Source organism: Novosphingobium sp. KN65.2 (assembly GCF_001368935.1).
Taxonomy (GTDB): Bacteria; Pseudomonadota; Alphaproteobacteria; order Sphingomonadales; family Sphingomonadaceae; genus Novosphingobium; species Novosphingobium mathurense.
This window is the reverse complement of sequence record NZ_CCBH010000160.1, coordinates 112,383-167,639: the sequence shown is the minus strand read 5'-3', so window position 1 is coordinate 167,639 and position 55,257 is coordinate 112,383. Positions and strand designations below refer to the sequence as shown.

The 55,257-nt window shown below is 65.2% G+C and carries 54 protein-coding genes (2 of these 54 running past the window's edge); 28 read left to right on the top strand and 26 right to left on the bottom strand.

Annotated features, from left to right (window positions below; translation table 11 throughout):
- A protein-coding gene (metH, locus tag SPHV1_RS14140; RefSeq protein ID WP_054946663.1) for a methionine synthase crosses the window boundary here: on the top strand, positions 1–2,426 show its 3' portion. Its footprint begins 178 nt before the window's first position; the window shows 2,426 of its 2,604 coding nt (coding positions 179–2,604); the start codon falls outside the window, past its left edge; the stop codon is at positions 2,424–2,426.
- 474 nt (positions 2,427–2,900) lie between these two features.
- On the top strand, positions 2,901–4,718 hold the full coding sequence (recQ, locus tag SPHV1_RS14135) for a DNA helicase RecQ (RefSeq protein ID WP_054946662.1): 1,818 nt from the start codon (positions 2,901–2,903) through the stop codon (positions 4,716–4,718).
- A 104-nt stretch (positions 4,719–4,822) separates the two neighbouring features.
- On the opposite strand, the gene SPHV1_RS14130 is transcribed toward recQ, so the two are convergent.
- On the bottom strand, positions 4,823–6,289 hold the full coding sequence (locus SPHV1_RS14130) for a L,D-transpeptidase family protein (protein WP_054946661.1): 1,467 nt from the start codon (positions 6,287–6,289) through the stop codon (positions 4,823–4,825).
- 172 nt (positions 6,290–6,461) lie between these two features.
- Between SPHV1_RS14130 and SPHV1_RS14125 the strand changes: the two genes are divergently transcribed.
- The 3 genes from SPHV1_RS14125 to SPHV1_RS25475 all read left to right on the top strand — a co-directional run bounded on the left by SPHV1_RS14125 (position 6,462) and on the right by SPHV1_RS25475 (position 11,095).
- A complete protein-coding gene (locus tag SPHV1_RS14125; protein WP_054946693.1) occupies positions 6,462–7,352 on the top strand; it encodes a DMT family transporter in 891 nt (296 codons plus the stop codon).
- Between the two features lie 149 nt (positions 7,353–7,501).
- Positions 7,502–10,174, top strand: a complete 2,673-nt coding sequence (acnA, locus tag SPHV1_RS14120; RefSeq protein WP_054946660.1) for an aconitate hydratase AcnA — start codon at positions 7,502–7,504, stop codon at positions 10,172–10,174.
- Between the two features lie 207 nt (positions 10,175–10,381).
- On the top strand, positions 10,382–11,095 hold the full coding sequence (locus tag SPHV1_RS25475; RefSeq protein ID WP_054946659.1) for a hypothetical protein: 714 nt from the start codon (positions 10,382–10,384) through the stop codon (positions 11,093–11,095).
- Between the two features lie 494 nt (positions 11,096–11,589).
- Here SPHV1_RS25475 and ruvB read toward each other — a convergent pair whose 3' ends face one another.
- Positions 11,590–12,627 (bottom strand): Holliday junction branch migration DNA helicase RuvB, encoded by a 1,038-nt coding sequence (gene ruvB / locus SPHV1_RS14110; RefSeq protein WP_054946658.1) that lies wholly within the window; start codon positions 12,625–12,627, stop codon positions 11,590–11,592.
- Between the two features lie 70 nt (positions 12,628–12,697).
- A complete protein-coding gene (gene ruvA, locus SPHV1_RS14105) occupies positions 12,698–13,306 on the bottom strand; it encodes a Holliday junction branch migration protein RuvA (protein ID WP_054946657.1) in 609 nt (202 codons plus the stop codon).
- Between the two features lie 109 nt (positions 13,307–13,415).
- Here ruvA and SPHV1_RS14100 point away from each other — a divergent pair, with 109 nt between their 5' ends.
- On the top strand, positions 13,416–14,927 hold the full coding sequence (locus SPHV1_RS14100; RefSeq protein ID WP_054946656.1) for a hypothetical protein: 1,512 nt from the start codon (positions 13,416–13,418) through the stop codon (positions 14,925–14,927).
- A gap of 21 nt (positions 14,928–14,948) precedes the next feature.
- Here SPHV1_RS14100 and ruvC read toward each other — a convergent pair whose 3' ends face one another.
- The 5 genes from ruvC to SPHV1_RS14075 all read right to left on the bottom strand — a co-directional run bounded on the left by ruvC (position 14,949) and on the right by SPHV1_RS14075 (position 17,463).
- Positions 14,949–15,425 carry a crossover junction endodeoxyribonuclease RuvC gene (gene ruvC, locus SPHV1_RS14095; protein WP_054946655.1) on the bottom strand — a complete coding sequence of 159 codons (477 nt, stop codon included), beginning with the start codon at positions 15,423–15,425 and terminating at the stop codon, positions 14,949–14,951.
- Between the two features lie 61 nt (positions 15,426–15,486).
- Positions 15,487–16,230: a YebC/PmpR family DNA-binding transcriptional regulator gene (locus SPHV1_RS14090; RefSeq protein WP_054946654.1), complete on the bottom strand. Its 744-nt coding sequence runs from the start codon at positions 16,228–16,230 to the stop codon at positions 15,487–15,489.
- 108 nt (positions 16,231–16,338) lie between these two features.
- Positions 16,339–16,656 carry a heavy metal-binding domain-containing protein gene (locus SPHV1_RS14085; RefSeq protein WP_054946653.1) on the bottom strand — a complete coding sequence of 106 codons (318 nt, stop codon included), beginning with the start codon at positions 16,654–16,656 and terminating at the stop codon, positions 16,339–16,341.
- 110 nt (positions 16,657–16,766) lie between these two features.
- Positions 16,767–17,003, bottom strand: a complete 237-nt coding sequence (locus SPHV1_RS14080; RefSeq protein ID WP_007012906.1) for a DUF2312 domain-containing protein — start codon at positions 17,001–17,003, stop codon at positions 16,767–16,769.
- Between the two features lie 148 nt (positions 17,004–17,151).
- On the bottom strand, positions 17,152–17,463 hold the full coding sequence (locus SPHV1_RS14075) for a DUF1244 domain-containing protein (RefSeq protein ID WP_054946652.1): 312 nt from the start codon (positions 17,461–17,463) through the stop codon (positions 17,152–17,154).
- A gap of 77 nt (positions 17,464–17,540) precedes the next feature.
- Here SPHV1_RS14075 and pyk point away from each other — a divergent pair, with 77 nt between their 5' ends.
- Both pyk and SPHV1_RS14065 read left to right on the top strand, forming a co-directional pair.
- Positions 17,541–19,022 carry a pyruvate kinase gene (gene pyk / locus SPHV1_RS14070; protein WP_054946651.1) on the top strand — a complete coding sequence of 494 codons (1,482 nt, stop codon included), beginning with the start codon at positions 17,541–17,543 and terminating at the stop codon, positions 19,020–19,022.
- Between the two features lie 13 nt (positions 19,023–19,035).
- Positions 19,036–19,665, top strand: coding sequence for a LysE family translocator (locus tag SPHV1_RS14065; RefSeq protein WP_054946650.1), 630 nt, complete (start codon positions 19,036–19,038; stop codon positions 19,663–19,665).
- A gap of 38 nt (positions 19,666–19,703) precedes the next feature.
- Here the strand turns inward: SPHV1_RS14065 and SPHV1_RS14060 are convergent, their stop codons facing one another.
- Entirely contained in the window at positions 19,704–20,369 is a 666-nt protein-coding gene (locus SPHV1_RS14060; protein WP_054946649.1) for a YggS family pyridoxal phosphate-dependent enzyme, read from the bottom strand.
- Between SPHV1_RS14060 and SPHV1_RS14055 the strand changes: the two genes are divergently transcribed.
- The 3 genes from SPHV1_RS14055 to SPHV1_RS14045 all read left to right on the top strand — a co-directional run bounded on the left by SPHV1_RS14055 (position 20,368) and on the right by SPHV1_RS14045 (position 25,323).
- On the top strand, positions 20,368–20,973 hold the full coding sequence (locus SPHV1_RS14055) for a thiamine phosphate synthase (RefSeq protein ID WP_054946648.1): 606 nt from the start codon (positions 20,368–20,370) through the stop codon (positions 20,971–20,973). The two genes, SPHV1_RS14060 and SPHV1_RS14055, sit on opposite strands and share 2 nt — an antisense overlap.
- Positions 20,974–21,026: 53 nt before the next feature.
- The gene (locus tag SPHV1_RS14050; RefSeq protein WP_054946647.1) at positions 21,027–23,414 is read left to right on the top strand and encodes a DNA translocase FtsK; all 2,388 of its coding nucleotides are present in this window, start codon (positions 21,027–21,029) and stop codon (positions 23,412–23,414) included.
- Positions 23,415–23,577: 163 nt separating this feature from the next.
- Positions 23,578–25,323, top strand: coding sequence for a cation:proton antiporter (locus SPHV1_RS14045; protein ID WP_054946646.1), 1,746 nt, complete (start codon positions 23,578–23,580; stop codon positions 25,321–25,323).
- A gap of 14 nt (positions 25,324–25,337) precedes the next feature.
- Here SPHV1_RS14045 and SPHV1_RS14040 read toward each other — a convergent pair whose 3' ends face one another.
- Positions 25,338–25,799: an Lrp/AsnC family transcriptional regulator gene (locus SPHV1_RS14040; RefSeq protein WP_054946645.1), complete on the bottom strand. Its 462-nt coding sequence runs from the start codon at positions 25,797–25,799 to the stop codon at positions 25,338–25,340.
- A gap of 142 nt (positions 25,800–25,941) precedes the next feature.
- Here SPHV1_RS14040 and ald point away from each other — a divergent pair, with 142 nt between their 5' ends.
- Together ald and SPHV1_RS14030 are read left to right on the top strand one after the other, a co-directional pair.
- Entirely contained in the window at positions 25,942–27,057 is a 1,116-nt protein-coding gene (ald, locus tag SPHV1_RS14035) for an alanine dehydrogenase (RefSeq protein WP_054946644.1), read from the top strand.
- 54 nt (positions 27,058–27,111) lie between these two features.
- Entirely contained in the window at positions 27,112–28,818 is a 1,707-nt protein-coding gene (locus SPHV1_RS14030; protein ID WP_054946643.1) for a diguanylate cyclase, read from the top strand.
- Here the strand turns inward: SPHV1_RS14030 and SPHV1_RS14025 are convergent.
- The gene (locus tag SPHV1_RS14025; RefSeq protein ID WP_054946642.1) at positions 28,805–29,203 is read right to left on the bottom strand and encodes a thioesterase family protein; all 399 of its coding nucleotides are present in this window, start codon (positions 29,201–29,203) and stop codon (positions 28,805–28,807) included. The two genes, SPHV1_RS14030 and SPHV1_RS14025, sit on opposite strands and share 14 nt — an antisense overlap.
- Positions 29,200–31,269 (bottom strand): S9 family peptidase, encoded by a 2,070-nt coding sequence (locus SPHV1_RS14020; RefSeq protein ID WP_369817917.1) that lies wholly within the window; start codon positions 31,267–31,269, stop codon positions 29,200–29,202. The genes SPHV1_RS14025 and SPHV1_RS14020 overlap by 4 nt, the downstream gene beginning before the upstream one ends.
- 51 nt (positions 31,270–31,320) lie before the next feature.
- Between SPHV1_RS14020 and SPHV1_RS14015 the strand changes: the two genes are divergently transcribed.
- The 5 genes from SPHV1_RS14015 (at position 31,321) to SPHV1_RS13995 (ending at position 36,652) form a co-directional block, all read left to right on the top strand.
- Positions 31,321–33,141 (top strand): aminopeptidase P family protein, encoded by a 1,821-nt coding sequence (locus tag SPHV1_RS14015; RefSeq protein WP_197277727.1) that lies wholly within the window; start codon positions 31,321–31,323, stop codon positions 33,139–33,141.
- A gap of 92 nt (positions 33,142–33,233) precedes the next feature.
- Positions 33,234–33,632 (top strand): cupin domain-containing protein, encoded by a 399-nt coding sequence (locus SPHV1_RS14010; RefSeq protein WP_054946639.1) that lies wholly within the window; start codon positions 33,234–33,236, stop codon positions 33,630–33,632.
- 190 nt (positions 33,633–33,822) lie between these two features.
- Entirely contained in the window at positions 33,823–34,470 is a 648-nt protein-coding gene (locus SPHV1_RS14005) for an EF-hand domain-containing protein (protein WP_054946638.1), read from the top strand.
- Positions 34,471–34,496: 26 nt separating this feature from the next.
- A complete protein-coding gene (locus SPHV1_RS14000) occupies positions 34,497–35,231 on the top strand; it encodes a response regulator (RefSeq protein WP_054946637.1) in 735 nt (244 codons plus the stop codon).
- The gene (locus tag SPHV1_RS13995; RefSeq protein WP_054946636.1) at positions 35,228–36,652 is read left to right on the top strand and encodes an ATP-binding protein; all 1,425 of its coding nucleotides are present in this window, start codon (positions 35,228–35,230) and stop codon (positions 36,650–36,652) included. Before SPHV1_RS14000 ends, SPHV1_RS13995 begins: the two co-directional genes overlap by 4 nt.
- Positions 36,653–36,722: 70 nt before the next feature.
- Here SPHV1_RS13995 and SPHV1_RS13990 read toward each other — a convergent pair whose 3' ends face one another.
- On the bottom strand, positions 36,723–38,321 hold the full coding sequence (locus SPHV1_RS13990) for a helicase HerA-like domain-containing protein (protein WP_054946635.1): 1,599 nt from the start codon (positions 38,319–38,321) through the stop codon (positions 36,723–36,725).
- A gap of 124 nt (positions 38,322–38,445) precedes the next feature.
- Here SPHV1_RS13990 and pabB point away from each other — a divergent pair, with 124 nt between their 5' ends.
- From pabB to arfB, 4 genes are read left to right on the top strand one after another with little or no spacing between them, the layout of a single operon-like run.
- Positions 38,446–40,266, top strand: coding sequence for an aminodeoxychorismate synthase component I (pabB, locus tag SPHV1_RS13985; protein WP_054946634.1), 1,821 nt, complete (start codon positions 38,446–38,448; stop codon positions 40,264–40,266).
- A complete protein-coding gene (locus tag SPHV1_RS13980) occupies positions 40,266–41,432 on the top strand; it encodes a pyridoxal phosphate-dependent aminotransferase (RefSeq protein WP_054946633.1) in 1,167 nt (388 codons plus the stop codon). The genes pabB and SPHV1_RS13980 overlap by 1 nt, the downstream gene beginning before the upstream one ends.
- Positions 41,433–41,445: 13 nt before the next feature.
- Positions 41,446–42,144, top strand: coding sequence for an RluA family pseudouridine synthase (locus tag SPHV1_RS13975; protein ID WP_176167979.1), 699 nt, complete (start codon positions 41,446–41,448; stop codon positions 42,142–42,144).
- Positions 42,137–42,547: an alternative ribosome rescue aminoacyl-tRNA hydrolase ArfB gene (gene arfB / locus SPHV1_RS13970; RefSeq protein ID WP_054946632.1), complete on the top strand. Its 411-nt coding sequence runs from the start codon at positions 42,137–42,139 to the stop codon at positions 42,545–42,547. Before SPHV1_RS13975 ends, arfB begins: the two co-directional genes overlap by 8 nt.
- Before the next feature lie 89 nt (positions 42,548–42,636).
- Here arfB and SPHV1_RS13965 read toward each other — a convergent pair whose 3' ends face one another.
- The 5 genes from SPHV1_RS13965 to dksA form a co-directional block, all read right to left on the bottom strand.
- Positions 42,637–42,846 (bottom strand): hypothetical protein, encoded by a 210-nt coding sequence (locus SPHV1_RS13965; protein ID WP_054946631.1) that lies wholly within the window; start codon positions 42,844–42,846, stop codon positions 42,637–42,639.
- A gap of 8 nt (positions 42,847–42,854) precedes the next feature.
- Positions 42,855–43,238 (bottom strand): DUF4112 domain-containing protein, encoded by a 384-nt coding sequence (locus tag SPHV1_RS13960; RefSeq protein ID WP_079730341.1) that lies wholly within the window; start codon positions 43,236–43,238, stop codon positions 42,855–42,857.
- Between the two features lie 74 nt (positions 43,239–43,312).
- Positions 43,313–44,812: an ABC transporter substrate-binding protein gene (locus SPHV1_RS13955; RefSeq protein WP_231634682.1), complete on the bottom strand. Its 1,500-nt coding sequence runs from the start codon at positions 44,810–44,812 to the stop codon at positions 43,313–43,315.
- Positions 44,813–44,965: 153 nt separating this feature from the next.
- Positions 44,966–45,331 carry a PilZ domain-containing protein gene (locus tag SPHV1_RS13950; protein WP_054946691.1) on the bottom strand — a complete coding sequence of 122 codons (366 nt, stop codon included), beginning with the start codon at positions 45,329–45,331 and terminating at the stop codon, positions 44,966–44,968.
- A gap of 148 nt (positions 45,332–45,479) precedes the next feature.
- Positions 45,480–45,938: an RNA polymerase-binding protein DksA gene (gene dksA / locus SPHV1_RS13945; protein WP_054946690.1), complete on the bottom strand. Its 459-nt coding sequence runs from the start codon at positions 45,936–45,938 to the stop codon at positions 45,480–45,482.
- Positions 45,939–46,234: 296 nt separating this feature from the next.
- On the opposite strand from dksA, the gene SPHV1_RS13940 reads away from it, so the two are divergent.
- Positions 46,235–46,573: a sel1 repeat family protein gene (locus SPHV1_RS13940; RefSeq protein WP_054946628.1), complete on the top strand. Its 339-nt coding sequence runs from the start codon at positions 46,235–46,237 to the stop codon at positions 46,571–46,573.
- A 34-nt stretch (positions 46,574–46,607) separates the two neighbouring features.
- On the opposite strand, the gene SPHV1_RS13935 is transcribed toward SPHV1_RS13940, so the two are convergent.
- From SPHV1_RS13935 to SPHV1_RS13915, 5 genes are read right to left on the bottom strand one after another with little or no spacing between them, the layout of a single operon-like run.
- Positions 46,608–47,744, bottom strand: a complete 1,137-nt coding sequence (locus tag SPHV1_RS13935) for a GNAT family N-acetyltransferase (RefSeq protein ID WP_054946627.1) — start codon at positions 47,742–47,744, stop codon at positions 46,608–46,610.
- Positions 47,741–48,538 carry a glycerophosphodiester phosphodiesterase family protein gene (locus tag SPHV1_RS13930; RefSeq protein WP_054946626.1) on the bottom strand — a complete coding sequence of 266 codons (798 nt, stop codon included), beginning with the start codon at positions 48,536–48,538 and terminating at the stop codon, positions 47,741–47,743. The genes SPHV1_RS13935 and SPHV1_RS13930 overlap by 4 nt, the downstream gene beginning before the upstream one ends.
- Entirely contained in the window at positions 48,510–48,974 is a 465-nt protein-coding gene (locus SPHV1_RS13925; RefSeq protein ID WP_054946625.1) for a RidA family protein, read from the bottom strand. Before SPHV1_RS13925 ends, SPHV1_RS13930 begins: the two co-directional genes overlap by 29 nt.
- A complete protein-coding gene (locus tag SPHV1_RS13920) occupies positions 48,971–49,645 on the bottom strand; it encodes a hypothetical protein (RefSeq protein WP_054946624.1) in 675 nt (224 codons plus the stop codon). Before SPHV1_RS13920 ends, SPHV1_RS13925 begins: the two co-directional genes overlap by 4 nt.
- Complete coding sequence (locus tag SPHV1_RS13915) at positions 49,642–49,989, bottom strand: DUF3572 domain-containing protein (protein WP_231634681.1); 348 nt, start codon at positions 49,987–49,989, stop codon at positions 49,642–49,644. Before SPHV1_RS13915 ends, SPHV1_RS13920 begins: the two co-directional genes overlap by 4 nt.
- Between SPHV1_RS13915 and SPHV1_RS13910 the strand changes: the two genes are divergently transcribed.
- From SPHV1_RS13910 to SPHV1_RS13900, 3 genes are all read left to right on the top strand, one after another.
- A complete protein-coding gene (locus SPHV1_RS13910) occupies positions 49,983–50,345 on the top strand; it encodes a response regulator (RefSeq protein WP_054946622.1) in 363 nt (120 codons plus the stop codon). The two genes, SPHV1_RS13915 and SPHV1_RS13910, sit on opposite strands and share 7 nt — an antisense overlap.
- A 113-nt stretch (positions 50,346–50,458) precedes the next feature.
- The gene (locus SPHV1_RS13905; RefSeq protein WP_054946621.1) at positions 50,459–50,698 is read left to right on the top strand and encodes an acyl carrier protein; all 240 of its coding nucleotides are present in this window, start codon (positions 50,459–50,461) and stop codon (positions 50,696–50,698) included.
- A 23-nt stretch (positions 50,699–50,721) separates the two neighbouring features.
- Positions 50,722–51,957, top strand: coding sequence for an aminotransferase class I/II-fold pyridoxal phosphate-dependent enzyme (locus SPHV1_RS13900; RefSeq protein ID WP_054946620.1), 1,236 nt, complete (start codon positions 50,722–50,724; stop codon positions 51,955–51,957).
- Positions 51,958–52,024: 67 nt separating this feature from the next.
- Here SPHV1_RS13900 and SPHV1_RS13895 read toward each other — a convergent pair whose 3' ends face one another.
- From SPHV1_RS13895 to SPHV1_RS13885, 3 genes are all read right to left on the bottom strand, one after another.
- Entirely contained in the window at positions 52,025–52,582 is a 558-nt protein-coding gene (locus SPHV1_RS13895; protein WP_054946619.1) for an NADPH-dependent FMN reductase, read from the bottom strand.
- Positions 52,583–52,660: 78 nt separating this feature from the next.
- Positions 52,661–52,936, bottom strand: a complete 276-nt coding sequence (locus SPHV1_RS13890; protein WP_054946618.1) for an usg protein — start codon at positions 52,934–52,936, stop codon at positions 52,661–52,663.
- 148 nt (positions 52,937–53,084) lie between these two features.
- Positions 53,085–53,723: a YqaA family protein gene (locus SPHV1_RS13885; RefSeq protein ID WP_054946617.1), complete on the bottom strand. Its 639-nt coding sequence runs from the start codon at positions 53,721–53,723 to the stop codon at positions 53,085–53,087.
- Between the two features lie 190 nt (positions 53,724–53,913).
- Here SPHV1_RS13885 and SPHV1_RS13880 point away from each other — a divergent pair, with 190 nt between their 5' ends.
- Both SPHV1_RS13880 and SPHV1_RS13875 read left to right on the top strand, forming a co-directional pair.
- The gene (locus SPHV1_RS13880) at positions 53,914–54,411 is read left to right on the top strand and encodes a hypothetical protein (RefSeq protein WP_054946616.1); all 498 of its coding nucleotides are present in this window, start codon (positions 53,914–53,916) and stop codon (positions 54,409–54,411) included.
- A protein-coding gene (locus tag SPHV1_RS13875; RefSeq protein ID WP_054946615.1) for a DNA-packaging protein crosses the window boundary here: on the top strand, positions 54,398–55,257 show its 5' portion. The gene runs 466 nt beyond the window's last position; only the first 860 of its 1,326 coding nucleotides appear in the window; its start codon is at positions 54,398–54,400; its stop codon lies beyond the right edge, outside the window. The genes SPHV1_RS13880 and SPHV1_RS13875 overlap by 14 nt, the downstream gene beginning before the upstream one ends.

Genomic DNA, 55,257 nt, shown 5'->3' with positions numbered 1-55,257 from the left:
TGCTCGACGCCGTCGAGGCGATGACCACCTACCTCAAGCTGATCGCCGCCGAGCCCGACATCGCGCGCGTGCCGGTGATGATCGACAGCTCGAAGTGGGAGGTGATCGAGGCTGGCCTCAAGTGCGTCTCGGGCAAGCCGATCGTCAACTCGATCAGCATGAAGGAAGGCGAGGCCCAGTTTCTCGAACAGGCACGCAAGTGCATGACCTATGGCGCCGCCGTGGTGGTCATGGCCTTCGACGAGACCGGCCAGGCCGACACCAAGGAGCGCAAGGTCGAGATCTGCAAGCGCGCCTACAAGCTGCTGACCGGCATCGGCTTCCCGCCCGAGGACATCATCTTCGATCCCAACGTCTTCGCCGTCGCCACCGGCATCGAGGAGCATGACCGCTACGCGCTCGACTTCATCGAAGCGGTGAAGGAAATCCGCGAAGCCTGCCCGCACGTCCATTTTTCGGGCGGCCTGTCGAACCTCTCGTTCAGCTTCCGCGGCAACGAGACGGTGCGCCGGGCGATGCACTCGGTCTTCCTTTACTATGCGATCCCGGCCGGGCTCGACATGGCGATCGTCAATGCCGGCCAGCTCGACGTCTACGACCAGATCGACCCGGTGCTGCGCGAAGCCTGCGAAGACGTGATCCTGATGCGCCGCGAGGATGCGACCGAGCGCCTCATCGAACTGGCCGAGAGCTTCAAGGGCCAGGACAAGGCCGCCGAAAAGGCCGCCGAGGAATGGCGCGGCTGGGAAGTGACCAAGCGGCTGGAGCATGCGCTGGTAAAGGGCATCGACGCCTATGTCGTCGAGGATACCGAGGAAGCGCGCCAGGCCGCGGCCGACCGGGGCGGACGGCCGATCGAGGTGATCGAGGGCCCGCTGATGGACGGCATGAACGTCGTGGGCGACCTGTTCGGCTCGGGCAAGATGTTCCTGCCGCAGGTGGTCAAGTCCGCACGCGTCATGAAGAAGGCCGTCGCCCACCTCATCCCCTTCATCGAGGCGGAAAAGGAAGCAGGCGCCAAGGCCAAGGGCCGCATCATCATGGCCACCGTCAAGGGCGACGTCCATGACATCGGCAAGAACATCGTCGGCGTCGTCCTGCAGTGCAACGGCTACGAAGTGATCGACCTTGGCGTCATGGTTCCCTGGTCGAAGATCCTCGAAAGCGCGAACGAGAACGATGCGGACATCATCGGCCTTTCCGGCCTCATCACCCCCTCACTCGACGAGATGGTGACCGTGGCCGAGGAAATGCAGCGCGCGAAGATGAACATTCCGCTGCTGATAGGCGGCGCGACCACCAGCAAGGTCCACACCGCACTGCGCATCGACCCGGCTTACGAAGGCCCGGTGATCCACGTGCTCGACGCCAGCCGCGCAGTCGGCGTCGCCTCGCAGCTGCTGTCGGACACGCAGGCCGAAGGCTTCAAGTCCTCGGTCGCGATCGACTACCAGAAGGTGCGCGAGGCGCGCGAGGGCAAGGGCCAGTCGGACCTCCTGCCGCTGGCCGATGCCCGCGAGAATGCCTTCAAGCCCGCCTTCGCCGACAAGGCCCCCGCGCCGGTGCAGCCCGGGCTGCACGTGTTCGGGGAATGGGACCTTGCCGACCTTGTCGAGACGTTCGACTGGACGCCCTTCTTCCGCGCTTGGGAACTGGCCGGCACCTACCCGGCGATCCTCGAGGACGAAGTGGTGGGCGAAAGCGCCCGCAACCTTTTTGCCGATGCCAAGGCGATGCTGGAAAAGATCGTCAGCGAGAAGTGGCTGACGGCAAAGGGCGTCTGCGCCTTCTGGCCCGCTCACCGCGAAGGCGATGACGTTCTGCTGGAAGACGGCACACGCCTGCCTTTCCTGCGCCAGCAGTTCAAGAAGTCGCGCAGCCGGGCAAACTTCTGCCTTGCCGACTTCGTCGACACGCAGGACGACTGGCTCGGCGGCTTCGCGGTCGGCATCCACGGCATCGAACCGCACCTTGCGCGCTTCCAGGCGGCGCACGACGACTATTCGGACATCCTGCTCAAGGCGCTGGCCGACCGCTTCGCCGAAGCCTTTGCCGAACGCCTGCACAGCCACGTGCGCACCACCTTGTGGGGCTATGCGCCTGATGAGCAGTTCACCAATGAAGCGCTGATCCGCGAGGAATATCGAGGCATCCGCCCGGCTCCCGGCTACCCGGCCTGCCCGGACCACTCGCTCAAGCCGATCCTTTTCGACCTGCTCAAGGCGCAGGACAACGCCGGGATCACGCTGACCGAAAGCCAGGCAATGCTGCCCACCGCCGCAGTTTCGGGATTCTACTTCGCGCACCCGGAAAGCCAGTACTTCGGAGTCGCGCGCATCGGCCGCGACCAGCTGGAGGACTACGCCGGGCGGCGCGGGGTGGAACTGGCGACCGCCGAACGCTGGCTGCGTCCCAACCTCGACTGACGTCCCTGCGTTCAGGAACCCAAAGGGCCCGCAATTTAACGGGTTCCGGGCTGCCCCGCGCCCGGAACCCGCCCCCCACGACAGACTGGCTTAGCGGCCGGCCTGACCCGGTCGGTGGCCGGGAACGGGAAAACGACCGGTCGCGGCAGTCCAGCGCGGCATGCCTGCCGGGACCGGGGCCAGGGCGCCCTGAGTAGCCATGCGGACGGCCCCGCCGATCATTCCGAAAATCTTTCCTGCAGTCGGTTCCATGTGCTTGATCCCTCGCATGTGCAGCCCGCTTGCCGGGGCTTGTCTCTCGATGAACCCACTATGGCGCGAGGGGCCCGGCGGGTCTGTGCGCGTCTGCACAGCCCTGCTGTGATTTATCCCACATGCCCCGGATCGGACCGGTTTACGCCAGCCGGAGCGCAAAAACTTCGCAGGCCGAACACCGCAACGGCGGAAAATTAACCTCCGGGCGGTTCCCAGGCCATGGGCGCGTCTGCCATAAGCCGCGCCGTGCCTGCTGCCGACCTGCTTCCTGACGCGCTCGATGCCCTTCACGCCACTTTCGGCTTCACCGCCTTTCGCGGTGTGCAGGAACACGTCGTCTCGCGCGTGCTGTCCGGTCAGTCGACACTGGCGGTCATGCCCACCGGCGCGGGCAAGTCGCTGACCTACCAGCTTCCGGCGGTGATGCTGGAAGGCACTTGCGTCGTCGTCAGCCCGCTGATCGCTCTGATGCACGACCAGTTGCGCTCGGCCACGGCCAACGGCATCCGCGCCGCGACCCTCACCAGCGCCGATACCGACCGCGAAGTGACCATCGACCGGTTCCGCGAGGGCGAACTCGATCTGCTCTACGTCGCCCCGGAACGCGCCAGCCAGCCGCATTTCCGCGAACTGCTTTCCAAGGCGCGTGTCTCGCTCTTCGCCATCGACGAAGCCCACTGCGTTTCCGAATGGGGGCACGATTTCCGGCCCGACTACCGGCTGCTGCGCCCGCTGCTCGATGCATTTCCGGAAGTGCCGCGTCTCGCCCTGACGGCAACCGCGGATCACCATACCCGCGCAGACATCCTCGCCCAGCTCGGCATTGCCGAGGACGGGCTGATCGTCGCCGGGTTCGACCGCCCCAACATCCGCTATGCGATCCGCCCGCGCGAGAATGCCGCACGCCAGCTCAAGGCGCTGCTCGAAGAGAACCCCGGCCCCGGCATCATCTATGCCCCGACCCGCGCCCGCGTCGAGCAACTCGCGGAGACGCTGGCCGCCACCGGTCGGCGGGTGCTGCCCTACCACGCCGGTCTCTCGCCCGAAGTGCGCGCCCGCAACCAGGCCGCCTTCGTCGCCAGCGAAGACATGGTGATGGTCGCAACGGTTGCCTTCGGCATGGGCATCGACAAGCCCGATGTGCGCTTCGTCGCCCACGCCGGCATCCCCAAGTCGATCGAAGGCTACTATCAGGAAACCGGACGCGCCGGGCGCGACGGCGATCCCTCGATCGCGGTGATGTTCTGGGGCGCGGACGACTTCGCCCGCGCCCGCATCCGTCTGTCGGAAGTGGAAGAGCGCCGCCAGCAGTCAGAGCGCCAACGGCTCGACGCGCTGGCGGGTCTGGTCGAAACCGCCCAATGCCGCCGCGCCGTGCTGCTGCGCCACTTCGGCGAGGAACCCGCGCCGACCTGCGACAATTGCGATAACTGCCTCGAGCCCCCGGGCGTTGCCGACGTCACCGAACTGGCGCGCAAGCTGCTTTCCGCCGTCTATCGCACCGGGCAGTCCTATGGACTGGGCCACCTGGAAAAGGTGCTGGCCGGCATCGCCGACGACCGCGTGCTCCAGCGCGGGCATGACCAGCTCTCGGTCTTCGGGATCATGACCGAGGACGAAAAGCCCCTGCTCAAGCCGCTGTCCCGCGCACTGCAGGCACGCGGCAGCCTGCTCCCGACCGAACACGGCGGCCTTGCGCTGGGCGGCGATGCGCGCGAAATCCTCAAGGGTGAAGCAAGCGTGCCGATCGTCCTGCCCCCGAAGCAGGAGCGCAAGCGGCGCGGGGGCGGCAGCAGCCGGGACGGCGGCGCCAACCCCATCGGCAATCCGCTGTTCGAAGCCCTGCGCGCCCTGCGCCGTGACCTCGCCGCAGAGGCGGGCGTACCGCCCTACGTCATCTTCCACGATTCCACCTTGCGCGAGATGGCGACGGTCCAGCCATCGTCCCGTGCGGAAATGGGCGAGATCGGCGGCATCGGCTCACGCAAGCTCGACGCCTACGGCGATGCCTTCCTGGCGGTGATCCGCCAGTTCTGACGCCCAGCGGCGACTGCGCCCAGGCGCCCCCCGGCAAGCGTCGCCCCGGATCGGGTCCGGGGTGACGGCACCGCTATGTCTTACAGCATGTTACGAGGATCCGCTCAGAGCGGGTTGTCGAGCTCGATGATCTCTTCGTCGCTGGTCCGCTGGTTGGTCTTGAGCTGGCGCGCCTGGGTGAAGCTGTCGAGCACCGGCTTGTCGCGGCCGTAGATGTCGTTGAACTGCTTGAGTTCCCCGTCGATCGAGCGGGCGATGGTGAAGTAGGTCAGGTACACCGGGAAGGTCCGGGTCATCTCGACCTTGGTATATTCACCCGAGCGCGAAATATCGGCCGCTTCGGCTGCCGGCATCTTGGCGCCGAGGATGGCCATGGTCATGCCCAGCTCCACCGCACGTTCGGTGCGGATACAGCCGTGACTGAAGGCGCGCACGTCCTCGTCGAAGTACTGCTTGGCAGGCGTGTCGTGCAGGTAGATCGCGTGCGGGTTGGGCATGTCGATCTTCATCAGGCCCAGCGAGTTGTTCGGCCCCGGCTGCTGGACGACGTAAATCGTCCCATCGGCGGCCTTGGTGGCCTTGTAGCCCGCCGCCTTCGCCCAGCGCGGGTTGTTCAGCACCTTCTGGCCCAGGCCTTCGCCCTGCACGATCGACTGCGGCACCGTCCAGGTCGGGTTGAAGACCACCGCAGAGACCGTCTCGGCCAACTGCGGCGTCGCCGTGCGGCCCGGCTTGCCGACGACCGTGCGATAAGTACGGATGATCTTGTTCTTGACCGTCAGGCGCAGCTGGAACTCGGGCACGTTGGTAAGCAGGTAGACATCGCCAAGATCGCGGGCGAGCCAGCGCCAACGGTCCATGTTGGCGCGGATGAGCGCGCGCTTGGCCTTGTTCGCCATCGGCGTTGCCGCCAGTTCAGCCTTGAGCGCAGCATAGTCGGGCACCGTGGGCGCCAGCTTGTCGACAACGCCCGGGACATCATGATCGGACAGGGCCTGCGCCATGATCTGCACGGTCGGCATGTTGTCCTGGTCGGGATCGACCGCGAACCACTGCACCCGCGCATCCATCGGCGTGCGACCGTCGCGCAGGTCCTCGATCAGCCAGGCGAAGACCTTGCTCGCCAGGGCATCGAGCGCATCGCTCTCGCCGCCGGCAATGGCGGCCTTGAGCGCCGCAGGCTGGTAGTCCGCCGGAAGCAGGCCTTCCTTGCCGATATATTCGATGGTCGACAGCAGCGCCTTGGCGTCGGCCAACGACCACGACATGACCGGCTCGGCCAGGAGGATCGGTTGCACGACCGATTCCGGAGCCGTGCCCGGCGCACCCTGCAAGGGCTGCTGGCTCGCCGGTTTGACCGGGGACTGCATCGGGATCGTCGCCGGAGCTGGCGATGCGGCCGGGGCCTTCGTTGCCGTCGCGGCAGGCGCGGATCTGCCCGTTGCCGGCTTGGGCAGGATGTCCTCGGGCATCTCGGTCTTGATGCGCTGTGCAAGGACTGGCTGGGCCGTCAGGCTTGCCGCCATCGCTGTCGAAAGCGCCGTAAAGCCGAACCGCTTGAAACTCATCATATACTTCGTTACCTGCCCGAAACTCTAAAAAACCAAGGAACTGCCGCAAGGGACTGTCCACGAGGCGCTTGCGGCCCCGATTTGCCCCCTCATAGCCTACTCTTCAAGAATTTGTCCTGAGCCTGCGATGAATTGCTTGCGCACAAGTGAACCCGGCTCGACAGGAATGGCGATGCAAGCGAATTCGATCAAGCCGGTATCCACCTTGCTGCCTGTCCTGTCTGTCTGCATGGGAATTGTGGCGTTCAGCGCCATGGATGCGGCAATGAAAGGGGCCTCGATCGCGATCGGCGTCTTCAGCGCGTTACTCTTCCGCTATCTTATCGGCACCGTACTCACTTTCCCGATCTGGTTTTGCGCCGGGCGTCCGCTGCCGGACCGGAGCGTCCTGATCGTCCACGTGCAGCGTGCCGCTATCGTGACCGCGATGGCCGCACTGTTCTTCTACGGCGTCGTTCGGGTCCCATTGGCGGAGGCGGTCGCGCTTTCGTTCATCGCTCCGATCGTCGCGCTTTACTTTGCCTCACTTTTGCTTGGCGAAATCATTCGCCCGCGCGCCATCGTGGCCGCGGCGATGGGCATTGTCGGCGTTCTCGTTATCGGAGCAGGTCGCTTGGGAACCGGCACCTACTCCTCCCAGGCCATCGAAGGAGTCGCTGCGACCCTCGGCTCGGCCATGTTCTACGCCCTGAACCTTGTGTTTCAGCGGAAGCAGGCACTGGTCGCTGGCCCGGTTGAAATCGCCATGTTCCAGAACCTCATCGTCGCATTGATATTGCTAACTTTTTCCCCCTGGCTGACTGTCATGCCCGATGCTGCCAGCCTGCATCTGACGCTGGTGGGAGCTGTCCTCGCGACCATGGCGATCCTGTTCCTGTCCTGGGGCTATGCCCGCGCAGAAGCGCAGGTGCTGTTGCCGATCGAGTACACCGCCTTTCTCTGGGCCGCCCTGTTCGGTTGGCTGCAGTTCGGAGAAGAGGTCGGCATAACGACGGTGCTCGGCGCAGTTCTCATCGTCATCGGCTGTCTGATCGGCGCCAGAAACGCGAAAACTGGCCTTTAGTAGCAGGTTGCCCCCTCTTGACCTGAGACCCTCGAGCGCGCATCCGCAGGGCAACGAGTCCGCTTGTCGCACTGCAGCACGGCCCGCGATTCCCTCTGGGCCGCCCGATCAGGGAGGCAAGCTCCATAACCAAGGGGAAATTGCCTACCATGACCCAAGTCGGACAGGATACGCTCGGTACCCGCAGCAAAATGACCGTCGGCGGCAAGCAGGTCGCCTTCTACTCGCTCAAGAAAGCGTCCGAGAAGATCGGCGACGTTTCGCGCCTGCCCTTCTCGATGAAGGTCCTTCTCGAGAACCTGCTGCGCTTCGAGGACGGCGGCTTCACCGTCTCGACCGATGATATCCAGGCGATTGCCGACTGGCAGAAGAACCCCGTGACCGGCGAGGAAATCCAGTACCGCCCGGCCCGCGTGCTCCTGCAGGACTTCACCGGCGTTCCCTGCGTCGTCGACCTTGCCGCGATGCGCGACGCGATCGCCACGCTGGGCGGCGACACCTCCAAGATCAATCCGCAGGTTCCCGTGAACCTCGTAATCGACCACTCGGTCATGGTCGACGAGTTCGGCCACCCCAAGGCGTTCGAGCAGAACGTCGAGATCGAATACCACCGCAACATGGAACGCTACGACTTCCTCAAGTGGGGTTCCAAGTCGCTCTCCAACTTCTACGCGGTCCCCCCCGGCACCGGCATCTGCCACCAGGTGAACCTGGAAAACATCGCCCGGTCCGTGTGGACCAGCGAAGACCAGAACGGTGAAACGGTCGCCTATTTCGACACCTGCGTCGGCACCGACAGCCACACCACCATGGTCAACGGCCTGGGCGTGCTGGGCTGGGGCGTCGGCGGCATCGAAGCCGAAGCCGCGATGCTCGGCCAGCCGGTTTCCATGCTCATCCCCGAAGTCGTGGGCTTCAAGTTCACCGGCCAGCTGAAGGAAGGTGTCACCGCCACCGACCTCGTGCTGACCTGCACCAACATGCTGCGCAAGCATGGCGTGGTCGGCAAGTTCGTCGAATACTACGGCGAGGGCCTCGCCTCGCTGAGCCTTGCCGACCGTGCGACGCTCGCCAACATGGCCCCGGAATACGGCGCGACCTGCGGCCTCTTCGGCATCGACGACAAGACCATCGACTATCTGCGCCTCACCGGCCGCGAGGAAGAGCAGATCGCTCTCGTCGAAGCCTATACCAAGGAGCAGGGTTTCTGGATGGAGCCGGGTGCGCCCGAGCCGATCTTCTCCTCGACTCTCGAACTTGACCTCTCGACCGTCGTGCCCTCGCTTGCCGGCCCGAAGCGTCCGCAGGACAAGGTGATCCTCACCGAGGTCGACGACGTGTTCAACAAGGACATGGCCGAAACCTACAAGAAGGAGCGCCAGAGCGTTCCGGTCGAAGGCAAGGACTTCTCGATCACCGACGGCGACGTCATGATCGCCGCCATCACCAGCTGCACCAACACCTCGAACCCGAGCGTGCTGATTGCCGCCGGCCTCGTTGCCAAGAAGGCCGACGAGCTGGGCCTGAAGCCCAAGCCCTGGGTCAAGACCTCGCTGGCTCCGGGCTCGCAGGTCGTCACCGACTACCTCAACAAGGCCGGTCTGCAGAAGCACCTCGACAACATCGGCTTCAACCTCGTCGGCTACGGCTGCACCACCTGCATCGGCAATTCCGGCCCACTGGCCGAGCCGATCAGCAAGGCGATCAACGAGAACGGCCTTGTCGCTTCGGCGGTCATCTCGGGCAACCGCAACTTCGAGGGTCGTGTCAGCCCCGACGTGCGCGCCAACTTCCTCGCCTCGCCGCCGCTGGTCGTTGCCTATGCGCTGAAGGGCACCGTGGTCGAAGACTTCACCACCACCCCGATCGGTCAGGGCAAGGATGGCCAGGACGTGTTCCTCAAGGACATCTGGCCGACCAACCTCGAAGTAGCCGAAACCATGGCCGCCTGCGTCGACCGTTCGATGTTCCAGGCCCGCTACGCCGATGTCTACAAGGGCGACGAGCACTGGCAGGCGATCAACGTCGTCGGCTCGGAAACCTACAACTGGCGCGCCGGATCGACCTATGTCGCCAACCCGCCGTACTTCGAGGGCATGGAAATGACCCCGGCGCCGATCAGCGACATCATCGAAGCCAAGCCGCTGCTCATTCTCGGCGATTCGGTCACCACCGACCACATCTCGCCGGCCGGCTCGATCAAGGCCGACAGCCCCGCGGGCCAGTGGCTGATGGAGCACCAGGTCGCCAAGGCCGACTTCAACTCCTACGGCTCGCGCCGTGGCCACCATGAAGTGATGATGCGCGGCACCTTCGCCAACATCCGCATCCGCAACGAGATGGTCCCGGGCACCGAAGGCGGCATCTCGCGCTTCGGCGAAGAGGTGATGCCGGTCTACGACGTCGCCATGAAGTACAAGGAGCAGGGCACCCCGCTGGTGGTCGTCGCCGGTAAGGAATACGGCACCGGCTCCTCGCGCGACTGGGCGGCCAAGGGCACCAACCTGCTGGGCGTTCGCGCCGTCATCGTCGAGAGCTTCGAGCGCATCCACCGCTCGAACCTGGTCGGCATGGGCGTGCTGCCGCTGCAGTTCAAGGACGGCGACACCCGCCAGAGCCTCGGCCTGACTGGCGACGATGCCTTCACCATCAAGGGCGTCGCCACCCTCAAGCCGCGTCAGGACGTCGAAGTCGAAGTGACGCGTCCGGACGGCTCGACCTTCACCTTCACCGCGCTGTGCCGCATCGATACCGCCAACGAAGTGGAATATTTCAACAACGGCGGCATCCTGCAGTACGTGCTGCGTAAGCTGGCGGCCTGATCGCCCCAGCCCGACAGGTAGAGAAAAAGCCCCGTCCTGCACCGCGCAGGGCGGGGTTTTTCATGGGGCGCCTGCCAAACAAAAAGGGCGGCACCGAAGTGCCGCCCTTCCCCCTTGGAACGGGCTTGTGCCGGGTATCAGCCTTCCGACTTGCCCCTTGAGAGGCGTCGTCGGCCGACGACTGTCGCGGCAGCCGCTCCGAACAGAATGAGCATCGGCGGGGCCGGAACCTCGTGCCCGCCCGAACTGGTGCTGGTCGAACCTCCGGAGGACGAGGAACTGCTCGAAGAAGATGAGCTGCTGCTCGAGGACGAGGACGAACTGGAAGAGGACGAGGAACTGCTGCTCGACGAGGAAGAGGAACTGCTGGACCCGCCGCTGGAAGTCGTACCGCCCGACGAACTCGACGAAGAGGACGATGAGGAACTCGACGAAGAAGAGGACGAGGAACTGGAACTGCTGGTCACACCACCGGTGCTGGTCGAAACGTTGCCGGAAGTCGACGACACGTTGCCGGAGGTCGACGACACATTCCCCGAAGTGCTGCTGACGTTGCCGGAGCTGGTCGAGGTCGTCGATGTGACGCCACCCGTGGTCGAGGTCACGCCGCCCGTGGTCGATGTCACACCGCCGCTCGAACTGGACGTCGAGGTCGAGCCGCCCGTAGTCGTAGATGTCAGGCCACCGGTGGAAGTCGAGGTGGAGCCCCCCGTGGTCGTCAGTCCGCCCGTCGAAGTCGAGGTCGAGCCGCCGCTGGTCGTGGAACTGATCACGACGTTTCCGCCGCCGCCACCGCCGCCGCCACCGAAGAAGCCGCCGAAGAAGCCGCCGCCGAAACCGCCCATGGGACCGCCGCCGATCACGACCGGCACGCCGCCACCGCTACCGCCGACCGGCGGTTGGGGGGCTGGCGGGATATAGGGCGGGGGCAGCGGCACCATGGCCACTTCGGGCTGTTCGCAGCAAGTCCGCTTGATGATCTTGCGCACGCGCTTGGTTTCGCGCGGGAGTTCCCTCTTCGCCACCCGCTTGACCGGCTTGGGCTGAGCGACCTTGGCCTGCTTGACCTTGCGGTACTGCACCTCCTTCGAGGGCGTTTCCGCCACGTGGACGGCGCCGCCACCGATGATGGCGCAGCCTGCCGCGCAGGCAGACAATTTCGCAAGGGCCATCCGAACCGACATAAGCGATGCTCTCTTTGTTCCGTCTGGGCATTGCGGCCGCCTGAATGGCTAACCGACCAGTCCATCTGGCACAGAGAACACGCAGAATGCTTAACGCCACAACGGCATTAACCGTGAATCGGGCGTCCCGAACCGGGAAACACGGTTAATTAATCATCAAACCCAAAGGCCTGTACCGAAACGGGACTGCCGGAAGGCAGGTTTGTAAACGTCCCCGACGCTTTTTCGAGCCTAGTCAGTGGATTGGTCCGAATCGAAAAGGCCACCCTGCGGCCCGGCCGGCGGCGTCAGCCCCAGGTGCTTCCAGCCCAGATCGTTGAGGCAACGGCCACGCGCCGTGCGGGCGACGAGCCCGAGCTGGATCAGGTAGGGCTCGATCACTTCCTCGATCGTATCGCGCGGTTCCGACAGACCCGCGGCCAACGTTTCCACGCCGACCGGCCCGCCCTTGTAGATGTCGGCAATCATGTGAAGGTAGCGCCGATCCTGCGCATCGAGGCCGATCGAATCGACTTCGAGCCGGGTCAGCGCGTCGTCGGCGATGGCCCGGGTGATCACGTCGCTTCCCGCGACATGCGCAAAGTCGCGCACCCGGCGCATCAGCCGCCCGGCCACGCGCGGCGTTCCACGCGAACGACGGGCGATCTCGGTCGCCCCGCCCTTGTCCATGCCGATGCCAAGCAACCCCGCGCCGCGCGTGACGACGTGTTCCAGTTCGGGCACGGTGTAGAACTGCAGGCGAACGGGAATGCCGAAACGGTCGCGCAAGGGCGTCTGCAGCAGGCCCTGCCGGGTGGTCGCACCGATCAGGGTGAAGGGCGGCAGGTCGATGCGCACCGAGCGCGCAGACGGCCCTTCGCCGATGATGAGATCGAGCGCACGATCCTCCATCGCCGGATAGAGCACTTCCTCGACCACCGGGTTGAGGCGGTGAATCTCGTCGATGAACAGGACGTCGCCCTGTTCAAGATTGGTCAGCAGCGCGGCGAGGTCGCCCGCCTTGGCGATGACCGGGCCGGAAGTGGCGCGAAAGCCCACGCCCAGTTCGCGCGCGACGATCTGCGCCAAGGTGGTCTTGCCCAGACCCGGAGGGCCAAAGAAGAGCACGTGATCCATCGCCTCGCGCCGCGACTTGGCGGACTCGATGAAGATGCGCAGGTTGTCCTTGGCGCCCGCCTGCCCGACGAACTCCTCAAGCGTCTTGGGCCGCAGCGCCGCATCCGCGTCTTCGGCCTGGCGGGAGGAGGAAAGAATGGGATTGTCGGTCATGCCGTGGTCGCTTGGGGAAGAATGGACCCTGAGACAAGTTCAGGGTGATGTGCTGAGGTAAGGTTATGCTTCACCCCGCCGCCCTCTTGAGGGCCACGCGGACGATGGCGTTGAGGTCGGCATCCTCGCCCAGCTCGCCCATCGCGTGGGCTACCGCGGCGCTGGCGATGGCGGGCTTGAAGCCCAGGTTCTGCAATGCGGATACCGCATCGGCGCTGACCGATCCTGCAGGCATCGCAGACGCCGCCAGGCCCGGAGAGCCCGGCGCGCTCGGCATGCCGCCGGCCTTTTCCTTCAACTCGTTGACGATCCGGCTTGCCAGCTTCGGGCCAACGCCATTGGCGCGCGCGACCATCGCGGCGTCGCCACCGGCGCAGGCGCGCTGGAGTTCCTCGGTGTTGAGCGCCGAGAGGATCGCAAGCGCCACCTTCGAGCCAACGCCCTGCACGGCCGTCAGCAGGCGGAACCAGTTGCGCTCCGCCGCGCTGGCAAAGCCGATGAGGCGCTGGTCGGTTTCGGAAACCTGCATTTCGGTATGGACGACCACCTTGTCGCCGCGAATGCCCAGATGCTCCAGCGTACGGGCCGAGCAGTGGACGAGGTAACCCACCCCGTTGACGTCGATGATCGCCCAGTCCGGGCCGGTATCGTCGAGCAGACCTGTAAGCTTGGCGATCATGGTTTGTTCCTATGGCACAAGGGCGAGTCGCGCGGCAAGGACAAAGGCGCAAGAGCCGTGGATCACCGCAGAAGCAATCCGGTGACAAGCCCGCCGGCGAGGACTAAGCATGGCCGCGATGGGGCAAGATCGGGCTGACCGGACATCGGCGCAGGAGCGGTGGAAGCGCGCGTCTTCGGGCTGGAAGCTGCTCGTCGTCCTCACCGCAATCGCCGCGCTGGCCCTGCGGGTGCGCGAATTCTCTCTTTACGACATCGCTTATTCGGATGAGCTGCTCCAGTATCTCGAGCAGGCCAACCGCTTCGTCACCGGACACGGCGTGATCCCCTGGGAATGGCGCGTGGGCCTGCGCAATGCGCTGATCCCGCAAGCGCTGGCCCTGCCGGTCTGGCTCGGCCATGCGCTTGGGCCCGGCACCATGCTGCCCGTGGCGCTTGCCCGCACGGCGTTCCTGGCCCTGAACCTGCTGGTCCTGCCCGCGGCCTTTCGCCTTGGCGCCCTGCACTCGCGCGCCGCCGCGCTGGTGGCGCTCTTCGCAGCGTCGGTCTGGTGGGAGAGCGTGCTGTTCAGCGAGTTGATGCTGGCCGAGAGCCTGGGCGCCGCACTCATGCTGCCGGGCGCGGCTTTGCTCCTCGATCCACGCGCCTCGCGCCGCGCGCTCATGCTCGCCGGGATCCTGCTGGGCCTCGCCGTGCTGGTACGCATGCAATACGCGGTCTTCGCGGCCGTACTGGCGCTGAGCGTCCTGCGCATGGACCGCGCGCGCTGGGTACCGGTCGCGCTCGGCGGCCTCGTCGCGCTGCTGATCGGCGCGGCAAGCGACCTTGCTGCCGGGTTGCCGCCTTTCGGCTGGGTCGTGGTCGGCATTTCGAAGAACATCGGCGAAGGCATCGCCGCGCGCTTCGGCACTTTACCGCCGCTGGCCTATGTCGGGATGCTCCAGCGGCATCTCTGGCCGGTCTTTGCCCCGGTACTGGTGGGCGCGGCGCTGGCCGGCCCGCGCTATCGCCCGCTCATGCTCGCAGCACTGGCCAACCTGATCGCGCACAGCCTGATCGGCCACAAGGAATACCGATTCGTCTGGCTGACGACGCTGACCCTCGTCATCCTGTCCGCCATCGCCCTCGTGCGCCTTGCAGACTGGCTGGCGAATCGGCGCGGACAGGAACCCGGGAACTTGCGCAGCGCCGCCATTCTGTGCGGTGCCATTGCCCTGCTGTCTGCCTTTTCCGCCACCATGACCGGCGGGGCGAGCGCATGGCGCGGAGGCGGCGCGATTCCCCGCCTGGCCGGATTGGCGGCGCAGGACTCCAAGGTCTGCGGCATTGCCGTGGCCTATGAGTTCAAGAGCCACGTCGTGCCCTCACTGCTGCCCCGCCGCGTACCGCTGATGCTGGCGCCCGAAGGTGTCCTGTCCGGCAACCGGCCGCTCTCTCCGGGGCTTGCTGCGGCGGCTGACGCGCTGGTGCTCAACTCGGATACGCCGCTGCCACAGGGATACGAACGCCGCGCCTGCCTCCCGCTCGCAGGGGACAGCCCCTGCCTCTTCGTGCGGGCAGGCTCTTGCACGGGCGATGTTCGAGACAGCTACCAGCAGGCGATTGCCCGGAACGGCTTGTAAGGACCGGCTTACCGTTAGCCCTCAGCGGTGGCTGCCGAGCATATTTGCGTGCGTGATCGCCACGGCGAGAGCGTCGGAGGCGTCCTCTCCGGCCAGCTTCACCCCGGGCAGCAGCACCTTGAGCATGGCCTGGATCTGCGACTTCTCAGCCCCGCCGGTGCCGACCAGCGCCTTCTTGACGACCTTGGTCGAATATTCGGCCACCGGCATCCCGGCGCGTGCCAGCGAGAGCATGGCGACGCCGCGCGCCTGACCGAGCTTGAGCGTGGACTGCGGGTTCACGTTGACGAAGACTTCCTCCACCGCACCCGCATCGGGCCGGTGGTGGAGGATCACGTCGGTCAGGGCCGCGTCGAGTTCGACGAGCCGGTCGGCCATTGCCGCCTTGGCATCGGTGCGGATCTGCCCGTTGGCGACGTGGCTGAGCCGACTGCCCGACTTGGCGACGATGCCCCAGCCGGTGCAGGTCAGGCCGGGATCGAGGCCGATGATGATCATTATGCGGGACCGGCAGGGATCGGGCTTGCGGGCGGAACGCCAAGATCCGCCCGGCGCAAGATCATCCCAGCTGTTCCATGACCTCGTCCGAGATCTCGTAGTTGCCCCAGACGGTCTGGACGTCGTCGTCGTCGTCCAGCGTGTCCACCAGCTTGAGCAGGGTCGAGGCGGTGTCGGCATCGACATCGACCTTGATGTTCGGCTTCCACGCCAGCTTGACGCCTTCGGCCTCGCCGAGCGCCTTTTCCAGCTCGCGGGCGACTTCGTGCAGGTCTTCCACCGCGGTCCAGACCGAGTGGCTGTCCTCGTCGCTTTCCACGTCCTGCGCGCCGGCCTCGATCGCGGCTTCGAGGACCTTGTCCTCATCGCCCACGGAGCCGGGGTACTCGATCAGGCCGAGGCGTTCGAAGCCGTGCGAAACCGCGCCGCTCGCACCGAGGTTGCCGCCGTTCTTGGAGAAGGCGGTGCGCACGTTGGTGGCGGTGCGGTTGCGGTTGTCGGTCAGCGCCTCGACGATGAGCGCGACGCCGCCGGGGCCGTAACCCTCGTAGCGCACTTCCTCGTAGTTCTCGGCATCGCCCTTGCTCGCCTTGTCGATCGCACGCTGGATGTTGTCCTTGGGCATCGACTGCGCCTTGGCCGCGTTGACGGCTGCGCGCAGGCGCGGGTTCATGTCCGGATCGGGCATGCCCATCTTGGCCGCGACGGTGATTTCGCGCGAAAGCTTGGAGAACATCGCCGAGCGCTTTTTGTCCTGCGCGCCCTTGCGATGCATGATGTTCTTGAACTTGGAATGGCCTGCCATGGGTCCGCCCGTGATTTCGTTATGGATCGCCGGGAACCGGTTCCCGGCTGGTAAGATCGCGCGCCCTTACAACAGGCGCATGGCCTAGGGCAACCGCCCCCGACGACCTCAGACGACGACGGCCGTGCCCGAACAGCTGACCATCAGCATCGACCCGCTCTGCCCGATCACCTCGTAGTCGAGGTCGACGCCGACGACGGCATTGCCGCCCAGCTTCGCCGCTTCCGCTTCCATTTCCGCAAGGGCTTCCTTGCGGGCACGCTGCAGTACCTGCTCGTACTTGCCCGAACGCCCACCGACGATGTCGGTGATCGAGGCGAAGATATCGCGGAAGATGTTGGCGCCGACGATCACCTCGCCGGTGACGATACCCAGGTAATGCTGGACCGGGCGACCTTCGACGGCGGGGGTGGTAGTGACGATCATTCGGCTCTCTCCTCGGCGCGTTGCTCGTGGCGCATGCCTAGCGCAAGCCGGGGCCGAGGTCAGCCTCGATCGTCACTGTCCCGCAGCGCGGCGACTGCCGCGCAAGCCGATCAGTCGATGCCGAGCGCGGCCTTGTAGGTGTCGAGAATCATGTCCATTTCGCGGCGGTCGTCGGGCTTCATCTTCCGCAGGCGCACGATCTGGCGCATGATCTTGACGTCGTAGCCCACGGCCTTGGCCTCGTTGTAGACGTCGCGGATATCGTCCGAGATGCCCTTCTTTTCCTCTTCGAGGCGCTCGACGCGCTCGATCAGCAGGCGCAGGCGATCGTCGGTGGTTTCGGCCATGGGATGTCAGCTCCGGAAACTGGGATGGTGAATCGATTGGTCGGGGCTGATAGCCGCAGCCGGAGATTCGGGCAAAGCCGGACCTGTGGAAATTGCAGGCGCGGAAAAAGCCCGCGCGCGACCGGACTGCCGCACGCGGGGCCAGCGATCAGTGCGATCCGCCGTTCTTCTTCAGGCTTTCCTCCATCCGGGCAAGCTGTTCGGACGTCGCCTCGGTCTGGTACTTGTCCTTCCATTCGGCAAAAGGCATGCCATGGATCAGGGCGCGGGCCTCGGCCTTGTCGCCTTCGAAGCCGGCATCGCGAATCCAGTCGGCCAGGCAATTGCGGCAAAAGCCGGCAAGGCCCATCAAATCAATGTTTTGCGCGTCATGGCGCTGCCGGAGATGACGCACCAGCCGACGGAAGGCAGCGGCCGCGATTGCGTCGTCAAGATCTGCGATTTCGTATTCTTCGGTCATATCCCTGCCATTCGTCCTTGGTTTGTAACCTGCCCTTTGCCATATGACCCGGCAACTTCGAAAGAGGCAGAAACGACTTGGCCAATCTCCCCAACCGTCGATCCCCCCATCACCGTGGCATCAAGCGCGCGCGCAAGGTCAAGATCCTGGCAACGCTCGGCCCCGCCAGCCGTGACAAGGAGACCATCGCCAAGCTGCTGAGAGCCGGCGCCGACGCCTTCCGCGTCAACATGAGCCACGGCGATCACGAAACCCACCGCGAAACCATCGCCAATATCCGCGCGGTCGAAAAGGACCTGATGCGCCCGGTCGCCGTGCTGTGCGACCTGCAGGGGCCGAAACTGCGCGTCGGCCAGTTCGAAGGCGGCAAGGCGTTTATCCGCCACGGTGCGCATTTCACGCTCGACCGCAATCCCGAACCGGGCAACGACGACCGCGTCTGCCTGCCGCATCCGGAACTGTTCGGCCTGCTCCAGAAGGGCCAGCGCCTGCTGATCGATGACGGCAAACTTCGCCTCGTCGTCATTCGTGCCGAACCCGACGCGATCCTGTGCAGCGCCGAAGTCGGCGGCCCGATCTCCGACCGCAAGGGCGTGAACATTCCCGACGCGATCGTGCCGGTCCCGGCGCTGACCGAGAAGGACCGTCGCGACCTGGCCTTCGCCGTCCAGGAAGGCGCGGACTGGATCGGCCTCTCCTTCGTCCAGCGCCCCGAGGACGTTGCCGAAGCGCGGCGCCTGATGGGCGGCCACGGCGCGCTGATGGCCAAGATCGAAAAGCCCGCCGCGGTCGAGAGCCTGAACGAGATCATCGAGCTGTCGGACGGCATCATGGTCGCGCGCGGCGACCTGGGCGTCGAACTGAATCCCGAAGAAGTGCCGCCGATCCAGAAGCGCATAATCGAGATGACACGCGGACACGGCAAGCCGGTCGTCGTCGCCACCCAGATGCTGGAATCGATGATCACCAGCCCCTCGCCGACCCGCGCGGAAGTCTCCGACGTCGCCAATGCGGTCTACGATGGCGCCGACGCGGTCATGCTCTCGGCAGAGACCGCTGCGGGCCAGTGGCCCGTAGAGGCCGTGACGATCATGGACCGCATTGCTTCGCAGGTCGAAGGAGATTCGACCTACAACGCGCGCGTCCACCTTGCGCAGACGCCGCCCGACGCGACGACGGCCGACGCGCTTTCGGCTTCGTGCGCGACCATCGCCGACACGCTGCCAATCGAGGGAATCATCGTCTTCACCGGTTCGGGCGGCTCGGCGCGCCGCGTGGCCCGCGAACGTCCGGCCGCGCCGATGCTGGTGCTCACGCCCTCGCAGAAGACGGCCCGTCGCCTTGCCCTGCTCTGGGGCGCGCATACGGTCTCGACACGGGACATCGGCAGCTTCGAGGAGATGATCGCCAAGGGCAAGCGCATGGCCCTGCGCCATGGCTTCGGTGCCGGCGGCTCGCGGCTTGTCACGCTGGCGGGCGTTCCATTCGGCGTTCCGGGCTCGACCAACCTGCTGCATGTCGTGACCCTCACCGGCAACGAACTCGACACGCCGAAGTAAGCTGGACACACCTGTGGCGCTTCATACGCTTTGGATCTTTGCGGTCGCGGTCTTCCTCCTGAGCGCGACCCCGGGACCGAACATGCTCCATGTCCTCTCGCGCAGCGTGGAGCTGGGCGTGAAGCGCACCGTGGCGACGATGGCCGGCTGCCTGCTCGGCCTCGTCACCCTGCTGGCCGCTTCGGCGGTCGGACTGGGCGCCCTGCTCCACGCTCTGCCGGGCGTCTTCACTACGCTTCGCATCGCCGGCGCGGGTTACCTCCTGTTCCTGGCGGTCAAGGCCTGGCGTGCGCCGGTTCGCGAGGACGAGGCCGAAACGCCGGACCTGCGCCCCGAAATCTCTGGGCTGGCGCTGTTCCGCGGCGGCTATGCGATCTCGATCAGCAATCCCAAGGCGATCGTCTTCGCCGCTGCCTTCCTGCCGCAGTTCATCGACCCGGCCCGCCCGCAAGTGCCGCAGTTCGCCATCCTCGTCGGCGTCTTCGCGGTGATCGAGGCGTTCTGGTATTCGGTCTATGCCGGAAGCGGGCGCGCACTCTCGCGCCACCTGAACCGCGCTGGCGTGAGACGCGCATTCAACCGGCTGACCGGCGGACTGTTCGCCGGCTTCGGCCTCTCGCTGCTGGCCTTCCGCGCCGCCTGATGCATCCCCTCCCCCACGAGGAGGAGGGATTCACCGGTTCAACCGCGCGCGCCGAACAGGGCGCTGCCCACGCGTACATGCGTCGCGCCGAGCATCACCGCCGTCTCGAAATCGTCGCTCATGCCCATGCTGAGCCGGTCCAGCCCGTTCTCGGCGGCGATCTTGGCAAGCAGCGCGAAGAAGGGTGCCGCCTCGATGCCGAGAGGCGGCACGCACATCAGGCCGACCACCGGGATCTGCGCCTCGCGCGCCGAGGCCAGCAACGCGGGGACATCGGCAATCGCACAACCACCCTTCTGCTCTTCCTCACCGATGTTTACCTGCACGAAGCAGGGGACCTGCCGACCGAACTTGGCCATCGCCTTGCCCAGCGCCGACACCAGCGAGGGTCGATCCAGCGAATGGATGCAGTCGAACAGCTGCACGGCGTCTTCCGCCTTGTTCGACTGAAGCTGCCCGACGAGATGGAGCTGCAACCCTTCATAGCGCTCGCGCAGTGCGGGCCACTTGGCCTGTGCTTCCTGCACCTTGTTCTCGCCGAATACGCGCTGCCCCTCCTCGATCAGCGGGACGATCCGCTCGGCCGGGTGGGTCTTGGATATGGCGATGAGCTCGACGGCCTCGGGCTTGCGGTGCGCAATCTTCGCGGCTTGCGCGATCTTCGCCCGGACGGTCTGCAGGGGAGTAAGGTCTGGTTGATCCATGGGCCGCTGCTATAGCGATTGCGTGCCGATCCGCTACCCGCCTCTTGCTATGAACCTGCCCGACCTATGGCTGATCAGCGACGAACGCATCGACGCGCAGTTGCCGCACGCGCTTGCACGGCTGCCGCGCGGATCGGGCTTCATCTTCCGCCATTATCGCCTGCCCCCTGCCCGGCGCCGCGCGCGCTTCGAACAGCTGGCGCGCATCGCCAGGAAGCATGGTCATCTCGTCGTGCTGTCCGGTACGCCGCGCGAAGCCAGGCGATGGCGGGCCGCCGGGGCCTACGGAGCCCCGCAAAGGCTCGCGGGCGGCCCCACCGGATTGCGCCTCGCGACCGTTCATTCTCTGCGCGAACTGGCGCAGGCGAACCGCACGCGCGCCGATGCCGTGCTGCTTTCGCCGGTCTTCCCGACCCGCTCGCATCCCGGCGCGCCCCACCTCGGTCTGGTGCGTTTTCGCCTCATGGCGGCCCGCTCATGCATGCCGGTCATCGCCCTGGGCGGAATGAACGCCTATCGGGCACGCTCTGCCCGGATCAGGAAATGGGCAGCGATTCAGGGGCTTGCAAAATCGCCCACAAAGTCGTTCCCGATCCATTCTTGACGGCGAGTCCCGCCAAAGCGCATTATCACGACCTGTAATCAGGGGAATTCCGAATGGCCACACGGCCCATGGCGCCCGGGCGGCGCATCGCCAAGCCGGACTGGCGCGCAGTCCTGAAGCGCAGCCTGCGCCGCGCAACCGAACTGAGCGGTGCCGTGGTCCTGTTCGCGGCCATGACGTTCCTCGCGCTCGCCCTGCTGAGCTATCACCAGACCGACCCTTCCGCCTCGACTGCCGCAGGCGGCGACGTGCAGAACTGGATGGGGGCTGCCGGCGCCTGGGTGGCCGAGCGCGCGCTGTTCTTCTTCGGCCCGGTTGCGGCGCTGTTCGTGCCCCTGCTCTATGTCTTCGCCCGCAAGCTGTGGCTGCTGGTCGAGGAAGACGACAACGAGATCGAGCATTCCAACCAGCGCTGGTGGCGTCCCGTGGGGATGCTGGCCTTCGCGATGGTCCTGGTGGCGACGGTCCTGTCGCTGTGGATCGACGAACCGGGCGGTACCCTGCCCGCGTCCTGGGGCGGAATCACCGGCCTGCTCGGCGCCAAGGCGATCAGCGCCATCGCCGGGTTCACCCCCGAAGCCGTGGGCGGATGGATCAAGCTTGCCCTTGCGCTGGTCTTCCTCGCCGGGGGTATCGCGCTGATCGGCAAGGTCTTCGCCATCGACTGGGTGCGCCTGCTGACCCTGCCCGGCCGTATCGGCCAGGTTCGCGACGCCCTGCCCAAGCCTGCGAAACGCACCGCCGCGCGCGAAACGTCGGACGAGGGCGAAGTGGAAACCGCGAAGCCGGAAGCCCCGGCCCCGCGTGTCGCCGCCCCGGCCCCGCTCAACGAACCGGCCCGCAAGGCCCCGCAGATCGTCGACCCGACGACGCCCGCGCGCCCGGCGCAGCTGGGCACCGGCAGCCAGCAGAAGGACCTGTTCGACCAGTACCAGCTGCCGCCGCTCGACATCCTCGCCGATCCGCCCGCCAATTCCGGCCAGAAGATCGACAAGCTCAGCCTCGAGCGCAACGCGCGCCTACTGGAAACCGTGCTCGACGACTTCAACGTCAAGGGCGAGATCACCGCCGTGCGCACCGGCCCGGTCGTCACCATGTACGAACTGGAACCGGCCCCGGGCATCAAGGCCAGCCGCGTGATCGGCCTGGCTGACGACATCGCCCGCAACATGTCGGCGATCTCGGCGCGCGTCTCCTCGATCCCGGGCCGCACGGTCATGGGCATCGAACTTCCCAACGCCGACCGCCAGATGGTGTCCTTCAAGGAAATGGTCGGCTCGGAAAACTTCGCCCACCACAAGGGCATGCTGCCGATCATCCTGGGCAAGGACATCGCCGGCGAACCCGTCGTCGCCGATCTTGCCACGATGCCTCACCTGCTCGTCGCCGGTACCACCGGCTCGGGCAAGTCGGTCGGCCTCAACTGCATCCTGCTCTCGCTGCTCTACCGGATGACCCCGGCGCAGTGCCGCCTGATCCTCGTCGACCCCAAGGTCCTCGAACTCAAGAGCTACGACGACATTCCGCACCTGCTCTCGCCGGTGGTCACCGAACCGCCCAAGGCCGTGCGCGCGCTCAAGTGGGCGGTCGAGGAAATGGAGCGCCGCTATCGCCAGATGAGCGAGATTTCGGTGCGCAACCTCGCCAGCTTCAACGAGAAGGTCCGCGCCGCCGCGGCCAAGGGCAAGCCGCTGGGCCGCCGCGTCCAGATCGGCTTCGATCCCGAAACCGGCGAGGAACTCTACGAGGAAAACCAGCTCGATTACGAAGTGCTGCCGCAGATCGTCCTGATCGTCGACGAGCTGGCCGACCTCATGGTCACCGTCGGCAAGGAAATCGAAGTGCTCATCCAGCGCCTCTCGCAAAAGAGCCGCGCGGCGGGCATCCACCTGATCATGGCCACGCAGCGCCCCTCGGTCGACGTCATCACCGGCGTCATCAAGGCCAACCTGCCGACGCGTATCTCGTTTGCCGTGACCAGTCGCATCGACAGCCGCACGATCCTTGGCGAACAGGGCGCCGAACAGCTGCTGGGCAAGGGCGACATGCTCTACAAGCCCAACACCGACCCGATCAAACGCGTCCACGGCCCCTTCGTATCGGACGAGGAAGTCGAACACGTCGCCAACTTCTGGCGCACGCAGGGCAAGCCGGAGTACATCGACGCTGTCACCGAAGAGCCCGAGGAAGGCAGCTTCGGCTTCGACGATCTCAACGCCACCGCCTCGGACAATCCCGAGGAGCGCAAGTACCTGCAGGTCTGCCAGCTGGTGTTCGAGAACCAGAAGGTCTCGGTCTCGTGGCTGCAGCGCCAGATGGGCGTGGGGTACAACACCGCGGCCAAGTGGGTGGAGCGCATGGAAAACGACGGCTATGTCGGCCCGGCCAACCACGTCGGCCGCCGCGACATCTATCGCGACGAAAACGGCAACCCGCTGTAAGCTTGCGCTTCTCCTGCAACCCGAAGCAGGACCGCGCAATGTCGTAGCTTCGGCCTGAACCGGGAAATGGGCTCTGAAGACGGTTCAGGGTGATGTAATGACAGGCGCGCCATTTGCGCTAAACCCGACTTCCACACGCAAGCTACCCACCGGAAAGGCCCAGATGGAACAACACGCGCAGGACTTCCTGCTGAGGGACGGCTTCCTGCTGCTCGGCACCGCGCTGATCTTTGTTCTGCTGTTTCGGCGGCTGGGCCTCGGCGCGACCTTGGGTTACCTGCTCGCCGGTGCGATCCTCGGTCCCTACGCGCTCGACCTGATCGGCGACCCGAAGGGCAAGATCGGCATTGCCGAACTGGGCATCACCCTGCTGCTCTTCGTGGTCGGACTCGAACTGGCGCCTCGGCGGCTATGGCGCATGCGGCACGAGATCTTCGGACTGGGCCTGCTGCAGGTCGCGCTTTGCGGCTTGGCCGTATCGGCGGTGATCCATTTCTTCGCCGGCTTTTCCATCGAGGCGTCTCTGGCGCTGGGCCTGCCGCTGGGCCTGTCCTCGACTGCACAGGTCCTGCCGATGCTGCAAAGCGCGGGACGCCTGCATACGCCATTCGGCGAGCGCGCCTTTGCGGTGCTGCTGTTCCAGGATCTCTCGATCATCCCGCTGATCACCATCATCGCGGCGATGAACCGCAATCCCAACCTGCCCGAAGGTCCTCCCGGCTGGCAGCTCGCGCTGCTCACGGTCGCCGCCATCGTCGGCCTGATCGCGGCGGGGCGTTTCGTCATCCGCCCGCTGTTCCGCCTCATCGGCAACCTCGGCGAGCGCGAGATGTTCGTATTCGCCGCGCTGTTCACGGTGATCGCCTCGGCGGCGTTGATGCAGTGGCTCGGCCTGTCGACCGCACTTGGCGCCTTCATCGCCGGCGTCATGCTGGCCGACTCGCCCTATCGCCATGAGCTGGAAGCGGACGTCGAACCGTTCCGCTCGATCCTGCTCGGCCTTTTCTTCATGTCGGTGGGCATGATGCTCGACCTGTCCGCCATCGCCGAGCGTCCCCTGTTCGTGGCCGCCATGGCCACAGCGCTGATCGCGGTGAAGGCGACCATCATCTTCGCCCTGGCCCTGGCCTTCCGGATGAATTGGCGCAGTGCGCTGGCCTTGGGCCTGCTCCTCAGCCAGGGCGGCGAATTCGGCTTCGTCCTTTTCGCGCAGGCGCAGAACGCCTGGCTCATCGAGCCGCAGGCCGCCAGCCTGTTCAGCGCCATCGTCACCCTGTCGATGGTCACCACCCCGTTCCTGATGATGGCAACCCGGCGCATTCGCGAAACCCCGGCGAGCCGGCAGGAGCGCGAGGCCCCGCGCGAGGACGGCGCGAGCGCGCTCGTCGTCGGCTACGGGCGCTTCGGCCAAACCGTGGCCCAGATCCTGATTACCGCCGACATCCAGGTCACGCTGATCGACAACGACATCGAGATGATCGACCGCGCCGGCGCGTTCGGCGCCAAGGTCTATTTCGGCGACGGCACGCGCCTCGACCTGCTGCGACAGGCCGGGGCCGGCAATGCGCAGATGATCGTGTTCTGCATCGACGGCGACCAGCTGACCGAAACATTCCTGCACGCGGTTCACGACGCCTTCCCCGAGGCGCAGATCCATGCCCGCGTCTACGACCGCCGCTCGCTGCTGCGGCTGAAAGACACGCCGGTCAAGTTCATGGCCCGCGAAGTGATCGAATCCGCGGTCGTCCTCGCCCGCTCGGCGCTCGATGGTCTCGGCCTCTCGATCGAGGATATCGACAAGGCCGAGAGCCACTATCGCAAGAACGACAAGGAACGGCTCTCGCTACAGCACGAAGCCGGAGACCTGCGCGTCGCGCGCGATCGCATCATCACCCAGCCAACCCGCTAAGCGCCCCGCGGCGGTCAGGCGCCAGGCACCGCGTATCCTTCGAAGCGCTTGATTCGCCGCAACGAGAAGCTTGTGCGCATCGACGAGACGCCGGGCAGGCGCGCCAGGCAGTCGCGATGGATCCGGTCGTAATGGTCGAGGTCGACCGCAGCGACGCGCAGCTGATAGTCGGCCGCGCCCGACATCAGGTGACACTCGAGGATCTCGTCAAAGTCGCACACGGCCCGCTCGAACCGGTCCATGGCCTCCCGGCTCTGGCTGTTGAGCGTGATTTCGACGAAGACTTCCACCGTCAGGCCCAGCCGCCGGGCATCGACCCGCGCGGCATAGCCGAGGATCATCCCCTGCTCCTCCAACGACCGGATACGGCGGTGGCAGGCGGAGGAAGACAGGTTCACGCGTTCGGCCAGATCGGCGATCGAACGCGATGAATCTGCCTGTAGCGCCGAAAGCAAGGCGCGATCCGCTCTATCCATGGGAAAATTTCCCTACAATTACCTTTGTTTGGGCTATTATCCCATAAATCCCGCCGTGCAAGGGCAAATTTGGTGAAACATTGCTCGGGAATGGGTGTATTTTCCATCGCACCAAGTTTACCGTATTTTTTGGAGTTGGATCATGCGCGTCGGTACCGTCCGGGAAATCAAGAACCACGAATATCGTGTCGGCCTCACCCCTGAGAGCGCCCGCGAGCTTGTCGCTAACGGCCACGAAGTGTGGGTGGAAAAGTCGGCCGGTCTCGGCATTGGCGCCGCTGACAGCGCCTACGCCGCTGCCGGTGCCAAGATCATCGACACCGCCGCCGAAATCTTCGCCGGTTGCGAGATGGTCGTAAAGGTGAAGGAACCGCAGGCCGTCGAGCGCGCGATGCTGCGCGAAGGCCAGATCCTCTACACCTACCTGCACCTCGCGCCCGATCCGGAGCAGACCGCCGACCTCGTGAAGTCGGGCGTCACCGCGATTGCCTATGAAACCGTCACCGGACCGGGCAATTCGCTGCCCCTGCTCAAGCCGATGAGCCAGGTCGCGGGCCGCATGTCGGTCCAGGCCGGCGCCACCGCGCTGGAGAAGGCCCACGGCGGTCGCGGCGTTCTGCTCGGCGGCGTTCCGGGCGTGATGCCGGGCAAGGTTGCAGTCATCGGCGGCGGCGTCGTCGGCTTCAACGCCGCGCAGATGGCCGTTGGCCTCGGTGCCGACGTCACCATCCTCGACCGTAGCCCCGACGTTCTCGAACGCCTCGGCATCTACTTCGAAGCCCGCGCCAAGACCCGCATCGCGAGCACAGCCAACCTCGCCGAGAGCGTTGCCGACGCCGACCTCGTCATCGGCGCGGTGCTGATCCCCGGCGCCGCCGCTCCCAAGCTCGTCACCCGCGAGATGCTCGGCACGATGAAGCCGGGCGCGGTGCTCGTAGACGTCGCCATCGATCAGGGCGGCTGCTTCGAAACGAGCCGTGCGACCACGCATGCCGAGCCGACCTTCATGGTTGACGGCATCGTTCACTACTGCGTTGCCAACATGCCGGGCGCCGTCGCGCGCACCAGCACTTATGCACTCAACAACGTGACCCTGCCCCACGCGCTGGCGATCGCCAACCTGGGCTGGAAGCAGGCGCTGGCCAACGATCCTCACCTGGCCAACGGTCTCAACGTGCACGCCGGCCAGATCACCTACGAAGCCGTCGCCACCGAACTGGGCTACGACTACACGTCGCTGAAGACCGTCCTCGGCTAAGAAGAATTATGAGAAATTAACCGTATTTTCAGCGGACTCCGGCATTCCTTGCGAATGATCCGGAGCCGCTGGAAATTGCTGGTAAGTCTGCTCCTGCTCTTATGGGCAGGACAGGCCCCAGCTGCGCCGGTCGCCGACGAATTCCCCATCGGCTCGACCTGCTTCGCATCCGGCACGCTGGAAACGAACTACCGCGACATCGCGCAGGATCGCTCTCGCTGGCACTGCCAGCCCGGCGATGCCTCCATCGTCGACCAGCGATCTTTCATCCGCTTCGACATGAACGGGCGCAAGGCAATCGAAAGCCCCGTCCTGACCACCCGCCTGACGCTGTTCTCGGCGATGCGCATTACCGCCATCGGCACCCTCGGCGAAAACCGCAGCCTCGCCTACAGTCGTGACGAGGTCTCCTTCGCCACCAATGACTGGCTCATGCGCGCGCGCTTGCCCCTCCTGTCGCAGCCGGTAGCGGCCTATGTCGTCGAATTCGACTTGCCCCGCCATGTCGGCGTGCTGACCGGCGCAACCATCGCCCCTGCCCCAAAGGCCCTGGATGTCGGACGCTCCGAGCTGATCATCGCCTGGCTTTGCGGCCTGCTGTGCGTTCCGCTCGTCCTCAACTTCGCGTTCTTCCGGGTGCTGCGCCAGCGCTTCGTGCTCTGGCACGCGGCAGCAGTGCTGTTCATGCTGATCCAGACCCTGGTGAGCAGCGGCCTGATCAATCGCTTCTTCTCGCTGTCGATGATGGAATTGTGCGTGCTGTCCGCCGGGAGCTGGGGACTGGCGATCGCCACTGCATCGCTGTTCATCAGCGACCTGATCGAACCGGGCAAGCTGGACCGCATCCAGGTCCAGTCGCTGCGCTGGCTGGGACCCTGGGTCCTTGCCTGGAGCTACGTATATCTCTTTGCCAGCGACCCGATCCGCCCGCTCTCCGCACAAGCCTATCTCGCCAGCTACGTGCCCGCGATCCTCGTCTTCGCCTGGGTCTTCACGACCGCAGCCAGCCGCGGCAGCCGGGCGATACTGTTCCAGATCGTCGCCTGGGCGCCGATGATGCTGACCGGCGCCCTGCGCATCGTTTCCGCGCTTGGCCTGTTCGAAGTGCCGATCGAACTGATGCTCGAGCAGCACATCTCGATCGGCTTCGAAGTCGTGGTCACCTCGATCGGCGTGGCCGACCGCTTCATGGCGATCAAGCGCCAGCGCGACCATGCTCTCGCCCATACCAAGATCTTGGAAGGCCTGGCGGCGCGCGATCCGCTGACCGGCCTGTTCAACCGGCGCGGGATCGAGGAACGCTTCGACGAGCTGACCGAAGAAGGCTTCGCAACGATGGCCCTGCTCGACCTCGACCACTTCAAGGTGATTAACGACACCATGGGCCATGCCACCGGTGATGCCGTACTGCAGGCGGTCGCCGTCGCGCTCGGGGCGGACGAGGATACCCTGGCGGTGCGCATCGGCGGCGAGGAGTTCCTGCTGCTCCTGCGCGGCAAGGACGGTCCTGAGCGCGCGGAGCGCCGCCGCAAGTCGATTCCCGCGCGCATTGCCGCGGAAATTCCCGGCCTCGACCGCCTGGTCACAGCCAGCATGGGCATGGTCACCTGCACGTCGCCCGTGCGCTTTTCGGAACTCTACAGCCGCTGCGACCATCTGCTCTACGAGGCCAAGGCCGCGGGCCGGAACCGGACCGAACGCGTGACCATGACCCCGAAACCGGCACGCGAGTCCGGCGCAACCGTCGTCAGTCTGCGCTGAAGCAGTCGACCACTTCGGCCGGAACCCGCATGATCCGGCCACTGGCAATGTCGATCATCGCCCATGTCGTGCGCGCCGATACGATCACCTTGCCCTTCGCATTGCGAAAGTCGACGCAGCGGTCGAAACGCGCCCCGCTCGGCCCATCGGGAATGAAGGTCTCGGCAGTCACGCTCTCGCCTTCGCGGATGTTGCCACGATAGTCGATCTCGTGGCGGGTCACGACCCAGGCGTAACATTCCTGGTGCTCGGGACGCGCATCGGCTTCCCAATGCGCGGTCGCAATCGCTTCCATCCACTGCACCCAGACCGCATTGTTGACGTGGCCCATCACGTCGATGTGCCCCGCCTCGGCGGTAAAGGTGCAGGTGAACCGGTCGCTCAAACCTCCACTCCGAGCTGCCACAGGATAAAGGCGAATTCTTCAGCGGTTTCCTTCAGGCTTTCGAACCGGCCCGACTTGCCGCCGTGCCCGGCGCCCATGTTGGTCTTGAGAATCAGCTCGTTGCCGTCGGTCTTGAACTCGCGCAGCCGTGCAACCCACTTCGCCGGCTCCCAGTACGTCACGCGCGGGTCATTGAGGCCGGCAGTGACCATGATCGGCGGATAGGCTTGCCGCTTGACCTGGTCGTAAGGGGAATAGCTCAGGATCAGTTCGAAGGCGGCCCTGTCTTCGATCGGATTGCCCCACTCCGGCCATTCGCCCGGCGTGAGCGGCAGGCTTTCGTCGAGCATCGTGTTGAGCACGTCGACGAAAGGCACGTGGGCGACGACTGCCCCGAACAGTTCGGGATCGGAATTGACCACCGCGCCCATCAGCTCGCCCCCAGCCGAACCGCCCGAGATCGAGATCTTGCCCGGCGCCGTGTAACCGCGCTCGACGAGGCCCCTGGCAACGTCGACGAAGTCGTTGAAGGTGTTGGTCCGCTGCTCCAGCTTGCCTGCCTTGTACCAGGCGCGGCCAAGATCGTCGCCGCCGCGGATATGGGCGATGGCGAAGGCAAAACCGCGATCGACCAGGCTGAGGCGTGAGGTCGAGAACCCCGGCTCGATGGCGAGGCCGTACGCGCCGTATCCGTAAAGGTGCAAAGGCCCCGCCCCGGTCCGGTCACGGCGATAGACCACGCTCACGGGAACCGCGGTGCCGTCGCGCGCGGTGATTTCCAGTCGCTCGGTCGCATAGAGCGATGCATCGTAGCCCGAAGGGATTTCCTGCACCTTGAGCGTCTCGAGCGTACGCGCTGCCACGTCGTAGTCGTAGACCGTCGCCGGGCTGACCATCGATTCGTAGCTCAGCCGCAAGGTATCCATGTGCCATTCGGGATTGTTCGAAAGGCCCGCCGAATAGCTCGCTTCGGGAAAATGGATCGGCTCGACGCGTGCCGGATCGTCGTAATGGCGCACCTCGATCTGGTCGAGACCGGCGCGGCGCCCCTCGATCACGTAGAAGTCGCGGAACAGGTCGACGCCGGTCAGGTAGAAGTCGTCCGATCCCTCGATCAGCGTCGTCCATTCGCCCGGATTGTCCAGCGGCGCGGTGGCAAGGCGGAAGTTTTCGTGCGTGTCGTTGGCATGGATGTAGAGCACGCCCTCGCGCTCATCGACATCGTACTCCACGCCCTTGCTGCGCGCCTTCACCAGGATCTGCTCGCCGAGCGGATCGTCGGTCCGCACCAGTCGCGCCTCGCTCGTCTCGTGGTCGCTGGTGCCGATGATCAGCCAGCTTTCGTTCGACGAGAGCGAGGAGCCGACGCGGAAACCGTCGTCGCTCTCGTGATAGAGTTCCACGTCCTTGTCGAGCGGATCGCCCAACCAGTGCAGGCGGGCATTGTCGGTGCGCCACTGTTCGTTGGCCAGCGAATAGACGAGGCCCCTGTCATCGCCGACCCAGACCAGCGAGGACAAGGTGCCGGGGATCTCGTCAGGCAGCAATTCCCCGGTTTCGAGGTTCTTGATCCGCGCGGTGAAGCGCTCCGATCCGTTGTCGTCGAAGGAATAGGCCAGCAGCGTCCCGCCCTTGCTGACCGAGATCGCGCCGAGGCTGAAATACTCCTTGCCCTCGGCCAGCGCGACTTCGTCGAGGATCAGCTGGTCCTCGCCGCCGGCCACGGGCCTGCGCCACCACTTTTTGTACTCGGCGCCTTCCTCGAACTCGATCCAGTAGAGCCAGTCACCGTCCTTCTGCGGCACCGATTTGTCGGCTTCCTTGATCCGCGCGCGCATTTCCTTGAACAGCGTGTCGATCGCGTCCTTGCGGTCGGCCATCCGCGCCTCGAACCAGCGGTTCTCCGCCTCCAGGTGCGCCAGCACCTCCTTGTCTGTGACCTGCGGATATCCGGGGTCGCGCAGCCAGGCGTAATCGTCGGAGACGCTCAGCCCGTGGTGCGTGACGGAATGCGGCTTCTTCGCCGCCTGTGGAGGACCTGCAACGGTCTGGGTGGAATCTGCCATGTCTCGCATCTATGTTGGCGCAATGCCCCCCGCAAGTCGGATACCGAAACCATGTTGATGAATACCCATGAAGCGCGCCTCGATGCGCTGCGCAAGGAACTCAAGTCGCGCGGCCTCGATGGCTTCGTCATCCCGATCTCCGACGAACACATGAGCGAGTACGTGGGCGGCTATGCCCAGCGCCTTGCGTGGCTGACCGGCTTCGGCGGCTCGGCCGGAACCGCCGTCGTGCTGACCGATCCCTCGCTGCAACCGGCAGCGGCGATGTTCGTCGACGGCCGCTATACCCTGCAAGTGCGCGACCAGGTCGACGGGCGCCTCTACGCCTATGAAAGCGTGCCGCAGACCAGCATCGCCAAGTGGCTGGAAACCCACGCCCCGCATGGCGCGAACATCGGCTACGATGCCTGGTTGCACGGCAAGCGCTGGGTGGAAGCCGTCGACAAGGCACTTGCCGCCAAGGGCGGCAAGGTCACGCCGGTCGAAACCAATCCCATCGATTCGATCTGGGAAGACCAGCCCGCGCCATCCCCGGCCCCGGCGCTCGTCCATCCCGACGCGTTCACCGGCCAGGCAAGCGAGGCCAAGCGCGGCGCGGTTTCCGAATGGCTCGGCGAACGCCGTCTCGATGCGACGGTGATCACCGCTCTCGATTCAATCGCCTGGCTGCTCAACATTCGCGGTACCGACGTCGAGCGCACGCCGGTGGCGCTGTCCTACGTGATCGCCCATGCCGACGGCACCGCAGACCTGTTCATCGCCGAAGAGAAGGTTACGCCCGAACTGCGCCAGCACCTTGGCAATGCCGTACGCATCCAGCCGCGCGACCGGTTCGTCGCCGGACTGGAAGGCCTTTCCGGCAAGCGCGTCGCCGTCGACCCCGAGCGCGCCGTCAGCGCTATCTTCGAGAGGTTGCGTATCGGTGGCGCGGAAGTGGTCGAAGAACGCGACCCCACCGTACTGCCCAAGGCGATCAAGAACCCGGTCGAACAGCAAGGCCACCGCGACGCACAGGCCCGCGACGGAGCTGCCGTGTCGCAGTTCCTGCACTGGCTCTCGGTCGAGGCGCCCAAGGGCGCGGTGAGCGAAATGGCTGCGGCCGACCGGTTGCAGGCCTTCCGCCAATCCTGCGGCGACTTGCGCGACCTTTCGTTCGACACGATTTCCGGCGCCGGTCCGAACGGCGCAGTGGTACACTACCGCGTCTCGGAAGAAACCAACCGCACGCTCGAGCCGAACAGCGTCTATCTCGTCGATTCCGGCGGCCAATATCCGGATGGCACGACCGACATCACCCGCACGGTCTGGGTCGGCCCCGGCGAGCCACCGGCAGAAGTGAAAGACCGCTTCACCCGGGTCCTGAAGGGCCATGTCGCGCTGGCCCGCGCGGTCTTCCCGCAAGGTACCGCCGGCAGCCAGCTGGACGTGCTGGCACGCCAGTTCCTCTGGGCGGCCGGGCTCGACTATGCCCATGGCACCGGTCATGGCGTCGGCTCGTTCCTCTCGGTCCACGAAGGGCCGCAGCGCATCGCCAAATCGGCGGGTGGCCAGGCCGGAACCGACCAGTCGCTGATGCCCGGCATGATCATCTCAAACGAGCCGGGTTACTACAAGACCGGAGAATACGGCATCCGCATCGAGAACCTCGTGCTGGTGGAACCGCGCGAGATCGATGGCGCGGAAGGCGAATTCTACGGCTTCGAGACGCTCACCCTGGCCCCGATCGAGCGCCGCCTGGTCGATACCGCCCTGTTCACCCGTGACGACCTGGCATGGTGGAACGCCTACCATGCCCGCGTTCTCGACGTGGTCGGCCCGCAGCTCGAAGGCAGCGCCAGGACCTGGCTCGAAGAACAGTGCGCACCGCTTTGAGCATTTGACGGCTTGCCGTGACGGCGCCCGCTTGCTTCACTCCCCCGGTCCTGCCGATCGCCCGATCGAAGGCAGGGCCGGGAGAATGACCGATGTCGCAAGCCCATAACCTGCACGCCAACCCGATCCATCTCGGGCTCGGGGCCCGGGCCGAGGCCCAACCCGCCTTTACCGGCCTCGAATGGTACGAGGCCTATGCCGCGCGCACCCTTGCCGATGGCGCAGAAGGCCGGCTTGTCGCCCTCCACGATTTCTCCGGCGACTGGACTTCGTGGGAAGTCCATCCCGAGGGCGACGAAGTCGTCGTATGCACGGCCGGTGAAATGACGCTGATCCAGGAGCGCGAGGATGGGTCTACCACTTCGCAGGTTCTTGCCGCGGGCGAATATGCGATCAATCCCGCCGGGACCTGGCACACCGCCGACATTGCCGGGACCGCCACGGCACTGTTCATCACCTGCGGCTTCGGCACTCTCCACCGGCCCCGCTGAATCCTTGCAAGCTCATGAATGGGCCCGGCCAACTGAGACAATTCGCGACAATAATCGCCCATCCCGGCATAACTGCGCGACAAGCGCTATCTAGAAGGGGCACAAGAAAGTCGCGGGGTACGATCTTCCCCCTCCCTTCCCCCGCCCCGCGACTTTCGCCCCATTTTCGGGAGCAGCGAGGAGAGAATACATGACCAGGTTCGCAAAGGTGTCGCTTGCGATATCCGCCGCTACACTTGCCATCGGCGGCGTTGCCTATGCGCAGATGCCCCATGGCAATTCGATGATGGACACAGACGGCGACGGCGTCGTGACCCGCGCCGAGGCGCAGGCCTCGGCGGCCGCGATGTTCGCCCGCATGGACGTCAACAAGGACGGCAAGCTCGACGAGGCGGATCGTGAGCTGCGCCACACCGAAATGAAGACCCGCATGTTCGAAATGATGGATGCCAACAAGGACGGCAGCATCTCGAAGCAGGAATTCATGGACGCCAGGCACCCCGGCCCTGACGGCATGGGCGGTCCCGGTGGCCCCGGAATGAATGGCCCCGGAATGGACGGCCCCGGAATGGATGGCCCCGGCGGTCCCGGAATGAAGGGCCATCACGGCAAGCATGACTGGCATCGCGGCGGCATGGCGATGATGAAGATGGCCGACACCAACAACGACGGCGCGATCTCGCAGGCCGAGTTCGAGGCCGCCTCCGCCAAGCACTTCGACATGATGGACGCCAACAAGGACGGCAAGGTCACCAGGGAAGAACGCAAGGCCGCGCGTGACAAGATGAAGGCGCAATGGCAGTCGAAGAAGGCGCAGAAGACGAGCGCCGACAACTGAATGGCCGGCGCGGAAGAAGGATTGCAATGAACGATACCGCGCCACCCAAGCTGCTCCTCGTCGACGACGAGGCAGCCCTGCGCGAGCCCCTGGCCGAGTACCTCTCGCGCCAGGGGTTTGCCGTGAACCAGGCGGTCAGCGCCGCCGAGGCCCGCAGCCGCCTGCGCGAAGAAAAGCCCGATCTGGTCCTGCTGGATATCATGATGCCGGGCGAAGATGGCCTGTCGCTGTGCCGCCACCTCGTCGAAGCGCAGGACCTGCCGGTCATCTTCCTGACCGCGCGCGGCGAAGCTACCGACCGCATCGTCGGGCTGGAAATCGGCGCCGACGATTACGTCGTGAAACCATTCGAGCCGCGCGAACTGGTTGCACGCATTCGTAGCGTACTGCGCCGCTCCTCGCGCGCACCGACCGCCCCGGTCGAGAACGAAGCACTCTTGTTCGAGGGCTGGCATCTCGATCCGCTCAAGCGGCGCCTGACCGATGCCGAAGGCGCTGTCGTTGCCATTTCCTCGGTCGAATTCCGCCTCCTGATGGCGTTCCTCGAACATCCGCGTCAGGTCCTCAACCGCGACCGCCTGCTCGACATGGTGCAGGGCCGCGAAGCGCACCTGTTCGACCGTGCGGTGGACAACCAGGTCAGCCGCCTGCGCCGCAAGATCGAGGTGGACAGCCGCAATCCGCAGTTGATCCAGACGGTCTGGGGTGGCGGCTACATGCTGGCCACGGACGTGAAACGCGTACCGCTCGACGCCGAATGAAGTTCCTCCAGCCCCGCAGCCTGATGGGCCAGATGCTCATGGCCGTGGCCGCGGCCCTGCTGCTCGTTCAGGGGCTTGGCGCCGTGCTCGTCTATCGCGCCCAGCGCGAAGGCTACGAAACCGGCATGCTCAATGCCGCCGCCTTCCGCCTCATCGCCGAAACGCGGGGGCCGCAATGGGTCGCACGCAAGTTGCGCAAACAGGAGGACGCGCCATTCGGCGGTCCTCCTCCGCGTGGCTTCCCCCTCGAGTTCTCGACGCAGCTTCCCATCGATGCACGCGAAATCCGTGACGAACGCGCACAGGAGCGACTGCACGAAATCCTGCATGATCAGGACTTTCCCGAATCGGACATCATCGTCGTTCATCGCGCGGTCGGCCAGGACCCGATCGCGCGCCTGGGCATGGTCATGCGCGGCCGCGCCCATCATCTGGAACCGGAGGAAATCGCCAAGTCGATGGACGACCACCTGCTGGTCGTAGCAGTCAGGCCCAAGCAGCGCGACAACTGGATGATCGTAAGGGTGCGCACGCCTCGCGCCATGAACATCCTGCTCATACCGATCGTTCTGCAGACCCTGTTCATCTACGTGGTGCTGGTCGGCGCAGTGGCCCTGATCCTGCGCCGGATCACGCGCCCGCTTGCCGCCCTGACCAACCGCGTCGAGCGCTTTTCCATGACGCAGGACGCCGACGGACAGCTCGAGCCATCGGGCCCTGAGGACATGCGCCGCCTGATCGTCGCCCACAATGCCATGGAGGCGCGCATTGCCGCCATGCTCGATGAAAAGGACGTCATGCTCGGCGCCATCGGCCACGATCTCAAGACTCCGCTTGCCGCCCTGCGCGTTCGCATCGAATCGGTACAGGACGAAGGCGAACGCTCCCGTATGGCCATGACCATCGAGGACATCGTGCGCACGCTGGACGACATCCTCTCGCTCGCCCGCGTCGGCAGGCCCAGCGATCCGCGCGAACGCACCGAGCTTTCCGCCCTGGTCGCCTCGGTGGTCGAGGAATACGAGGATCTTGGCGATCCGGTCGAGCTGGCCGACAGTGAGCGCATCGTCCTCGAACTGCGATCGACCTGGCTGCGTCGCGCCATGCGCAACCTGATCGACAATGCCCTGCGCTACGGAGAAAGGGCGAGCGTCTCGCTCAAGCGCGAGGGCAACCTCGCCGTCATCCGGATCGAGGACGAAGGCCCGGGCATTCCGGAAGACACCATCGACGCGATGATGGACCCCTTCACGCGCGGCGATCCTTCCCGCAATTCGCTGACCGGCGGCGCCGGCCTCGGCCTGGCGCTGGCCCGCGCCATTGCCGAACAGCACGGTGGCGCCCTCAGCCTGTCCAACCGCCGCTCTGCCAACGGCACTGTCGAAGGGCTCAGCGCGCGGATCGCCATTCCGGTGAGCTGAGCGCGGCACCGATCGGACCTGACGCAGACTGGGCCTCGACCTAAACGCGGGCAACCGCCCCCGCATCGTGCTAGCGCATCAGGCCACCGATCAGGTTGCGCGCGAAGCGGCCGATCCCCGGAATCCCGATGGCCTTCTCGATCGTGTTGCCGATCGTACCGGCCGCCGCGCTGGCGGCCGACGCCTTGGGATTCGCCCGGCTCTTCTTGCCCTGCAGGGTCTGGGCGAGGATCGATCCGGCGCTGGCGGCGGCGGCACCGGCAGCGGCCTTGGCGACCTTGCCGCCCAAACCGTCCCAAAGGCTTGGGCTGCGTCTTTCGCGCTTGCGGACTTCGGCTTCGCCCCGTTCGGCCACTTCCTCGGCCGTGACGGCGGCATCCGCGGCTTTCGCGGCCAGCACTTCCTCGGCGCTCTCCCGGTCCACGCGGGAATCGTACTTGCCCTCGCACGGGCTGATCGACTGAATGATCGCCCGCTCCTTCTCCGACACCGGACCGAGGCGTGAACGGGGCGGGGCGATGAGCGTGCGCTGGACGATAGTGGGCGCGCCGTCCCCGTCGAGCGTCGAGACCAGCGCCTCGCCGACCTTGAGCTCGGTGATTGCGGCCTCGACGTCCAGCTCGGGATTGATCCGGAAGGTCTCTGCAGCCGCCTTGATCGCCTTCTTGTCGCGTGGAGTGAAGGCGCGCAGCGCATGCTGGACGCGATTGCCCAGCTGCCCCGCAATGTCCTCGGGAATGTCGATCGGGTTCTGGGTCACGAAATAGACGCCCACGCCCTTCGAACGGATCAGGCGCACAACCTGCTCGACGGTGTCCTGCAGGGCCTTGGGGGCATCGTCGAAGAGCAGGTGCGCTTCATCGAAGAAGAAGACCAGCTTGGGTTTTTCCGGATCGCCGACTTCGGGCATGGCCTCGAACAGTTCGGACAGCAGCCAGAGCAGGAACGTCGCATAGAGCTTCGGGCTGCGCATCAGCCGGTCGGCGGCCAGCACATTGATATAGCCGCGCCCCTGCTCGTCGCAGCGGATGAAGTCCTGGATCTCCAGCGCCGGTTCGCCAAAGAACTGCGCCGCCCCCTGGCTGTCCAGCGCCAGCAACTGTCGCTGGATCGTACCGACGCTGGCCTTGGTCACATTGCCGTATTTTGCCGAGAGTTCCGCCGCGTTCTCAGCCGTGTAGGCCAGCATCGACTGCAGGTCCTCAAGGTCGAGCAGCAGCAGACCCTGTTCGTCGGCATAGCGGAAGACGATGTTGAGCACGCCTTCCTGCGTGTCGTTGAGATCCATCAGCCGCGCCAGCAGCAGGGGTCCCATTTCCGAGATCGTGGTGCGGACCGGATGGCCCTGCTCGCCGTAGATGTCCCAGAAAACCGCCGGATTGTCGGAGTAGGCATAATCGGCAAGGCCGATTTCCTTCGCCCGGCTCTCCAGCTTGTCGGCATGCTTGAAGGTCGGGCTGCCCGGCATCGAGATACCCGAAAGGTCGCCCTTCACATCGGCCATGAACACCGGCACGCCTTGCGCGGAGAACTGCTCGGCGATGGTCTGGAGCGTCACCGTCTTGCCGGTGCCCGTCGCTCCGGCGATCAACCCATGGCGGTTCGCCCTGCCCAGCCGCAGCGCCTGTCGGTTTCCATCGGCACCAAGTCCCAGAAAGATATCGCTCATTGCCGGTCCCGGGCTCCCTTGTTTCGCCAGTCTGCCTCCAGTGATAAGGCTGCATTTCCCCGAGTGCGAGAGGGTTTTTGCCAGCCGGCGATTGCGCGGCTAAAGGCGGGGCGAAACACGCACCATGACACGTCCATTCGTCCTTCTCGATGACGCCCGCACCCTGGGCGCAGCCGCAGCCCGGCTCTACCGCGAACCGCTCGAAATCGTCGAGGCGCGTCGGGCGCAGGATGTCGCCCCCGCGCTGGAACGCCTCGAAGCCCTGCAGCGCGAAGGCCGCCACCTGGCCGGGTACATGGCCTACGAGGCCGGTCTTGCTCTGGAGCCGCGGCTCGCCGGGCTGCTTCCCGAACGCACGGGCTCTGCCGGACCGCTCGTATGGTTCGGCGTCTTCGCTGGTTACGAGACCATCCCCGCTGCAGACGTTCCGACCTGGCTTGCCTCGTGTGCGCCGGACGATGCCGCCGCGATCGGTCCGCTCGACCCCCAAGTCGCGATCGGGGACTATGAGCAGGCGTTCGACACCCTGCATGGCGCGATCGGCGACGGCGACATCTACCAAGCCAACCTGACAATGCCGCTGGAGGGTCCGTGGCGCGGCGATCCCTTCGCGCTCTACGCCGCGATCCGCCCGGCCGCCGGTGCCGGATACGGCGGGCTGATCCACGACGGCAGTCACTGGATCCTGAGCTTTTCGCCCGAACTGTTCTTCTCGCTCAAGGGCGGTTCTGTCCGGGTCAAGCCGATGAAGGGCACGCGCCCGCGCGGCCGCGACGAGACCGAGGACCAGCACCTGCGCGCGGAACTGGCGGCTTCCGAAAAGGACCGCGCCGAGAACCTCATGATCCTCGATCTCATGCGCAACGACCTTTCGCGCGTGGCCGAGGCCGGGTCGGTCCGGGTCGAAGATCCCTTCATGATCGAGACCTACCCGACCGTTCACCAGATGGTATCCTCGGTCGGCGCGACGCTCGCCCCCGGCAAGGGCGCGGTCGACGTGCTGCGCGCGCTGTTTCCCTGCGGCTCGATCACCGGTGCGCCCAAGATCCGGGCGATGGAACTGATCGCGCAAGTCGAACGCCACGTGCGGGGCCCGTATTGCGGCTCGATCGGCCGGATCGAACCCTCTGGCGATGCCGCGTTTAATGTGGCAATCCGCACCTTGCGGCTCACTCCCGGCGAAAATGGCGGGGGCAGAGCGGTGCTAGGGGTCGGATCGGCAATCGTTGCCGATTCGCAAGCGCTTCCCGAGTGGCGGGAATGCCTGATCAAAGGGGGTTTCGTGCGAGAGTCGGAAGCGCGTCATTCGGGTGGGACAAGCTCGCCCGCGAGCTTCGATCTGATCGAGACCATGCGCTTTACGCCGGAAGACGGCATTCCGCTGCTCGAACTCCATCTGGAACGGATCAAGGCGAGCGCCGCCGCGCTCGGTTTCACTTTCGATCGCCACGCCGTGCGCAATGCGATCCAGGCGCTGTGCTTCGACGCCGAGCGACCGGCCAAGCTGCGTCTCGTCGCGGCCCGCAGCGGTGCCTACGCGCTCGAACTGGCAGACGTGACCGAGAGCTTGCCCGAACCGGCAACGGTCGCGGTGCTGCGCATGCCCGTCGACAGCGGCGACTGGCGCCTGCGCCACAAGACCAGCGACCGCGGTTTCTACGAGGCCGGCCTTGCCGCGGCCCGGCAAGCCGGGGCGCACGAAGCCATCTTCCTGCGCGACGATGGCCTCGTCACCGAAGGCTGCTTCACCAACCTGTTCGTCGAGCGCGACGGCAAGCTGCTGACGCCTCCTGCCGATCTCGGCCTGCTGCCCGGCGTCCTGCGGCGCTCGCTGCTCGACGAAGGCCGGGCCGTCGAAGCCAGGCTGACGCTCGACGATCTTGCCGGTGGCTTCTTTATCGGCAACGCCCTGCGCGGCCTCATTCCGGCTAGATTGCTCACCTGATGCACACATCCCTTGCCCTTTCCCGCATCGCCCCGTCCCAGACGACGGCGATGACAGACCGCGCCATCCAGCTTCGCGAGCAGGGCGTCGACATCATCTCGCTTTCGGTCGGCGAACCCGATTTCGCCACCCCGCCCCACGTGATCGAGGCCGCCAAGGCCGCGCTCGATGCGGGCGACACCAAGTACACCGCGGTTGGCGGCACATCGCGGCTCAAGCAGGCCGCCGCGCTGCACTTTGCGCGCGACCTGGGCATCGCGGTGCCTGCCTCGCAGGTCACGGTCAGCGCAGGAGGCAAGCAGGCGATCTTCCATGCCCTGCTCGCCACGATCAGCGAAGGCGAGGAAGTGATCGTGCCCTGCCCCTGGTGGGTGAGCTATCCCGAGATCATCCGCTTCGCCGGCGGCAGCGTCGTGCCGCTCAAGACTTCGGCAAAGAACAACTTCCGCTTCACCGCCGCCGATCTCGAAGCGCAGATCGGTCCGCGCACGCAGTGGCTGCTGCTCAACAGCCCGGGCAATCCGACCGGCGCCTATTATCCGGCCGACATGCTACGCAACATCGGCGAGGTCCTGCGCCGCAATCCGCGCGTCATGGTGCTCTCGGACAACATCTACGCGCCGATCAACTACACCGGCGAGCCGCACGCGACGCTGGCGAACCTGTGCCCGGACCTTGCCGACCGTATCCTGACGATCTCGGGCGTATCCAAGAGCCACGCGATGACCGGCTTCCGCATCGGCGTGGCTGCCGGGCCGGAATGGCTGATCAGGGCGATGGAAAAGCTGCAGTCGCATTCCTCGGGCAACCCCTGTTCGATCAGCCAGGCGGCTGCCGTGGCCGCCTTCGAAGGCCCGCAGGATTTCCTGGCCGAGTGGTGCGAGCGCTTCCGCGCGCGCCGCGACATGGTGGTCTCGGCGATCAACGCCATTCCCGGCCTTTCGACCCCGACGCCCGACGGCGCCTTTTACTGCATGGTCGATGCCGCTCCGCTGATGCAGCGGTTCGGCGACGATACCGGCCTTGCGCTCCACCTCCTCGAAAACGGCGTCGCGATCGTCCCGGCATCGGGCTTCGGCGGCCGTGACGGCTTCCGCATCAGCTTCGCCGCCGACGAGGCCAAACTCACCGAGGCATTGCGCCGCATTGCGAGGGCGCTTGCCTGATGGAAGTCATCTGATGGAACTGGAAATTCTCTTCGAAGACGGCGAAGCGCTTGTCATCGACAAGCCTGCGGGTCTGCCGCTCGACCGCCCCCGCGCCGGCGGGGTAAGCCTCGACAACTATATCGACACGCTCAAACTGGGCTTCCAGCGTGAGCCGATCCCCGTCCACCGCCTCGACCGCGACACCTCCGGCTGCCTGCTGCTGGCCCGCAACCCCAAGGCGCTCAAGCGCTTCGCCGCGGCATTCGAAGAACGGCTGGTGGAAAAGCGCTATCTAGGCATCGTCGACGGCGTCCCGGCCGAGGACGAGGGCACGATCGCCCTGTCGCTCTCGAAAGTGAGCACGGTCAAGGACGGCTGGCGCATGATCCCGGCGCGCAAGGGCAAGCCGGCAGTCACACACTGGCGCAAACTCGATACCCGCGACGGCCTGACCCTCGTGGAGTTCCGCCCCGAGACCGGCCGGACCCACCAGATCCGCGTCCACGCCGCCTCCGGCCTTGGCATGCCGCTGCTTGGCGATCCGGTCTACGGCACCAAGAAAGGCGCCGGTCGCACGATGCTCCATGCCGCAGCGATCACCGTTCCGCGCGGCGAGAAAGACCCCATCGTCGCGGTCGCTCCGCTTCCCGCCGATTTCGCGGCCCTCGGCTTCGTCGACCCCGGATTTGCAGACCCCGGCTCGGCAGACATCGGCCCTGCCGATGAGTGAAGCGGTCGTCGAGCGCGCCAACGCCCTCGTGACCGAGACCTTCATCGCCTCGGCCGGGCCGGGCGGGCAGAACGTCAACAAGGTCGCGACGGCGGTCCAGCTGCGCCTCGACGTCTACGCCCTGCGCCTTGCGCCGCCGGTTTTCGCCCGGCTCAAGCAGCTTGCCGGAAGCCGAATGACCGCCAGGGGCGAACTGGTGTTGACGGCACGCACTTTCCGCACCCAGGAAGCCAACCGCACCGATGCCCGCGAGCGCATGGCCGAGCTGTTGCGCGAAGCGCACCAGCTGCCCGAGAAGCGCGCCAAGAGCCGCCTGAACCGGGTCGGCAAGACGCAGCGCCTCAAAGGCAAGAAGATCCGGGGCGCCGTAAAGGCCGGGCGCGGCAAGGTGAGCTTCGACTGAATAGGTAACGTCTGCCCTTCGCGCGCTACGAGATGTGCCAACCTCGCATCTTTCCCCCTTCGACAGGAACGCGGCAACAGGCGCCTACTTTACTCGGCAACCTCATACGTAGCCGCTTCTGAGGGAGCGTCGGACGACTCCGGTGCCGCCGCAGGAGGCCTGCGCTCATCAAGCATTTCCGCTGCCTGATCGAGGGCGCGGGCCTCGCCGACGGTCACCCCGCCCGGGCCGGGATCGTTGTCGCCCTTGCCGCATCCGGCAAGGGCCAGCACGGCCATCAGCGGGACGAGACTGCGCATGGCCCGGTTCAACCTTCGATGATCCGGGTTTCCGGGTGGTGCTTGTCGAGGTGCTTGCGGATGATCCTCAGATTGCGGCTGTTCGAACGGAACACGAAGTCGAACGCATCGCCTACCAGCGGAACCGCGCCGAGCGCAGTGTCGACGCCGACATTGGCGGTCATCCGCGCCAATTGCCACTTCGACATGCCCAGGTTGCGGGCTTCCCAGACGAGGTACATGCCAAGCGCCGCGCCGATCAGGTCGCCCAGAACGGGCACGAAACCGACAATGGCGTCTAGGCCGACCTTGTAGCGGATGCCGGGCACTTCGAAGGCCCGTTCGAGGACCAGTTCGAGCGCCTCGATACGGCGGCGGATCGACATCGGATCGGTGCCGATCGGCAGTTCCATGTCCATGCGCCGCGCGGTATTCTCTCCGGTCGCCAAGGCTCGGCTACTCCTTCTGGTTGCCTGTGCTCAGCCTCTTATCTGGGGAGCCAGGCCAGGGGCATCAAGGGATGCCACCCCCAGCTGTTGGTCGCAAAGCCATCGACGCTACCGCGCACCAGCGACCAGCGGATCGGTGAACCGAAGGGAATATAGACGTTGTCCGCAGTCAGTTCCGCCTCGGCCTCCGTCATCAGCGCAGCGCGTTCTTCCGGTGTCGCCGCCGCCAGGGCCTCACTGACACGCGCATCCGCCTCCTGCGAACACAGGCCGAATTTTGCACGACAGGACAAGTGGTTAAGATACCAGACGGCGCGCGGATAGCGCGCGACGTCGTCAACCAGCGTGAGATCCGCACTGTCTGCGCTTTCCGCCTTTTCGAGGTGCAGCCCGATCGCCGCGAAATCGTTGCCGAGCTTCTCGAGGAGAATGTCGGAACCTTCCCCCTGCGGCAGCCAGATGCTGATCTGCGGACCGGCTGCCGCTCCGGGGCCGGGCGCGGCCCCGGCCTTGGCGGCCTGCTTGGCCCTGTCGCCGTCCTGCTTTGCGGAAGCCTGCCAGATGCGCACGCGCGCGGCGGCGATGGCGCGTCGCTCGTCCAGCGATTGCTCGCTCCAGCGCTCACCGATGGTGCCGAGATCGCCGTCGAGACTGGGCGTCACGATCCGGGTCGTGGGCTTCCAGCCGCCGAGACGGAACTGCTCGATCAGCGCGTCCCGGTCGATCGCCATGGCCAGCGCCTCGCGATTGGCCGGATCGGCCAGGAAACCCCTGTCGTTCATGACCTGCAAGCCGAACAGGCCGACCACCGGATCGAGCTGGATCGTCCCGCGAAGGATGCCGACCGAGCGGGTCAGCGGGAAATCTTCGATCCGTCCGCCCAGGACGAGGTCTGTCTTGCCATCGTTGAAGCGCTGAACCGCTTCGGGACCGCTGAGCGAGAGCAGGTCGATGTTGCGGGTACGCTTATCCCAGTTCTGGATCTCCGGCAGGCCCAGCGTCGAAGGATCGATCGGCGTCAGCCGCGCGACGTCGCCGATCTTCTTCATCCGCATCGGGCCGTTGCCCTGCTTGTCCTCATAGAGCCCGAGTTCAGGCTGGGCGAGTAGCTGAAGCAGATAGGGCATCGGGCGATCGAGACGGATCTCGACAACCCGGCCCGCCATGACGCGAACTTCGTCGATGCCGGCCAGGTCGAGCGCAAAGGTGTTGCGCCGCAGGGACTTCAGCGCCGTATCGAGCGCCTTCTTTGCCGACTCCGCCGAGATCGGATCTCCCGAGGCCCAATCCCCGTCGCGCAACCGGAAGATATAGCTCTGGCCGTCGTCGGTCACGATCCAGCGATCGGCCAGTGCGGGAATCACGCGTCCCTTTTCGTCGAAGGCGACAAGCCCTTCGACCGTCGCGGCACGAATCAACTGACCGGAGGCGGTCACTTCCTTGCCGGACTGGAACGGATCGTCCGGCTCCCCGATCACCGCCACGTTCAGGGTCGAATTGTCGAAGCCACTGCAGGCGCCCAGAGTCAACGCGACCAAGGGGGCAAGGGCCCGGAAGGCTTTGCGCGTGGGAAGCATGTTTGCCGGACTAATCGATTTGCGCCGTGCCGCAAATGCGCAAGCGACGATTTCGCACGAAAGTCTCGATATTGTGGGAAAAACGCCCTGCCCTCTGCCGGACAAGATCCACTGTCAGATCTTGCGCAGGCCTGTCACGCCCGCAACCGGGGGCTGGTGAGTACGTACGAAGCGCGGCGAGGGATCCTCGCCTGCGCTGACCGGCGCGCGTGCCAGCTTGGGATCGATGTCGTCCCGGAAGGCCACGCCGAAGCGGCTTTCCTGGACCCAGGCTACCGTGCCGTCGACCCAGCCGACATTGCGGATGCTGACCGAGACCTTCGATCCGCGCACCACGCGGACCGTGCCTTCGCCCATCATGCCGCCGGCAGAAAGGTTGCGCACCTTGATGCGAAATTCGCCATCGAGGCCATCGACGCGCAGATCAGCCAGCAGAAACAGGCTGTCGCGCGCGATCTGCCGATTTTCGCCTTTGATCATAAGCTCCATCCGGTGCCAGTAATGCCCATGCAAACAGACACTTGCACGAGCAGACACGCTACCTGACGAAGGCTAGTCCCGAGTGACGAAAAAAGAGTTAACAGCACGGTAATCCCTCAGGCGAGATGAACTACCGTGCCAAAATGGGTCAGTCGTCGCGGGAAATCTTTTCGCGGCGCTCGTGCGCTTCCTGCGCCTCGACGGTCATGGTCGCGATCGGACGTGCCTCGAGTCGGCCCAGGCCGATCGGTTCGCCGGTCACTTCGCAAAAGCCGTATTCGCCTTCCTCGATCCGGCGCAGGGCGGAATCGATCTTGGCGATCAGCTTGCGCTGGCGGTCGCGGGTACGCAGTTCGATACCCCAGTCGGTCTCGCTCGACGCGCGATCGTTGAGGTCCGGCTCACGAATCGGACCGTCCTGCAGTTGCTGCAGGGTGCCTGCAGCAGCATCGAGGATCAGCCGTTTCCAGGCCATGAGCAGCCGGCGGAAATAATCCTGCTGCGATTCGCACATGTAGGGTTCGTCAGGTTCGGCGACATAAGAGCCGCCCAAGACACGCTTTGCTTTCGAAAGCACATCAATTTCATCAGACAGGGCCGTTGCCATCCAGAGAATCTCCGCACGTATGCCCCGAACCTTCATCGCCCTGCGGCCCCGGTTTTTCCGGTAACCCCTCGAAGATCCGCGGTTGGTCGCGCCTATAAATGCGCCGTATGTGCGGCACAAGGGCAGATGCGCCGCCGTCCACAAAAAACCTGAACCCGGCTTCGAAACGGGACAGGTTCTTTCGGACCTGCGCAGAGTTCCACAAACGACGTTAACGGATTGTTGACCATCGCTGGTCCAGCCTAGCCGTGTCGAACTGCCAAAACGGGCTTTGTTGGACAGGGGGGTATCGAGAGATGCAAACTGTTTGGATCAAGAACGACGCATTCGCCAGCGCTTCAGCCGCGGATATCGAAGCTGAAGACCTGCTGGTCGCCAATTGCCTTGCTGCTGCGTCGCAAGGAGACGTTTCCGCCTATTTCGATCTCGGAGTCGCGTACTCCACCGGCAGCCATGGCGCCGCCTGCGATCTGATCGAGGCGCACAAGTGGTTCAACCTCGCCGCCGTTGCCGGTCACGAGGAAGCCGCGACGTGCCGCGCGGAAGTGGCCGACGAAATGACGGCTCGCGAAATTGCCGAAGCCCAGCGCCGCGCGCGCGAATGGCTCTCGGCCTCGATGCGCCGCGCAGCCTGAATCATCGCACGACAGACCGGAGCTTCGCTCCGGTTCAGGCCTTGCGGTAAGGCGCTCTCTCGCCCAGCCAGAGCTGGTCCTGGGCGATTCCGGCGCGCTCCCGCTCAAGGTAGTCGGCAATCGCTTCGCGCAGGCCGTCGTGGACGATGTAGTGCGCCGAAACCGTGCGCACCGGCTCATAACCGCGCGCCAGCTTGTGCCCGCCCTGGGCCCCTGCCTCGACGCGTGACAGGCCCAGTGCGATCGCAGCATCGATCGCCTGATAGTAGCACAGCTCGAAGTGCAGGAACGGCTTGTCGAGCCGCGCACCCCAGTAGCGCCCGTAAAGCGCTTCGTCGCCGATGAAGTTCAGCGCGCCGGCTACGGGTTCGCCGTCAATGAAGGCCAGTACCAGCAGGATCCGGTCCGCCATCGTCTCGCCCATCAGCGTGAACGCGGATCGCGTCAGGTACGGCCGACCCCACTTGCGCGCGCCGGTATCCTGATAGAACTCCCAGAATGCATCCCAATGCTCCTCGCGGATGTTCTCGCCGCGCAGGGTGCGAATTTCGACGCCTTCCTGCGCCTTTGCACGCTCCTTGCGGATATCCTTGCGCTTGCGCGACGACAGCGCGGTCAGGAATTCCTCGAAGTCCGCATAGGCGCGGTTTTCCCAGTGAAACTGGATATCCTCACGCAAAAGCCAGCCGGCCTTCTCGAAATACGGAACCTGCTCGGGCTCGATGAAGGTGGCATGGGCCGAAGAAAACCCGTTGTCCCGGCACAGCGTTTCCGCCGCGCGCAGCAGAGGAAGAGTCAGCTCGGGATGCGATGTCAGCAGGCGCGGGCCGGTCGCTGGAGTGAATGGCACGGCAATCTGCAGCTTGGGATAGTACTCACCCCCTGCCCGATGCCAGGCATCGGCCCAGGCATGGTCGAAGACATATTCACCCTGGCTGTGCTGCTTGAGATAGGACGGCAGGGCTGCGGCAAGGCTTCCGTCGGGCCCTTCGATAGTAATCGGAACCGGCTGCCAACCGCTGCGCCCGCCGACGCTGCCCGATTCCTCAAGCGCGCTGAGGAAGGCATGGGAAACGAACGGGTTGCCGCCGCCGGTCAGGCCATCCCACTCCTGCGCAGGAAGCGCCCCGATGGCAGAATGGACTTTCGCAGTGAATTCGCCTTCGCTCACGCTGCCGCGCCTGCTCCTTTCTCTGCCACGACAACGCCCTCGAAGATCGGGGCATCGGCATGGACTGCTGCACGTTCGCGATGCTCACCCGACCGCACCGTCCAGGTGGCGACCGGAATGCCCCGCCGCCGCTGGCTCGCAGCGAAGCTGCTGGGCAGATCGCGGATATCGTAGGCCAGAAAGTCGGGTCTGGCATGCCAGAGTGCAAGATGCCTGCGGATCCTTCCCGGCAGGGCGCGATCATCTTCCTCAGTCACGACGAGCCCGCGCACGGTATGCGGAGAATGTCGGCAGAACCAGCTTGCGACGCGCGGATCGAAGCTCATCACCCCGTGCGCGCCTGTATAGCCTTCGAGGGCGCGGCGCACGGCAAGGCAGGTCGCGGCGACGCGCTGCCCGCGGCTCGACTTCACCTCGATCAGGATCGGCACCTGGCCGTCGACGATATTGAGGACCTGCCGCAGGGTCGGAATCGTCTCCGCCGTACCCGAAAGCTGCAGGGCGCCGAGCTGGGCAGCGCTGCGCCGGGCCACCGGCCCGGTTTCCCGCGTCAGCCGATCGAGGTCGAAGTCATGGAATACGACCGGCTGACCGTCGCCCGAACGCTGCACGTCGATCTCGATCCCGTATCCACCGGCGATTGCATGTTCGATGGCGGCACGGGAATTTTCGGGCACGCCCGGCGCATGAAGCCCGCGGTGGGCATAGCTGTACGCGCCGACCCACGCGACCTTGCGGGGGTCAGGGGCCGGCGCGAACCAGCGATCAAGCAGGGCGAAGGGCAACAATGGCATCCACTTCGACGGCAGCGCCGAGCGGAAGTACCGGCACGCCGACCGCGCTGCGCGCGTGCTGCCCGGCTTCGCCGAAGACGGCTGCCATCAGTTCCGATGCACCATTGGCGATCTTGGGCTGATCGGTGAAGTCGCCGGTGGAGCTGACGAAGGCGCCCAGCTTCAGGACTCGCTCGACCCGGTCAAGCGAGCCGATGGCAGCCTTGAGCTGTGCGAGGATCATCACGCCGCAGGCCTGGGCCGCTTCGATACCCTGTTCCAGTGATACATTCTCGCCCAGACGACCGGTAACGAGCTTGCCGTCGACGAAAGGCAGCTGGCCCGAGACATAGGCCACGTTGCCGGAGACGACGACGGGAACATAGGCTGCGACGGGCGCGGCCGGTTCGGGCAGGACGAGGCCGAGCTGTTCAAGGCGGGCGTCGATTTCACTCATTTGTCTTCACTGTCCTTCAAGGTAACGGCTGCCTGGAGATCAGCCTTTGGAGAATTGACCAGGCGATCGAGCAGCCAGGGCAGCGCACTGCTCCAGTCGTCGATCCGGGCGTCGGCGTCCCCGGCCTTGTGGGCGCAGGGGATATGCGGGGCAATGCTCGGCTCCGCGCACAAGTGCAGGCGGCCGATCTCCGGCGCGACATCGCGGACCGAGCCGTGATGCGGCGCGAGGTCGTCGATGAAGACCGCTCGGCTTGGTGCATATTCGTCGAGAATTGCCTTGAGGGCGGGGCCCTTCGGCCCCTGGTTGGTATAGACCCGCACGTCGATGCCGTGGTCCGCCAGTTGCCGGGTCCGTGCTTCCTTGCGGAAATCCATGAGATTGGTGAGCACGACGACGTCCGCATGTTCAGCGATCGTCCCGATCGCCGCAACCGCGCCTTCCACCGGGGTCTGGCGATGCATCTGTCCGTCGAAGAACTTGTTGAGCAACTGCCATGCGTCCTTCTCGGTGATCAGCTCATCGCTGTCGACCCGGCGCATCGAGCGGTAGAAGTCGCTCCGGTCGAGGTCGAAAGTCACGCCCTCATCCTCGGCCAGCCATTCACGAAAGTGCGTGACCATATACAGCAGCACTTCATCGCAGTCGGTGATGAGCAATGGCTTTTTCATGCTCCCAGCCTTTCACGCGCGGCCACCAGTGTGGCGGGCGCAACGCCCAGCGCTTCGGAAGCTGCGACAAGGTCGGCCTCGTGGGCGCAGAGGAACTCTATCACCGCTGCCAGCGTCGCCGGCTCGCCCAGCGAAGCGCGCAGCGAATCCGGGGTCAGCCCGGTCAGGGCGAGGAACCGGGTGGCGCGATCGTCGTCGCCCAGCACCCAACCCAGGGCGTTCAGCGCCAGGGCCTGCGGGTCACCGTTGGCTGGGGATGGCGTGTCTCTGAGAATTGTCAGCCTCGCTTGCGTAACATAGAGCGGTAGGGAACCCCTAGATGGTGTCCAGGCGTCGAATGGCAAAGCGAATCCTCGTTGTCGAGGACAACGACCTCAATCGGAAGCTCTTTTGCGATGTGCTCAAGAGCCAGGGCTTCGCCGTGGAGCCGGTGGCCGACGGCCTCGATGCGCTGGACCGCGCCCGCGACTTCGTGCCCAATCTGGTCATCATGGACATCCAGTTGCCCAATGTCTCCGGCCTCGACCTGATCGAGGCCGCCAAGAAGGACCCGGTCCTGCGCACGATCCCGGTCCTGGCGGTCACCGCCTATGCCGGCAAGGGCGACGAGGAGCGGATTCGCGAGGCGGGTGCCGAAGGCTATCTTGCCAAGCCGGTCTCGATCGGTCCTTTCATGCAGGCCGTGAAAGCCCTGATCTAGGCCGTTTATGATCCGGCAGCCTGCGAGTATGCTTGACTTTGCCGCGCCGCGCCGCTTTTGCGCCGCATTTCCCGGCCAGAGAGCCGCCCGACCCTATCGGAGTTGAAAAGACCATGGACCGCGAAGAAACCTCGGCCCGGATCGCCGCACTGATCGAACCCTTCAACAAGAAGGGCGTCGAGATCACCGACGCGACCCGCTTCACTGACGATCTTGAGTTCGACAGCCTCACCGTCATGGATTTCGTCGCGGCCATCGAAGACGAATTCGACATCATCATTTCGATGAACCAGCAGGCCGAGATCGAGAATTACGGTCAGCTCGTCGACGCCGTGGTCAAGCTCCAGGGCTGACGGAACTCCCAAGGAAACGGCCCATGACCGACATGCTCAGCGACAATGTAACCGAAACCCACGCGGACCTGTTCAGCAAGTTCGACCCGCTCATCCAGATGCGCGAGAACCTGCTCGCTTCCGGCGTCGAGGATCCGTTCGGCCTCGTCATGGAACGCGTGCTCTCGCCAACCGTGGCGATGTGCAACGGACGCGAGACGATCCTGCTCGGCACCTACAACTACATGGGCATGACCTTCGATCCCGACGTGATCGAAGCGGGCAAGCAGGCGCTCGACGACTTCGGTTCGGGCACCACCGGCAGCCGCGTGCTCAACGGCACCTATGCCGGGCACAAGGCCGTGGAGGAAGCGCTTTGCGATTTCTACGGCATGGATCACGCCATGGTCTTCTCGACCGGCTACCAGGCCAACCTCGGCATCATCTCGACGATTGCCGGCAAGGGCGACTACATCGTCCTCGACATCGACAGCCACGCCTCGATCTGGGACGGCTGCAAGATGGGCGACGCCGAAGTCGTGCCCTTCAAGCACAATGACATCGAGGCGATGGAAAAACGCCTGCGCCGCATTCCCGAAGGTGCCGGCAAACTCGTCGTCCTCGAAGGCGTCTACTCGATGCTGGGTGACATCGCTCCGCTCAAGGAAATGATCGCCGTCGCCAAGAAGTACGGCGCGATGGTGCTGGTCGACGAAGCGCACTCGATGGGCTTCATCGGCCCCAACGGTCGCGGCGTGGCCGAAGACCAGGACTGCCTCGCGGATGTCGATTTCGTGATCGGCACTTTTTCCAAGTCGGTCGGCACGGTCGGTGGCTTCTGCGTTTCGAACCACCCCAAGTTCGAGATCATGCGCCTGGTGTGCCGCCCCTACGTGTTCACCGCCAGCCTTCCGCCGAGCGTGGTCGCCACCGCCTGCACCTCGATCCGCAAGCTGATGAACGCGGGCGAGAAGCGCGCGCACCTCTGGGAAAACTCGCGCACCCTGCACAAGGGGCTACGCGATGCCGGGTTCGAACTGGGTACGGACGAACCGCAAAGCGCGATCATCTCGGTTATCATGCCCGACCTCGAACGCGGCGCGGCGATGTGGGAAGCGCTGCTGCACGAAGGCCTCTATGTGAACCTGGCAAGGCCGCCGGCAACGCCCGCCAACATGACCCTGCTGCGCTGCTCGCTGTGTGCCGAACATTCGGCTGAACAGGTCGAGCAGATCATCGGCATGTTCACGCGCGCCGGGACGACGGTCGGCATCATCTGACAAGACGAAACCGGCAGGCGTCGAAGCACGCCTGCCGGTCTTCTCAACCCGATTCGGGCCCCGGCGGTCAGCCCTTACCCGCGTGCAGGGCGACGTAGCCGAGAAACGCCTTCATCCACTTGCCCGCAAAACCGGCGGTAGCTTGGGCGAACTGGCCCTGCGCGGTCAGCAGGTCGTCACTCCATTGCAGATAGGCTTCCGGCAGGCCCAGCGTCGGCATGTCGAGCACGGCCAGCACGTTGCGCAAGTGCTGCTGCGCCGCGGCCGTTCCCAGCTTGCCCGGTGAGGTGCCGATGACGCCAGCTGGCTTTCCCTTCCAGCAGCTATGCCCTGGCGGACGCGATCCATGATCGATCGCGTTCTTCAGGACGCCCGGGATCGAGCGGTTGTACTCCGGAGTCGCGAAGATCACCCCGTCGGATTCGGTCACAAGCATTTTCAGGTCCCTGACGGCCTGCGGCTGATCGTCGTCCTGGTCCTGGTTGTAGAGCGGCAATGCGCCGATATCCGCAAAAGTAAAGCTGTGACCTTGCGCTTCGGGCAAGGCAACCATGGCCTTTGCCAGCCTGCGATTGAAGGAATCGGCGCGCAAGCTGCCGACGATGACGGCGATCTTGAGGGGCATGGCGTTCTCCTGTTTCCGGTTACGGCAAGAACCCGCGTCGGCCCCAGCCGTTCCCGTTGCGCCTTGTGCCTCAAATCGTCAGTGGATGGAAATGATCCCGTCGACGGCCTGCCATTCCTGCGGGCCGATCAGGTGCTTGTGGGCGATCCTGACCGAATGCAGCGGCCCTTCGATTTCACGGCTCCAGTAGTCGAGAAAACCGCGAAGGACCGGGAAACGTGGTGCCACGTCGTATTGCTGAAATGCGAAGAGCTGAAGCAACTTCGGATGGTCCGGCAGGAAATAGTGGATCTCTATGGTCGAAAGCCCGTAGCCTTCGAGCTGCTTCAGGAAATCCTGACTTGCTCCATCCATCCGAACAGCCATAGCCCTCCTTCCGGCACTGCCCACATATTGCAGTGCAGCAAGAAGAGAATGCCACAAGTCGCATTTCAGTCAAGTATCTCCGCAGGCGCGAAGAATCCCTGATCCGGCGTTTACGTCTGCGCCGGCTGTCGCAGGATTACGCCGGCTGCGTTGCCGCAGCTGCTTCGCACTTCTCGTTGGTCTGCTCCGCGCCGCCGCCGAGGAACGCGATGGCAAGAAAACCGGCAACCACGAGCACGGCAAAAGCGGCGGTGACCTTGCCCAGGTGCTTGTCGATCACGGCCTTGATCGGCGCGCCGAAGAGGCGGAACAGCACGCCCACGATCATGAAGCTGATCGAACGGGAAACGATCGAGGCCCCGATGAACACCGCCAGGTTCATGCCGATGAAGCCTGCGGTGATCGTCAGCAGCTTGAAGGGAATCGGCGTTGCCCCCTTCACGATGATGATTTCCGCCCCGTATTCGCGCAAATAGCAGGCAGCCTTGGGGAAACTCTCCGAAAGCCCCAGCGCCCGCAGAAGCGTTTCGCCGAAAGCCTCATAGGCGAAATGGCCGATCGCATAACCAAGCAGGCCGCCGGCCACCGACGCGAGCGTGGCGATGATCGCGAAGCGAATCGCCTTCTTCGGTTCGGCCAGACACATCAGGCCCAGCAACGGATGCGGCGGAACCGGGAAGAAGCTGGCTTCGACGAAGGCGAAGGCGGCCAGCCACCATTCGGCATGACGATGCGCGGCCTTGGCCATGGTCCAATCGTAAAGGCGACGCAGCATCGAATTCTCCGGAGGATTCAGTCGGCGCGTGCTTAGAGGCAGGCGAGTTTGCCGACAAGCAATAACCTATTTGGTTATTAATGCTTGACATCGTCACGCTCTTTCGGTACACAACAGGAACATCGCGATAAACCGGTCGCCCAAGGGCTTCGAACCGGTTCGCGAACACTCCTCTCATCATGGATCGATCATGGCGGACACACCCTCGTCCGGTCGCATCGCGTGTTCCGTTCCGGCGGAACCCGCGTTGGCCGATCATGACTGGCGCGCGCGCTTCCTCTCCGAACTGGCGGCAAGTTCGAACGTCGCCGCCTCCGCCCGCAAGGCCGGTGTTGCTCCGGCGCTGGCCTACGCAGCCCGGAGGCAGGATCCCGAATTCTATCGCGCCTGGCACGAGGCGCTTTGCGAAGGCTACGACCACCTTGAAATGAACCTGCTGCACCGGCTTCGCGAGGGAGAAGTGAAACCGGCCGCCGGTTCCCGACGTGGCACGCGGCTTTTCGACAATGCCACGGCCCTGCGCCTGCTCACGCTTCACCGTGAAGCAGTCGCAAGGCAGCGGGCCCAGCGGGAAAGCCGCGATGCCGGGGCCATCCTCGATGCCATCGACGCCAAGCTGGACCGGATGCGCGCCCGCAGCGCTGCAACCGGATCCGATACGGACAGGCCGGCCGATGCAACGCAGTAACCGCCTTGCCTGGCTGCTCTCATTGCCCCTTCGCGAAAGACGCAGGCGCGTGCGCGAACTCAGCGAGGCGGAACAGGCCGAATTCCTCACTCACTGGCGGCTCTGGGCGCGACCTGAACAGCTGGCTCCGCCAGGCGACTGGCGGACATGGCTGGTCATGGCAGGACGCGGATTCGGCAAGACCCGCGCAGGTGCCGAATGGGTTCGTTCAATCGCGGAGTCCGATCCGGCGGCGCGCATCGCACTGGTGGGAGCAACCCTGCCGGAGGTGCGGGCGGTGATGGTCGAGGGCGAAAGCGGACTCCTGGCGATCTGCCCTGCGCGCCGCGCGCCGGGCTTCGAGCCTTCCCTGCGGCGGCTGGTCTGGCCCAACGGTGCGCAGGCCCTGCTCTATTCGGCCGGCGAACCGGAATCGCTGCGCGGTCCGCAGCACAGCCATGCCTGGTGCGACGAGATAGCCAAGTGGGACAATGCCGCAGGCAAGGCAGGCCGCACCTGGGACAATCTCCTGTTCGGCCTGCGTCTGGGCGACAGGGCCCGGGCCATGGCGACGACGACACCGCGGGCCGTGCCGCTGGTCCAGCGCCTGCTCTGCGAGCCGGACGACGACCTCGTCATCACCCGCGGCAGAACCGAGGACAATCGCGACAACCTGCCGCCCAGCTACTTGCGCGACATGCGGCGCAGCTTCGGCAAGTCCCTGCTGGGACGTCAGGAACTCGACGGCGAACTGCTCGACGATATCGAAGGTGCGCTCTGGACCCGCACCCTGATCGAAGCCTGCAGGGCCAGCCCGCCCGCTGAAGCGGTTCGCGTCGTCATCGGCGTCGATCCGCCCGCTTCGGC

What these genes read in the sequence shown, in the direction of transcription:
- SPHV1_RS13925 (WP_054946625.1), bottom strand. Translation starts at nt 48,974, where the DNA reads ATGAGTGAAATCGACGCCCGCCTTGAACAGCTCGGCCTCGTCCTGCCC.
- SPHV1_RS14030 (WP_054946643.1), top strand. Translation starts at nt 27,112, where the DNA reads ATGATCCGGAGCCGCTGGAAATTGCTGGTAAGTCTGCTCCTGCTCTTA.
- SPHV1_RS14020 (WP_369817917.1), bottom strand. Translation starts at nt 31,269, where the DNA reads ATGGCAGATTCCACCCAGACCGTTGCAGGTCCTCCACAGGCGGCGAAG.
- SPHV1_RS14040 (WP_054946645.1), bottom strand. Translation starts at nt 25,799, where the DNA reads ATGGATAGAGCGGATCGCGCCTTGCTTTCGGCGCTACAGGCAGATTCA.
- SPHV1_RS13975 (WP_176167979.1), top strand. Translation starts at nt 41,446, where the DNA reads ATGGAACTGGAAATTCTCTTCGAAGACGGCGAAGCGCTTGTCATCGAC.
- ruvB (WP_054946658.1), bottom strand. Translation starts at nt 12,627, where the DNA reads ATGACCGACAATCCCATTCTTTCCTCCTCCCGCCAGGCCGAAGACGCG.
- SPHV1_RS13995 (WP_054946636.1), top strand. Translation starts at nt 35,228, where the DNA reads ATGAAGTTCCTCCAGCCCCGCAGCCTGATGGGCCAGATGCTCATGGCC.
- SPHV1_RS14060 (WP_054946649.1), bottom strand. Translation starts at nt 20,369, where the DNA reads ATGGATCAACCAGACCTTACTCCCCTGCAGACCGTCCGGGCGAAGATC.
- acnA (WP_054946660.1), top strand. Translation starts at nt 7,502, where the DNA reads ATGACCCAAGTCGGACAGGATACGCTCGGTACCCGCAGCAAAATGACC.
- SPHV1_RS14010 (WP_054946639.1), top strand. Translation starts at nt 33,234, where the DNA reads ATGTCGCAAGCCCATAACCTGCACGCCAACCCGATCCATCTCGGGCTC.
- SPHV1_RS14005 (WP_054946638.1), top strand. Translation starts at nt 33,823, where the DNA reads ATGACCAGGTTCGCAAAGGTGTCGCTTGCGATATCCGCCGCTACACTT.
- SPHV1_RS14015 (WP_197277727.1), top strand. Translation starts at nt 31,321, where the DNA reads ATGTTGATGAATACCCATGAAGCGCGCCTCGATGCGCTGCGCAAGGAA.
- recQ (WP_054946662.1), top strand. Translation starts at nt 2,901, where the DNA reads ATGGGCGCGTCTGCCATAAGCCGCGCCGTGCCTGCTGCCGACCTGCTT.
- SPHV1_RS14090 (WP_054946654.1), bottom strand. Translation starts at nt 16,230, where the DNA reads ATGGCAGGCCATTCCAAGTTCAAGAACATCATGCATCGCAAGGGCGCG.
- SPHV1_RS14075 (WP_054946652.1), bottom strand. Translation starts at nt 17,463, where the DNA reads ATGACCGAAGAATACGAAATCGCAGATCTTGACGACGCAATCGCGGCC.
- SPHV1_RS13990 (WP_054946635.1), bottom strand. Translation starts at nt 38,321, where the DNA reads ATGAGCGATATCTTTCTGGGACTTGGTGCCGATGGAAACCGACAGGCG.
- arfB (WP_054946632.1), top strand. Translation starts at nt 42,137, where the DNA reads ATGAGTGAAGCGGTCGTCGAGCGCGCCAACGCCCTCGTGACCGAGACC.
- SPHV1_RS13905 (WP_054946621.1), top strand. Translation starts at nt 50,459, where the DNA reads ATGGACCGCGAAGAAACCTCGGCCCGGATCGCCGCACTGATCGAACCC.
- SPHV1_RS14125 (WP_054946693.1), top strand. Translation starts at nt 6,462, where the DNA reads ATGCAAGCGAATTCGATCAAGCCGGTATCCACCTTGCTGCCTGTCCTG.
- SPHV1_RS14055 (WP_054946648.1), top strand. Translation starts at nt 20,368, where the DNA reads ATGGGCCGCTGCTATAGCGATTGCGTGCCGATCCGCTACCCGCCTCTT.
- ald (WP_054946644.1), top strand. Translation starts at nt 25,942, where the DNA reads ATGCGCGTCGGTACCGTCCGGGAAATCAAGAACCACGAATATCGTGTC.
- SPHV1_RS13950 (WP_054946691.1), bottom strand. Translation starts at nt 45,331, where the DNA reads ATGATCAAAGGCGAAAATCGGCAGATCGCGCGCGACAGCCTGTTTCTG.
- SPHV1_RS25475 (WP_054946659.1), top strand. Translation starts at nt 10,382, where the DNA reads ATGAGCATCGGCGGGGCCGGAACCTCGTGCCCGCCCGAACTGGTGCTG.
- SPHV1_RS13980 (WP_054946633.1), top strand. Translation starts at nt 40,266, where the DNA reads ATGCACACATCCCTTGCCCTTTCCCGCATCGCCCCGTCCCAGACGACG.
- ruvA (WP_054946657.1), bottom strand. Translation starts at nt 13,306, where the DNA reads ATGATCGCCAAGCTTACAGGTCTGCTCGACGATACCGGCCCGGACTGG.
- SPHV1_RS14100 (WP_054946656.1), top strand. Translation starts at nt 13,416, where the DNA reads ATGGCCGCGATGGGGCAAGATCGGGCTGACCGGACATCGGCGCAGGAG.
- ruvC (WP_054946655.1), bottom strand. Translation starts at nt 15,425, where the DNA reads ATGATCATCATCGGCCTCGATCCCGGCCTGACCTGCACCGGCTGGGGC.
- SPHV1_RS14000 (WP_054946637.1), top strand. Translation starts at nt 34,497, where the DNA reads ATGAACGATACCGCGCCACCCAAGCTGCTCCTCGTCGACGACGAGGCA.
- dksA (WP_054946690.1), bottom strand. Translation starts at nt 45,938, where the DNA reads ATGGCAACGGCCCTGTCTGATGAAATTGATGTGCTTTCGAAAGCAAAG.
- SPHV1_RS13960 (WP_079730341.1), bottom strand. Translation starts at nt 43,238, where the DNA reads ATGGAACTGCCGATCGGCACCGATCCGATGTCGATCCGCCGCCGTATC.
- SPHV1_RS14045 (WP_054946646.1), top strand. Translation starts at nt 23,578, where the DNA reads ATGGAACAACACGCGCAGGACTTCCTGCTGAGGGACGGCTTCCTGCTG.
- SPHV1_RS13930 (WP_054946626.1), bottom strand. Translation starts at nt 48,538, where the DNA reads ATGCCATTGTTGCCCTTCGCCCTGCTTGATCGCTGGTTCGCGCCGGCC.
- SPHV1_RS13885 (WP_054946617.1), bottom strand. Translation starts at nt 53,723, where the DNA reads ATGCTGCGTCGCCTTTACGATTGGACCATGGCCAAGGCCGCGCATCGT.
- SPHV1_RS14050 (WP_054946647.1), top strand. Translation starts at nt 21,027, where the DNA reads ATGGCCACACGGCCCATGGCGCCCGGGCGGCGCATCGCCAAGCCGGAC.
- SPHV1_RS13895 (WP_054946619.1), bottom strand. Translation starts at nt 52,582, where the DNA reads ATGCCCCTCAAGATCGCCGTCATCGTCGGCAGCTTGCGCGCCGATTCC.
- SPHV1_RS14085 (WP_054946653.1), bottom strand. Translation starts at nt 16,656, where the DNA reads ATGATCGTCACTACCACCCCCGCCGTCGAAGGTCGCCCGGTCCAGCAT.
- SPHV1_RS14130 (WP_054946661.1), bottom strand. Translation starts at nt 6,289, where the DNA reads ATGATGAGTTTCAAGCGGTTCGGCTTTACGGCGCTTTCGACAGCGATG.
- SPHV1_RS13940 (WP_054946628.1), top strand. Translation starts at nt 46,235, where the DNA reads ATGCAAACTGTTTGGATCAAGAACGACGCATTCGCCAGCGCTTCAGCC.
- SPHV1_RS13920 (WP_054946624.1), bottom strand. Translation starts at nt 49,645, where the DNA reads ATGAAAAAGCCATTGCTCATCACCGACTGCGATGAAGTGCTGCTGTAT.
- SPHV1_RS13900 (WP_054946620.1), top strand. Translation starts at nt 50,722, where the DNA reads ATGACCGACATGCTCAGCGACAATGTAACCGAAACCCACGCGGACCTG.
- SPHV1_RS13965 (WP_054946631.1), bottom strand. Translation starts at nt 42,846, where the DNA reads ATGCGCAGTCTCGTCCCGCTGATGGCCGTGCTGGCCCTTGCCGGATGC.
- pabB (WP_054946634.1), top strand. Translation starts at nt 38,446, where the DNA reads ATGACACGTCCATTCGTCCTTCTCGATGACGCCCGCACCCTGGGCGCA.
- SPHV1_RS13880 (WP_054946616.1), top strand. Translation starts at nt 53,914, where the DNA reads ATGGCGGACACACCCTCGTCCGGTCGCATCGCGTGTTCCGTTCCGGCG.
- SPHV1_RS13890 (WP_054946618.1), bottom strand. Translation starts at nt 52,936, where the DNA reads ATGGATGGAGCAAGTCAGGATTTCCTGAAGCAGCTCGAAGGCTACGGG.
- SPHV1_RS13910 (WP_054946622.1), top strand. Translation starts at nt 49,983, where the DNA reads ATGGCAAAGCGAATCCTCGTTGTCGAGGACAACGACCTCAATCGGAAG.
- SPHV1_RS14080 (WP_007012906.1), bottom strand. Translation starts at nt 17,003, where the DNA reads ATGGCCGAAACCACCGACGATCGCCTGCGCCTGCTGATCGAGCGCGTC.